The sequence below is a fragment of the Chryseobacterium sp. HMWF035 genome, assembly GCF_003094695.1.
In the GTDB taxonomy this organism is placed as follows: Bacteria; Bacteroidota; Bacteroidia; order Flavobacteriales; family Weeksellaceae; genus Chryseobacterium; species Chryseobacterium gambrini.
The window spans coordinates 57672-100613 of record NZ_QEHP01000005.1 but is presented as its reverse complement, the minus strand read 5'-3'; the positions used below and the strand labels follow the sequence as shown (position 1 = coordinate 100613).

At 34.6% G+C, this 42942-nt stretch carries 41 protein-coding genes (1 of these 41 cut by a window edge); 30 read left to right on the top strand and 11 right to left on the bottom strand.

The genetic code is table 11. The annotated features are described in order from the left end of the window. Window positions 1-201 precede the first annotated feature (201 nt). Window positions 202-990 (bottom strand): GLPGLI family protein, encoded by a 789-nt coding sequence (locus DD829_RS00970; RefSeq protein WP_116547448.1) that lies wholly within the window; start codon window positions 988-990, stop codon window positions 202-204. Window positions 991-1035: 45 nt separating this feature from the next. Then, entirely contained in the window at window positions 1036-1242 is a 207-nt protein-coding gene (locus DD829_RS00965) for a hypothetical protein (protein ID WP_116547447.1), read from the bottom strand. A 150-nt stretch (window positions 1243-1392) separates the two neighbouring features. On the opposite strand from DD829_RS00965, the gene DD829_RS00960 reads away from it, so the two are divergent. Further along, window positions 1393-1761, top strand: a complete 369-nt coding sequence (locus DD829_RS00960; protein ID WP_116547446.1) for a helix-turn-helix transcriptional regulator — start codon at window positions 1393-1395, stop codon at window positions 1759-1761. A 31-nt stretch (window positions 1762-1792) separates the two neighbouring features. On the opposite strand, the gene DD829_RS00955 is transcribed toward DD829_RS00960, so the two are convergent. Then, a complete protein-coding gene (locus DD829_RS00955; RefSeq protein WP_108411487.1) occupies window positions 1793-2956 on the bottom strand; it encodes a class I SAM-dependent RNA methyltransferase in 1164 nt (387 codons plus the stop codon). Between the two features lie 122 nt (window positions 2957-3078). Here DD829_RS00955 and DD829_RS00950 point away from each other — a divergent pair, with 122 nt between their 5' ends. From DD829_RS00950 to DD829_RS00940, 3 genes are all read left to right on the top strand, one after another. Further along, the gene (locus DD829_RS00950) at window positions 3079-3804 is read left to right on the top strand and encodes an SAM-dependent methyltransferase (protein ID WP_108411486.1); all 726 of its coding nucleotides are present in this window, start codon (window positions 3079-3081) and stop codon (window positions 3802-3804) included. A 2-nt stretch (window positions 3805-3806) separates the two neighbouring features. Then, window positions 3807-4535 (top strand): ZIP family metal transporter, encoded by a 729-nt coding sequence (locus DD829_RS00945; RefSeq protein ID WP_108411488.1) that lies wholly within the window; start codon window positions 3807-3809, stop codon window positions 4533-4535. Window positions 4536-4684: 149 nt separating this feature from the next. Beyond that, window positions 4685-6133 (top strand): IS1182 family transposase, encoded by a 1449-nt coding sequence (locus tag DD829_RS00940; RefSeq protein WP_116547445.1) that lies wholly within the window; start codon window positions 4685-4687, stop codon window positions 6131-6133. A 233-nt stretch (window positions 6134-6366) separates the two neighbouring features. On the opposite strand, the gene DD829_RS00935 is transcribed toward DD829_RS00940, so the two are convergent. The 5 genes from DD829_RS00935 to rimP all read right to left on the bottom strand — a co-directional run bounded on the left by DD829_RS00935 (window position 6367) and on the right by rimP (window position 15743). Next, entirely contained in the window at window positions 6367-7770 is a 1404-nt protein-coding gene (locus DD829_RS00935) for a RagB/SusD family nutrient uptake outer membrane protein (RefSeq protein ID WP_108411282.1), read from the bottom strand. Window positions 7771-7782: 12 nt separating this feature from the next. Beyond that, complete coding sequence (locus tag DD829_RS00930) at window positions 7783-10620, bottom strand: SusC/RagA family TonB-linked outer membrane protein (protein ID WP_116547444.1); 2838 nt, start codon at window positions 10618-10620, stop codon at window positions 7783-7785. 297 nt (window positions 10621-10917) lie between these two features. Beyond that, window positions 10918-13944, bottom strand: a complete 3027-nt coding sequence (gene infB / locus DD829_RS00925) for a translation initiation factor IF-2 (protein WP_108409621.1) — start codon at window positions 13942-13944, stop codon at window positions 10918-10920. A gap of 80 nt (window positions 13945-14024) precedes the next feature. After that, window positions 14025-15260, bottom strand: coding sequence for a transcription termination factor NusA (gene nusA / locus DD829_RS00920; RefSeq protein ID WP_076391760.1), 1236 nt, complete (start codon window positions 15258-15260; stop codon window positions 14025-14027). Between the two features lie 15 nt (window positions 15261-15275). Continuing rightward, window positions 15276-15743, bottom strand: a complete 468-nt coding sequence (rimP, locus tag DD829_RS00915) for a ribosome assembly cofactor RimP (protein WP_108409622.1) — start codon at window positions 15741-15743, stop codon at window positions 15276-15278. 218 nt (window positions 15744-15961) lie between these two features. Here rimP and DD829_RS00910 point away from each other — a divergent pair, with 218 nt between their 5' ends. From DD829_RS00910 to DD829_RS00810, 21 genes are all read left to right on the top strand, one after another. Continuing rightward, entirely contained in the window at window positions 15962-17275 is a 1314-nt protein-coding gene (locus tag DD829_RS00910; protein WP_108409626.1) for a UDP-glucose dehydrogenase family protein, read from the top strand. 4 nt (window positions 17276-17279) lie between these two features. Beyond that, window positions 17280-18359, top strand: a complete 1080-nt coding sequence (gene rfbB / locus DD829_RS00905; RefSeq protein WP_076391754.1) for a dTDP-glucose 4,6-dehydratase — start codon at window positions 17280-17282, stop codon at window positions 18357-18359. A gap of 21 nt (window positions 18360-18380) precedes the next feature. After that, window positions 18381-19244: a glucose-1-phosphate thymidylyltransferase RfbA gene (rfbA, locus tag DD829_RS00900; protein WP_108409623.1), complete on the top strand. Its 864-nt coding sequence runs from the start codon at window positions 18381-18383 to the stop codon at window positions 19242-19244. A 177-nt stretch (window positions 19245-19421) separates the two neighbouring features. After that, window positions 19422-20270: an ABC transporter permease gene (locus DD829_RS00895; protein WP_108409624.1), complete on the top strand. Its 849-nt coding sequence runs from the start codon at window positions 19422-19424 to the stop codon at window positions 20268-20270. A 33-nt stretch (window positions 20271-20303) separates the two neighbouring features. Then, a complete protein-coding gene (locus tag DD829_RS00890; protein ID WP_108409625.1) occupies window positions 20304-21554 on the top strand; it encodes an ABC transporter ATP-binding protein in 1251 nt (416 codons plus the stop codon). A 24-nt stretch (window positions 21555-21578) separates the two neighbouring features. Next, complete coding sequence (locus DD829_RS00885; RefSeq protein ID WP_123906772.1) at window positions 21579-22553, top strand: hypothetical protein; 975 nt, start codon at window positions 21579-21581, stop codon at window positions 22551-22553. Between the two features lie 15 nt (window positions 22554-22568). Next, window positions 22569-22967 carry a sugar 3,4-ketoisomerase gene (locus DD829_RS00880; protein WP_108410271.1) on the top strand — a complete coding sequence of 133 codons (399 nt, stop codon included), beginning with the start codon at window positions 22569-22571 and terminating at the stop codon, window positions 22965-22967. After that, window positions 22964-23425 carry an acyltransferase gene (locus DD829_RS00875; protein WP_108410270.1) on the top strand — a complete coding sequence of 154 codons (462 nt, stop codon included), beginning with the start codon at window positions 22964-22966 and terminating at the stop codon, window positions 23423-23425. Before DD829_RS00880 ends, DD829_RS00875 begins: the two co-directional genes overlap by 4 nt. Beyond that, window positions 23418-24518 (top strand): DegT/DnrJ/EryC1/StrS family aminotransferase, encoded by a 1101-nt coding sequence (locus DD829_RS00870; RefSeq protein ID WP_108410269.1) that lies wholly within the window; start codon window positions 23418-23420, stop codon window positions 24516-24518. The genes DD829_RS00875 and DD829_RS00870 overlap by 8 nt, the downstream gene beginning before the upstream one ends. Beyond that, the gene (locus tag DD829_RS00865) at window positions 24518-25414 is read left to right on the top strand and encodes a glycosyltransferase family 2 protein (protein WP_108410268.1); all 897 of its coding nucleotides are present in this window, start codon (window positions 24518-24520) and stop codon (window positions 25412-25414) included. The genes DD829_RS00870 and DD829_RS00865 overlap by 1 nt, the downstream gene beginning before the upstream one ends. Before the next feature lie 2 nt (window positions 25415-25416). Continuing rightward, window positions 25417-26238 carry a glycosyltransferase family 2 protein gene (locus DD829_RS00860; protein ID WP_116547442.1) on the top strand — a complete coding sequence of 274 codons (822 nt, stop codon included), beginning with the start codon at window positions 25417-25419 and terminating at the stop codon, window positions 26236-26238. A 1-nt stretch (window position 26239) separates the two neighbouring features. Continuing rightward, a complete protein-coding gene (locus DD829_RS00855; RefSeq protein WP_108411454.1) occupies window positions 26240-27106 on the top strand; it encodes a glycosyltransferase in 867 nt (288 codons plus the stop codon). A 23-nt stretch (window positions 27107-27129) separates the two neighbouring features. Next, the gene (locus DD829_RS00850) at window positions 27130-27798 is read left to right on the top strand and encodes an NAD(P)-dependent oxidoreductase (RefSeq protein WP_108411453.1); all 669 of its coding nucleotides are present in this window, start codon (window positions 27130-27132) and stop codon (window positions 27796-27798) included. A 12-nt stretch (window positions 27799-27810) separates the two neighbouring features. Beyond that, window positions 27811-28728, top strand: a complete 918-nt coding sequence (locus DD829_RS00845) for a glycosyltransferase family 2 protein (protein WP_108411452.1) — start codon at window positions 27811-27813, stop codon at window positions 28726-28728. A 30-nt stretch (window positions 28729-28758) separates the two neighbouring features. Next, window positions 28759-29505: a class I SAM-dependent methyltransferase gene (locus DD829_RS00840; protein WP_116547441.1), complete on the top strand. Its 747-nt coding sequence runs from the start codon at window positions 28759-28761 to the stop codon at window positions 29503-29505. 25 nt (window positions 29506-29530) lie between these two features. Then, a complete protein-coding gene (gene asnB / locus DD829_RS00835; RefSeq protein WP_108410604.1) occupies window positions 29531-31327 on the top strand; it encodes an asparagine synthase (glutamine-hydrolyzing) in 1797 nt (598 codons plus the stop codon). 2 nt (window positions 31328-31329) lie between these two features. Then, on the top strand, window positions 31330-32235 hold the full coding sequence (locus DD829_RS00830) for a GT-D fold domain-containing glycosyltransferase (RefSeq protein ID WP_116547440.1): 906 nt from the start codon (window positions 31330-31332) through the stop codon (window positions 32233-32235). Next, window positions 32232-33182, top strand: a complete 951-nt coding sequence (locus tag DD829_RS00825; protein ID WP_108409517.1) for a glycosyltransferase family 2 protein — start codon at window positions 32232-32234, stop codon at window positions 33180-33182. Before DD829_RS00830 ends, DD829_RS00825 begins: the two co-directional genes overlap by 4 nt. Then, window positions 33175-34248 (top strand): hypothetical protein, encoded by a 1074-nt coding sequence (locus tag DD829_RS00820; protein ID WP_108409516.1) that lies wholly within the window; start codon window positions 33175-33177, stop codon window positions 34246-34248. The genes DD829_RS00825 and DD829_RS00820 overlap by 8 nt, the downstream gene beginning before the upstream one ends. A gap of 10 nt (window positions 34249-34258) precedes the next feature. After that, window positions 34259-35089 (top strand): FkbM family methyltransferase, encoded by an 831-nt coding sequence (locus tag DD829_RS00815; protein ID WP_108409515.1) that lies wholly within the window; start codon window positions 34259-34261, stop codon window positions 35087-35089. Then, window positions 35086-36027 (top strand): glycosyltransferase family 2 protein, encoded by a 942-nt coding sequence (locus DD829_RS00810; protein WP_108409514.1) that lies wholly within the window; start codon window positions 35086-35088, stop codon window positions 36025-36027. Before DD829_RS00815 ends, DD829_RS00810 begins: the two co-directional genes overlap by 4 nt. Before the next feature lie 205 nt (window positions 36028-36232). Here the strand turns inward: DD829_RS00810 and DD829_RS00805 are convergent, their stop codons facing one another. Continuing rightward, window positions 36233-37261, bottom strand: coding sequence for an acyltransferase family protein (locus tag DD829_RS00805; RefSeq protein ID WP_108408845.1), 1029 nt, complete (start codon window positions 37259-37261; stop codon window positions 36233-36235). 25 nt (window positions 37262-37286) lie between these two features. Continuing rightward, window positions 37287-38057, bottom strand: coding sequence for a class I SAM-dependent methyltransferase (locus DD829_RS00800; RefSeq protein ID WP_108408844.1), 771 nt, complete (start codon window positions 38055-38057; stop codon window positions 37287-37289). A gap of 87 nt (window positions 38058-38144) precedes the next feature. Here DD829_RS00800 and DD829_RS00795 point away from each other — a divergent pair, with 87 nt between their 5' ends. The 4 genes from DD829_RS00795 to DD829_RS00780 are packed head-to-tail and all read left to right on the top strand — an operon-like array spanning window position 38145 to window position 42255. After that, on the top strand, window positions 38145-38984 hold the full coding sequence (locus tag DD829_RS00795) for a glycosyltransferase family 2 protein (RefSeq protein ID WP_108408843.1): 840 nt from the start codon (window positions 38145-38147) through the stop codon (window positions 38982-38984). Next, window positions 38984-40141 (top strand): glycosyltransferase, encoded by a 1158-nt coding sequence (locus DD829_RS00790; protein ID WP_108408842.1) that lies wholly within the window; start codon window positions 38984-38986, stop codon window positions 40139-40141. Before DD829_RS00795 ends, DD829_RS00790 begins: the two co-directional genes overlap by 1 nt. Before the next feature lie 51 nt (window positions 40142-40192). Then, window positions 40193-41635, top strand: a complete 1443-nt coding sequence (locus DD829_RS00785) for an AMP-binding protein (RefSeq protein ID WP_108408841.1) — start codon at window positions 40193-40195, stop codon at window positions 41633-41635. Beyond that, window positions 41632-42255 (top strand): GNAT family N-acetyltransferase, encoded by a 624-nt coding sequence (locus DD829_RS00780; protein ID WP_108408840.1) that lies wholly within the window; start codon window positions 41632-41634, stop codon window positions 42253-42255. Before DD829_RS00785 ends, DD829_RS00780 begins: the two co-directional genes overlap by 4 nt. Here the strand turns inward: DD829_RS00780 and DD829_RS00775 are convergent. Then, window positions 42252-42482 carry an acyl carrier protein gene (locus DD829_RS00775; protein ID WP_108408839.1) on the bottom strand — a complete coding sequence of 77 codons (231 nt, stop codon included), beginning with the start codon at window positions 42480-42482 and terminating at the stop codon, window positions 42252-42254. The genes DD829_RS00780 and DD829_RS00775 overlap by 4 nt on opposite strands. A 69-nt stretch (window positions 42483-42551) precedes the next feature. On the opposite strand from DD829_RS00775, the gene DD829_RS00770 reads away from it, so the two are divergent. Next, a protein-coding gene (locus DD829_RS00770; protein ID WP_108408838.1) for an acyltransferase crosses the window boundary here: on the top strand, window positions 42552-42942 show its 5' portion. Its footprint extends 167 nt past the window's final position; 391 of the gene's 558 nt are visible here — the first part of the coding sequence; the start codon lies at window positions 42552-42554; the stop codon falls past the right edge of the window.

The following is a 42942-nucleotide window of genomic DNA, read 5'->3' as shown; positions in this document are numbered from 1 at the left end:
GCCTTTATTCATCTTTTTTTCTACCTGATCCTACAGAAAATATCCACTGTAAAAGATCTAAAATAAGTTCTATAAAATCAAAGGCATTCCAAGACATAATATTTAATTTTAACAAAAATAAAAAACCTTCCGAATAATGAAAGGTTTTATTATCATACTTCTACCTGATTTTATGAAATATCTAATTATAAAATTTACATATCAAAAAATACTGAGTTCAATAGGATTATATCTCTTCGCTTTTTCTGAACTTTTCTTTATTAATAATTGTCTTGTTTCCTCATCGCCTATATGTTCTAAATATTTATTAGGATTACCCATTTCTTTTCTTTTGTAATCAAAAATTTTTTGTTTCTGTATGGCTTCTGCTTTTGAATTCATGTTTGCGGACTTGCAGAGATATTTTCTTTTTCCAAATTTATACAACGTAAAAACATAATCTTTTTTGTCATCGAAAACCTCTAAAATCAATCCCGGTAATTTACTGAATTTGTAAGGACCATAAGGAAAAGGTATTTCATTCGTGAAATACGCAGTCCACGTTCTGCCATATTTTTTAGCCGTAGCTTTTTGACATTTATATTTTCCGATTTTTTTATATTCATTTTCCAACTTCCAATTCATATCATTACTTTCTTCATATTTATAGTTCTTCCCTGAAATGGGTACGGTAACATATATTTTAGCTGAGGTAATGCCTATATTTTCATCAAATGGAGTAAAATATCTTAAATAGTCATTATAGCTACTTTTATCATTTAATTTTCTCTCATATTTTAAAGAATCACTGACGTATTTGTTTAGATTTTTAAAATACGATTCTTCCCTGTTCATTAATAAAGCAAATGCCGCGTCCTGAGTAGGTGCATTTGGTATATTTTGGTCTTTATAAGCTAATTTATAATCTGCTTCATATTCAACATTAAAAGACGTTTGAGATTTGCCTATAAACGAAATAAAAATAAGGCAGAAAAAAAGTACTTGTTTCATTGGTTTATTTTAAAAGGCAATCCGTTACTTAGATTGCCTCATTGGTTAATGTGAATAAATTATAATATGAGATGGCCAAACATCACATAAATCATAATTGATTTGCGCTAGATAGTTTGCTAGTTGTTGATTAGTCATTCCTCCGGTTCCGATAACTTCTACTGTTGTTTTTCCACAAGACGGACGAAATGGAAATGCAAATACAGTTGATATTCCTAAAAATACCATACTAAACATAAGTGCTTTTTTCATAATTGTTTTTTTAATTGTTGATAAAAATTTTCTTTAAAGTTCTTCCGGAAAACTTCCATACAAATCTATATCCCTAACTAATAAAAACCAAATTTAAATTATTCGAATTTATTCGCATAATTTTGTTTTATATTTGTGAAAAATATTTCTATGATAAAAGAAAAATTAATCAAGGCAAGAAAAGAAAGAAATTTCTCTCAACAGGATATTGCCGAACATCTTAAAATCAGCCAAACTCATTATCTTCGTAAAGAAAAAGGTGAAGTTGAGATTAAAGACGAAGAATGGGAACGTATCGCAAAATTACTGGACGTAGAAGTAGATGATATTAAACAATCTGAAAAAGAGAATTCAATTCATCAAAACTTTGAAAATAATTCCGGCAACTATATTGGAAGCAATAATATATATTGTAACGTTCCGGAATACCTGCTTGAAAACCAACAGGAATACATTTACTTACTGAAAAAAGAAATTCAGGAGTTAAAAGATAGAATTGCAAAGCTGGAACAGAAATAAAAAAACCTTCCGAAATTGGAAGGTTTTCACTTTATTTTTCTTCTAATTTATGAACTTTCTTCGTTCCCTCATACATTTCATACTGCAAAAATCTGGTTTCCAGTTTTCCGTTGAAAAGCTTGATTTTTCTTGACGGACGAAGACCGATTTTCTTCACCGCTTCCAGATCAGAAGAAATCAGCCATGCCAATGTATTCGGATAATGAGTTTTGAAAGTGTCGCCTATTTTCTTGTAAAAATCATCATCATTAATAGAAATTCTTTCGTCGTAAGGCGGATTGAAGACCATTAACAAAGGGAAAAGTTCTTTTTTGGAATCAAAGAAATTCTGTTTCTTCACTTCAATTACATCTTCCATTTCTGCTGCTTCGATGTTCATTCTTGCCGCATTCAGCATTCTTGCATCAATATCGTAGCCAACGATCTTTCCGGTAAACTCTTTCACCCTGTTGATTCTGAATTCTTTAATCTTGGTAAAAAGATCCGCATCATAATTTTTCCAGTTCTGGAAAGCAAATCTCCTTCTGAAAATCTGCGCCGGAAGATCCAAAGCAATCATTGCCGCTTCTATTAAAAGTGTTCCCGAACCGCACATCGGATCAAGGAAATTACCTTTCCCGTCCCAACCTGCAAGTTGAAGCATTCCGCTTGCCAGAACTTCATTAATCGGAGCTTCTCCCTGCTCTCTTCTGTATCCTCTCTTAAACAAAGGATCTCCCGAAGAATCCAGAGAAATGGTAATTAACTCTCTGTCGATATGAAGGTGGAATTTAATATCCGGATTTTTGGTTTCTACATTCGGGCGCTTTTTGAATTTTTCCTGAAAATAATCCACAATAGCATCTTTCATTTTCAGCGTTACGAACTGAGAATGCTTAAATGTTTCAGAATTTACCGTAGAATCAATTGCAAAAGACTGATCCACATCCATAAATTCTTCCCAGTTGAATTTAAAAAGCCTGTCGTAAAACTGGTGCTGATTGAAAGCTTTAAATTCGTGAATCGGAACCAAAATTTTCAAAGCCGTTCTCGCAGAGTAATTGATCTTGTATAAAAAGCCTAAATCTCCTTCACAGTTTACCGCACGGTTTTTAACCTCAACTTTTCTTCCTCCCAGCTTTTTGATCTCTTCCGCCAAAATCTGTTCCAGCCCAAAGAATGTTTTTATCTGAATCTGTATATTCTCTATATCCATACTGCAAAAATAGCAATTTTAGTCGTTGGTTGTCAGATTATAGTTTACAGAAATCGCTGCAACTACAAAAACCATGGGTTCACAAAAGCAGACAATCGCTCAAAAAACACTATTTTTGCAGTATGGAATGGTTTGAATCTTGGTTTGACACCCCTTATTATCATGTACTGTACAGCAACAGAGACTATACAGAAGCGGAAAATTTTATTACAAAACTTACTGCAGAACTACAGCTTCCGCCGAACTCAAAAATCATCGATCTGGCTTGTGGTAAGGGAAGACATTCGGTTTTTCTTAATAAGCTTGGGTATGATGTTTTGGGACTTGATCTTTCCAGACAGAGTATAGAATTCGATAAGCAGTTTGAGAATCAGACCTTGCTTTTTGATGTTCACGACATGAGAAACCCGATTGATGCAGATCCGATGGACGCTGTTTTCAATCTTTTTACAAGCTTCGGATATTTTGATAATGAAAATGACGACAAAAAAGTTTTTCAGTCCGTTTATAATGTATTAAAACCGGGCGGATATTTTGTTCTGGATTATCTGAATGAAGAATACGTAAGAAAAAGCATTGTTCCGGAATCTACCATCATTCGCGGAGATATTGAGTTTAAAATAAAAAAGAAAATCGAGGGCAGACATATTGTAAAAGACATTCAATTTGAAGCAGACGGAAAGCCGTATCATTTCTTCGAAAAAGTAAAACTTCATACGTTGGATGCCATCAATTCCTATGCAACTGAATGTGGTTTTGAGAGAGTAAAAATCTGGGGAGATTACCAACTGAACGATTTTAATAAGGATACTTCTCCGCGTTGCATTAATTTATTCAAGAAAAAATAATGATTACCGTACTTTTACTGGTGTTAAGCGTTATTACAGGAGTATTTCTGGGAAAACATTTTGGTAAAAAAGAAAAACTGGCAAAAAATCTGTTGATTTTAAGTGCCGGATTTCTGATTACCATTTGTCTGAATGAAGTATTTCCGCAGGTTTATACCTCAGAAACAGGAAGCAGTCTGGGCATTTTCGTGATCGCCGGAGTTTTACTGCAAATGATTCTTGAAGCTCTAACCAAAGGTTTTGAACACGGACATTTTCATCATCACAGCGAACATAATATTTTGCCTGTTGCTTTAATGGTGGGACTTTTTATCCATGCTTTTATTGAGGGAATTCCTTTAGCGAACGAAGAACAGGAATTATCGCCTTATCTTTTGGGAATTGTTTTTCACAATCTTCCGATATCTTTCATTTTGGGCGCGTTTTTGTTTAACCGAAAAGATGAATCGAAATCTAACCCCTCTTATCCTTCCTTATTAATTGTTGCACTTTTTGCACTTGCTTCACCTTTGGGAATGCTGCTCGGAAATTACTTCAATCCCGATCTTCAGCCTTATTTTCTGGCTATTGTAGGAGGAATTTTCCTTCATATTTCTTCGGTAATTATCTTTGAAAGCAATAAGAACCATAACATCGACTGGCTAAAAATAGGGCTTGTGATTTTAGGGGTTTCTTTAGCTTTGGTCATGCATCTTTTTCACAGTCATGATCACGTAGGACATCACCATTAATTAATTTAATTTTCTAAAATAAAAAAGCTCCGAACGTAAATGAGGTCACTGAAAAACTAAATTTTCATTAACCCATAAAAAAGGAGTGTAAAACGTATAGTTTTACGCTCCTTCTTTGTATATTAACACTATATTCAAGAGTAAAGCAGATGTTAATACAGCAGCAAAAAATTCAGTTGAGTTCCTATTCGGGGTTGTATGATTTGATTGTTCCGAAAGACAATCTTCTTCGGAAAATTAATGAACTGATTGATTTTTCATTTATCTATGAAGAACTTTTAAATAAATACTGTTCAAATAACGGGCGCCATGCAGAAAGCCCTGTGCGAATGTTTAAATATCTTTTGCTGAAAAGCATTTACACGGTTTCTGATGTGGATGTGGTGGAGCGTTCGCGCTACGATATGTCGTTTAAGTATTTTTTGGAAATGACACCTGAAGAGGAAGTTATTAATCCAAGCTCGCTTACAAAATTCAGAAAACTGCGTCTTAAAGACACTGATCTGCTGAATCTTTTGATCGGTAAAACCGTAACGATTGCGATTGAAAAAGGGATTATCAAATCCAAATCTATTATTGTAGATGCCACACACACTTTGTCTAGAAGCAACCCTTTTTCTACGATTGAAGTATTGAGAGAACGTTCTAAACTGCTTCGGAAAGCCGTTTATCAGTTTGATGAAGCCTTTAAAAGCAAGATGCCTTCAAAAAACACGGATAATGATTTGACTAAAGAACTTAAGTACTGCAAAGAGCTGGAAAAAGCAATTGAAAACGAACCCTCTATAAGTGAAATCCCTTCGGTAAAGGAGAAACTAAACCTTTTGAAGGAATTGGTGGAAGACACGGGTGAGGAAATGATTTTTTCCAAAGATACGGATGCCAAAACAGGTCATAAATCTGCTGACAGTTCATTTTTCGGCTACAAAACACATCTGGCAATGAGCGAAGAGCGGATCATTACGGCAGCGGTGGTCACCTCGGGAGAAAAAGGTGAGGGTCCTGAATTGCCGAAACTACTGCAGATGAGCCGGGATAATGGGATGGAAATAGACACTATTATTGGCGATTCCGCTTACAGCGGAAAGGAGAATCTGAAAATTGCAAAAAATCAGAATATCAAAGTCGTCGCCAGACTGAATCCCTCCATTACCCCAGGTTTTAGAAAAGACGAAGACAGATTTGATTACAACAAAGATGCCGACCGGTTTGTTTGTCCTGCAGGACATTTGGCGATAAGAAAAGCACGGGGCGGAACCAGAAACGCGGGTAAAAATCAAGTAGATACCTATTATTTTGATGTTGAAAAGTGCAGGGTTTGTCCACTGAAAGAAGGCTGCTATAAGGATGGTGCAAAAAGTAAAACCTATTCTGTTTCCATCAAATCGGAATTACATCAGGATCAAATGGCTTTTCAGCAAAGCGATTATTACAAAGAAAAATCGAAACACCGCTATAAAATCGAAGCCAAAAACAGCGAACTGAAAAATGTACACGGCTATCAAAGAGCCACTTCTTACGGCATAGAAAATATGCAGATGCAGGGCGCAATGGCTATTTTCGCAGTCAATCTGAAGAGAATCCTGAAATTATTGTAGAGAAAATAAATCTCTGTACCGAATTTTCAAAATCAATTGCAATAAGATTAAAATCACCACTCAAAAAAATCAAAAAAACAACTTCCCAAAAAAAATAAAAAGCTTATTACGGATTTTTAAATCTTGTAATAAGCTCTTATTTTTCATCCTAAATGAATAGGCTGCCGTAAGATGCAAGGTTTTTCAGTGACCTCTTGAATTGCGGGGTTTGATATATTTATTTTTATTAAATATTAATTAGAATATCCAGGATTTTGCACTACGGGTGTACCTGGCACATTTATTTCTGCGCGAGGGATGGGGAAAGCTAACAAATTATTCCCAACATTTCTCACTGTACCTGCAACACCAGAAGTATTTCTCTGTGTGATTGATTGTCCTCTTCTTAACAGATCAAACATACCAAAGCCTTCTCCTACAAATTCTTTTTTCTTTTCCTGATAAATATCGTTAAGAGTTACAGAGGTAACAGGAACATAATTTAAAATTCGGTTTTGTAAAATAAGATTGTAATATGTTACAGCTTTACTTGGTGTACCTCCTGCATTTAATTCCGCTTCAGCTCCATTTAAAAGAGCTTCTTCATATCTAACCAATTTGATATTATCAAATGTATTTATATATTTTCCATTTAAAACAAGCCCTGTCGTAATACCTGCTAATCTAATATCATTTGCATTATAAGATGCTCTTAAAGCAGATAAAACTTTCATATTTCCATATCCATTTGGTGCAACTAATAGTTTGTATGATGTAGAAGTTGTCCCTAAATCACCAAGTGTACCTATCGCTAATTCAAACATAGAATTTTGAGCTGAGCTACTTCTAAAACTATTTGCATAATCTCCTCTTCCTATAACTGAATATTTGTTTGCTGCAACAATTTCGTTAACAAGAGTTCTAACTCTAGCATAATCTCCTTTGTAAAGATAATATCTTGACATTAAAGTCTTTACTGATATTGTATTTAATACTGTTTTATCTGTAGCGTCTAAGGTTGGGCTCATTAAAATAAGAGCTTGATCGAAATCACTCTCAATTTGAGTACGCGTTTGCGCTACAGATGATCTAGCTTGCAATGATGTAGGATCATATTTTGTAGGAACAACAACTCCAAGAGTTCCTCCGGCATACTCCTGACCATAAAGCCTTAATGCATCAAATAAAGCTAAAGCTCTTGCTGCATAAGATTGTCCTTTCAAATAATTAGCTTTAGCAGTAATGGTTGCAGGATCAGAACTTACTTTCCACGTAAGAGGCGAAGCAGGCTGATTATTAATAACAGTATTTGCTAAGGCAATTACTCTGTACATTTGCGTATAAGGACCTGACGCATAAGCATCATTTGATAACATTGAATAGTTGCTTACTGTATTATAATAACCGCTCGCATTATTAGAAAACATATTATCACTTCTGATTTCAGCAATCATAGGAAAATCACAACCATAATAAGAAGCACTTCTCATCGCGTTGTATTGTCCTCTTACTGTTGACTCCATTTCTTCAATTGAAACTAAAGGTCTTTGCTCTATAGATTGAAAAAATTCGGTTTCTATAAAGTCATTGCTACAAGAAGTCAATAAAGTTCCTGCAGACAAGCATATAAATGCATATTTTAATATATTATTTTTCATTTTTTAAGTTATTTAAAATTGCAGATTAAAGCCTAATGAATAAGTCTTTTGAATTGGTAAATTAAGATTATTTGTTGTATTCAAATTGTTTTCAGGATCAAATCTTAAGGTATCATCATATAAGTGAGTCCAAATGTTATTTCCTTGTACGTATACTTCAAAACCATTCATCCCAGTTCCTTTGAGCATTTCTGCGCTAAATTTATATCCAATTTTGATATTACTTAATCTTAAGTAGTCTGTTTTTGATAAATATCTTGTTGAAATTCTATTTGACAAAGTTGAATTACCATAAATAGGTTTTGGATTTGCAGCATTAGGATTTTCAGGTGTCCAGAAATCAAGCTGATCCGTACTACCGGCATAATTGTAACTATATTGTCCGTCTGACTGTGTATAATTCGCCCAATCATTAATCACTTTACCACCAAAACCAAAAGTAGCTAATGCCTCTAATGAAAAGCCCTTATACACGACTCTTGTATTTACTCCTCCATAATATTTTGCAAAATTACTACCCTGAACAGCTAATTGTGCATCATTATAATTTGATGTTGTTTCTCCATCCACTCCATTTTTATACCAAAGTGCATTTCCGTTTGAAGGGTCAACACCAGCCCATTTTCTCATATAATAAGTACCAACAGCTTCACCTTCCCTTAAAATTGTAGAACCTGAAATAATATCTTGTCCTCCATATAGTGATGTAATTTCATTTTTAAGTGTACTGAAATTACCTCCTAAAGACCAATATAAATTATCGTTATTTATAATTTCTCCATTAACTGCTAATTCTAATCCTTTATTGACTAAAGATCCTATATTTCTATCCATCGAAGCTAATCCCTGCGCCAATGAAAGAGGCTGTGCAAAAACCAAATCCTTAGTTTCCTTGTTATAATATTCAACTGTGAAGGTCAATCTATTCTTAAATAAACCAGCATCTATCCCAACACTCAATGGGTTAATTGTTTCCCATCTTAAATCAGGATTATATACCCCTCCGTAGGTTGCAGCAGCTAAATCATTATAATTTGTTGTAAACGAATAAAGCGAGTACGGACTACTTGAAATTTGGTTTCCAACCTTACCATATGAAGCTCTTAATTTAAATAATGAAATTTTATCTAAACTTTTTACAAAGTTTATTCTTGCTAAATCAACTGCCAAACCAAATGAATAAAAATCTCCCCATTTTTGATCAGGTGTAAAATTAGAAAGCGCATCTCTTCTGTAAGCTGCATCTAGAGTTACTAACCTATCGTAGTTGTAATTGATCGTAGCCGCATATCCAGTTCTTGAACTCTTACCCCTTTCTCCTAAAAATGAAGCAGGTTTAACGAAGTTGCTTAATGATTCCAAAGTAGGCGAACCAACTGAAGTTGCACTTGCACCAACTGCATGATTCTGTCTCTGATATGCTTCCTGAATTAAACGTAAATCAAAGTTATTTTTCTCACCTACTTTGAAATTATAGCTTAATACGTTCTGTAGATTCCAGTTAAAAAACCTTTCAATAGATTCTGTTTTTCTACCATTTACCTGATATCCGTCACCATGGATTGGATTTAAATAAGTATTATTTTCTACATTTAAAAATTCTCCACCTAGAACGAATCTATAGTTTAAATTCTTTAGAATCTTATAGTCTGCATTTACATTTGCAAATATTCTTGCAGTTTCAGCTCTATAATAATTGTGATCAGCCAAATAAGCATTATTAAACAAATTATTACTCAACCTACCTGCAACACCTAAGTTATAGCTTCCATCTGCGTTATATGCAGCATCAGTTGGTCTGGCAAACAATTCTGTCAATATAGGATTTGAAAAAGCCCCTCCGTTGTTCAAAGTATTTATTTTACTGTACGCCATCTGAACATCAGAACCTATTTTCAGTCTTTCAGAGGCATCATAATTTACTTTACTTGTGAAAGCCATTCTTTTAAAATCAGACCCCTTTATTTCACTTTCCTGTAAGAAATAACTCGCTGAGTTATAGTATGTAACTTTATCATTACCACCACTAATTGAAGCATTGACTGACTGTTGATAAGCAGATCTGCTTAAAGCTTTTCTCCAGTCCGTATTATTTGCTGTGGTATAAATATTCTGAAGATCCGTACCATACTTTCCGCTAATTGCATTGGTAATAAATTGTTGAGGAGTAAAACCAGCTGCTTCGCCTAAAGCAGCAGGATTATTAGCAAACGTATATGATAATAAGTATCTGTATTGTTCAGTATTTAAACCTCTTTGTCCTTCTATTGCTCTAGAATTAGTACCATGTTCAAAATTGATATTAATTTTTGGCTTTCCTTTTTTACCAGACTTAGTCGTTATAATAACAACACCCGCTCCTGCGTCTGCTCCATAAACAGCTGTTGATGCAGCATCTTTCAGAACAGTCATACTTTCAATATCATCAGTATTTAGATTGGCTAAAGCATTTGCGGTAATTGCACTTCTGGTTAAATCTCCGGCAACAACTCTTACTCCATCAACGATATAAATAGGATTAACTCCACCATTAACCGAAGAAATACCTCTCACCCTAACGGTTGCAAAACCTCCGGGTTGTCCTGAGGCATTACCAGTTTGTACCCCAGAAACTCTACCCTGTAACATTTTATCAATTGATGCAACAGGCACATTTTCAATTGCGTCAGCCTTAATAGTACCTACAGCCCCAGTTAGTTCTGTAACGGTTTTCTTTTGCCCAAAACCAACCATTACTACTTCTTCGATCTGTTGTTCCTTTACAGTATCTTTCTTTGTTTTTTGCGCTATAGCTGTTCCTCCAATAAAAAAAAGGACTCCCGCGCTTAATACACGTAATTTCACATTCATATTAACAAGTTTAATATTTAACAAAAGCAAATATGTTAATAAATTTTAACATTAACAAATTTTTAACTTTTTATAATTTATTTAATCTAAAAAATCATTAAAAAAAATAAAAGCTTAGTATAAGTATTTTATTTTTTTGATTTAAAATTGATTTATTATTATGATTATTTGTTTAACAAATAAAACTTTAACATTTTAAAGCAAATTATCACTCAAATAATTTAGACTAATTATAAATAAAAAAATAATCCGACTCATTTAAGTCGGATTATCATCTCATATAGATAAAATATTATATTATTTTAACTTTTTCTTCACAGCAACCTCTTCATAAACTTCAAGAATGTCGCCCTGTTCGATATCGTTGTATCCTTTCAGGTTCAATCCGCATTCGTAACCTTTTGTTACTTCTTTTACGTCGTCTTTGAAACGTTTTAAACTTTCAAGTTCACCATCGAATTTCACGATGCCATCTCTAAGTAGGCGCACTTTAGACTGTCTTGTAACTTTTCCGGTAAGAACCATACAACCTGCAATAGTTCCCACTTTAGAAATTTTGAACACTTCACGAATCTCAACATTACCGATAACCTGCTCCTGAATTTCAGGAGAAAGCATTCCTTCCATCGCTTCTTTTACCTCATCAATCGCTTTATAGATGACAGAATAGGTTCTGATTTCAATTTCTTCACGGTCTGCAAGATCTTTAGCATTTGCTCCGGCTCTTACATTAAATCCAATAATAATAGCATCAGATGCTGCCGCTAAGTTGATATCAGATTCAGTGATCTGTCCGACACCAGAGTGAAGGATTTTCACGCTGATCTCTTCTGTTGATAATCTTTGTAACTGATCAGACAATGCTTCTACCGAACCATCTACGTCACCTTTAAGGATAATATTCAACTCTTTGAATTCTCCTAAAGCAATACGTCTACCCAATTCTTCAAGTGTCGTATGCTTTTTAGTTCTGATGGAAAGTTCTCTCTGAAGCTGTTCTCTCTTGTTGGCAATTGCTTTACCTTCACTTTCATCGGCGTAAACACGGAATTTATCTCCCGCTGTAGGCGCTCCGTCAAGACCTAAAATGGTAGCCGGAATTGAAGGACCTGCTTCTGTAAGGTTTTTCCCTCTTTCATCAAGCAAAGCTTTTACTTTACCATGGTTTTTACCAGCCACTACATAATCACCAACTTTTAAAGTTCCGGTCTGTACAAGCATTGTTGCAACATACCCTCTACCTTTATCCAAAGATGCTTCGATAACAACTCCGTTAGCGGAACGTTCCGGGTTTGCTTTTAACTCAAGCATTTCCGCCTGAAGCAATACCTTTTCAAGTAACGCATCTACATTATTACCAAATTTCGCTGAAATTTCCTGAGCCTGTACATTTCCTCCCCATTCTTCTACCAAAACTGATGGATTAAGACCGGAAAGCTGCTGACGGATGTTATCAGGATTCGCATTTGGTTTATCTACTTTATTGATGGCAATAATCATTGGAACTCCCGCTGCCTGTGCGTGAGAAATTGCTTCCTTCGTCTGCGGCATCACATCATCATCGGCAGCAATTACGATAATGGCAATATCGGTAACCTGCGCACCTCTTGCTCTCATCGCCGTAAAGGCTTCGTGACCCGGGGTATCTAAGAATGTAATTCTTTGTCCGTTTTCCAATTTTACATTATATGCTCCAATATGCTGCGTAATTCCTCCGGATTCACCGGCGATTACGTTTGTTTTTCTGACGTAGTCAAGCAATGATGTCTTACCGTGGTCTACGTGTCCCATTACTGTTACAATCGGAGCTCTTGGCAATAAATCTTCTTCAGAATCGATTTCCTCTTCTGCTTCAGATTCTCCAAGATCTGCATCAGAGAATTCTATTTTATATCCAAATTCATCTGCTACCAATAATAAGGTATCCGCTTCCAGCCTTTGGTTCATGGTAACCATTACTCCCAATGAGAAACAAGCAGAAATTACTTCTGTAGGAGACACGTTCATTAAACTCGCCAATTCACCAACCGTGATGAATTCGGTTACTTTTAATGTCCTGTCTGCTGCATCAATTTCCTGCTGACGCTCGTCCTGTTCTCTACGGAAGTTTCTCTTATCTTTTCTGTGCTTAGCAGATTTAGATTTACCTCCTTTATTTGTTAATTTTTCAAGGGTTTCCTTGATCTGGTTTTTAACTTGTTCATCCGTTAATTCAACAGGCATTGTTCTTTGACCCGGTCTGTTACCTCCTTGTCCGCCTCTGTTGAATCCACCTCTGTTTCCACCTTGTCCACCCTGACCTTGAGGACGGTTTCCTTGTCCGCCCTGGTTATTTCCAAAACGGTTTCCACCTTGACCTCCTTGTCCTTGTGGACGGTTTCCTTGTCCACCCTGACCTTGAGGACGATTTCCTTGTGCGCCCTGGTTATTTCCAAAACGGTTTCCACCTTGACCTCCCTGTCCTTGTGGACGGTTTCCTTGTCCCTGATTATTTCCTCCCTGTTGGTTATTGTTTCCACCCTGCTGATTTCCTCCGCCCGGTTTCTCAATTCTTTTTCTTTTCTTTTTAGCTCCCGCTCCCTGTTTAGGCGCAAACTGAGTTAAATCGATTTTTTCTCCAACAATTTTAGGACCATCAAGTTTTTGATAAACCGTTTCAATTTTTTGTGGTTCCTGAGATTCCTCTTCCGCTTTTGCAGGTTCAGCCGTTTTTTCTTCAACAGGTTTTGCAACAGGTTTTTCAGCAACAACAGGTTGCGGAGTTTCTTTTACAGGTTCTGCAGGTTTAGCCACAGGTTTTTCTTCTTCTTTTTTCTCTTCCGCTTTTGGTTTATCTTTTTTCACAGGTCTGTTTCTGGATTCGATCTGGGAAAGATCTATTTTATCCAAAACTTTAAATTCCTGTTTTTCAGGAGTTGCTTTTACTTCAGGAGCAGGCGCAACTTCTTCTTTTTTCTCTTCCACCACAGGCTGCGGTTTCGGAGCCGGAACTTCTTCAGCTTCAGGCTTTTTAGGTTCTAGATCTATTTTACCTAAAATTTTAGTTTCCGGTTTGTTAGCTTTAGCTCTTATTACTTCAGGGGTTTTCTTTTCTTCAATTTCCAGTTTTTCTTCCGGAACTTTCGTGATCACCACCTCATGGGAAGCTTTACGTTGCTCGCCGTCCTTGGCAAACTCAGCCTCCAATGCAGAATATGCCGCTTCTTCTAATTGAGCGTTAGGATTGCTTTCAACCTCAATGCCCTTTGATTGTAAAAATTCTACTAATCTGGACATCGAAATATTGAATTCCTTAACCGCTTTATTTAATCTAATTTTTGGCATCTATATTATTTACTATTTTTTTTAATTCTTAAAATTAAAGTATTTCTTTTTTACTGTTTATTAAAATTTATTTACAAATCTTAATCTTCGAATTCTTCTCTCAGAATACGTTTTACTTCTTCAATCGTTTCCTCTTCAAGGTCAACCATATTCAGTAAGCTTACAGTTTCCTTGTCTAAAACTGATTTTGCAGTAGTAAGACCTACTTTCTTAAATTCATCCAAAATCCACTGCTCGATATCGTCATTGAACTCTGTAAGCTCAACATCATCATCTTCGCTGGATTCTCTATGCACATCAATCTCATAACCTGTCAACCAAGAAGCAAGTCTGATATTCTGACCCTGTTTTCCGATTACCTTAGAAATCTCTTCAACCGGAGTGTATACTAAAGCATATTCCTGCTCCTCGTTGATGTCAATTTTATTGATGGTAACATTTCCTAAAGCTCTCTTCACCAAAATCTCAGGGTTTTTGGACCACTGAATAACATCGATGTTCTCATTTCTCAACTCTCTTACCACTCCATGAATTCTGGATCCTTTTACCCCTACACAAGCTCCTACCGGATCTATTCTGTCGTCGTAAGCATCTACTGCAATCTTCGCCTTTTCTCCAGGAATTCTTACTACTTTCTTAAGCATAATAGTTCCGTCCTGAATTTCAGGGATTTCCAGCTCTAATAGTTTTTCTAAGAATTTAGGTGCAGTTCTGGAAATAATAATCTGCGGTTTTGAACCTTTGAAATCTACTGTTTCAACAATAGCTCTGATATTCTCACCCTTTTTAAAGAAATCGGATGGAATCTGATTTTCTTTAGGCAAAATGAATTCGTTCCCCTCATCATCCAGCAAAATCACGTGCTTATGACGGATATGGTGGATCTCTCCTACTACAATCTCCCCGATTCTGTCTTTAAACTGCTCGTACAACATGGCATTGTTGTGCTCCTGCAATTTTGTAGCCAAGATCTGCTTTAAGGTAAGAATATTTCTTCTTCCCAACTGTGCAACAGGAATTTCCATCGTAAAATCTTCTCCCACTTCAAAAGTAGGGTCAATTTTCTTAGCTTCAGAGATCTCGATTTCCAAATCATCATCTTCGGACATTTCGTCCTCCACGATCGTTTTATTTAAAAATATCTGAAAATCTCCTTTATCAGGGTTTACAATCACATCAAAATGATCATCCGAATCATATCTTTTTCTCAAAAGTGTCTTCAGAGAATCTTCAATAATTGCCATAAGATCAATCTTACTGATCCCTTTTTCGTCTTTAAAATCACCGAAGGATTCAATCAACGCTATATTGTCCATTTATTCTTTTTTCTTTTAAAATTTAATTGTTACTAATGCTTTCTTAATCTCAGAGTACGGAATTTCTTTTTCCTCCTCCACATCCACTTTTCCTTTACCGATGTCTTTCGGCTTGCGGTAACGCAGGATGAGTGTGATCTTTTCTTCATCTACTTTTACCAGTTCGCCTTCCGTTTTGGTAGAGTCATTCAGTAAAACCTCAATTTCTCTTCCGATATTTTTTGCAAACTGTCTCGGAGTTGCCAAAGGCTCGCTTAATCCCGCAGACATTACCTGTAGGCTGAAATCATGCTCTTCCCTATCCATATTAAATTCAATCGCGCGGCTTGCATCAAGGCAGTCCTGTAAAGAAACACCGTTGTCACCATCCAAAATCACGGTGATGTCATCCCCCGCAGAAATCTTTAAATCGATTAGGAATAAATCTTTTCTGGTCTCGAGGAATTCATGTAATAATTCTTCAATTCTTTTTCTAAACTCCATAAAATATATAAAATCCTGATGTACGGTACGAAAAAAGGCTTTCTTGCGAAGGCCTTCCCATTTTTTCCGTAAATCCACTGCAAATATACGAATTTTTATTAAAAAAGCAAAACATCTTATTATCAACAGGATATGTATTGCTCATTTACCGGAAATTAAAGACGGGCGTGATAGTATTTTTAGTATTTTTGTGGTTGAATTTTTTAAAAACATACATTTTGAATATTACTATTGTAGGAACAGGTTATGTAGGACTGGTTACAGGAACCACTCTGGCAGAGCTTGGCAATTCAGTATACTGTGTAGATATTGATGAAAAAAAAGTAGAAGGTATGAAAAACGGCGTAGTTCCCATCTATGAGCCGAATCTTGAAGAGATGTTCCTGAGAAATATACAGGCTGAAAGATTATTTTTCACAACCAATTTAAAAGAAGCTCTGGATAAGAGTGAAGTTATTTATTTAGCCTTACCGACTCCTCCCGGAGAAGACGGTTCCGCCGATCTTTCCTATGTACTGAAAGTGGCGAACGATATTGGCGAAATGATGACGGAATACAAAGTTGTTGTCAATAAAAGCACCGTTCCCGTAGGAACAGCCGATAAAGTACGTGAAGTTATCGCTTCAAAAACGAAAATTCCTTTTGACGTGGTTTCGAATCCTGAATTTTTAAGGGAAGGGTTTGCCGTAGAGGATTCTATGAACCCGGCAAGGGTTGTTGTAGGAGCAAGCTCCGAAAAAGCACAGGAAATTATGGCTAAAATTTATCAGCCATTCACCAACACCGGAGTTCCTATTATTTTTATGGACGAAAAATCTTCTGAACTTACAAAATACGCAGCCAATTCATTCTTGGCAGTAAAAATTACTTTCATGAATGAAATTGCCAATTATTGTGAAAAAGTAGGCGCTGATGTAGACAAAGTAAGGCTTGGAATGGGAAGTGACGACAGAATCGGGCATCGGTTTTTATTCCCGGGCATCGGATATGGAGGAAGCTGTTTTCCGAAGGACGTGAAAGCATTGATAAAATCCGGAAAGCAGGAAGATTTTAATTTTCAGATTTTAGAAGCGACAGAAAATGTAAATATTGCCCAAAAAGTAATCCTTGTTTCGGAGATTGAAAAGTATTTCGGAGGAAATATCGAAGGAAAAACGGTCGCAATGTGGGGATTAGCCTTCAAAGCGAATACCGACGATATTCGTGAGGCTTCTTCTTTAGACAACATTGCGTTACTTCTGGAAAAAGGAGCAAAGATTGTTGCTTATGATTCGGTTGCAGAAAACAACGTAAAAAAAATATTAGGCGACAAAATTCAGTACGCAAAAAATATGTACGAAGCTCTGGACAATGCAGATGCTTTGTTTATCGCCACAGAATGGCCGGAATTCAAAAATCCGAATTTCGAAATGATGGCAAAAAGAATGAACAATAGGGTAATTTTCGATGGACGAAATATGTATCCGCTGGAAATTCCTGAGCAGAATGGTTTTTATTATAAAAGTATAGGACGTAAAACAGTTTTAAATTAATCAGATGAAAAATATAATCATCACAGGCGGAGCCGGCTTTATCGGTTCGCACGTGGTAAGAGAATTTGTAAAAAATAATCCTGAAACAAAGATCATCAACCTTGATGCACTTACATATGCAGGAAATCTGGAAAATCTTAAGGATATCGAAAACGAACCTAATTACGTTTTCGAAAAAGCCGACATTACAAAACCTGAAGAACTTAGAAAAGTCTTTGAAAAGTACAATCCAGATGCTGTTGTGCATTTAGCGGCTGAAAGTCATGTAGACCGAAGCATTACGGATCCTATGGCATTTATTAATACCAACGTGAACGGAACCGCCAATCTCCTGAATCTTTGCAAGGAATTCTGGACGTTAAATCCGGATCACACCCACGGAAGATTCCCTGATGAGAAGAGAACAAATCTTTTCTACCATGTTTCTACAGACGAAGTATATGGAAGTTTAGGAGAAACAGGATTTTTCTTAGAAACCACAGCTTATGATCCGCAATCTCCGTATTCGGCTTCAAAAGCGGCTTCAGATCATTTGGTAAGAGCTTACGGAAATACGTACGGAATGCCGTTTATCATTTCAAACTGCTCAAATAATTACGGTCCGAATCATTTTCCGGAAAAGCTGATTCCTCTTTGTATTTCGAATATTATTAACGAAAGACCTTTACCTATATACGGTGACGGAAAATACACAAGAGACTGGTTATTCGTTATTGATCATGCCAAAGGAATTCATCAGATCTTCAACGAAGCCAAAACCGGAGAAACGTATAATATCGGAGGTTTCAACGAATGGCAGAATATCGACTTGGTAAAAGAATTAATCAAGCAAATGGATGCTAAATTAGGCAGAGAAGAAGGCTACTCTGAAAAATTAATCACTTTTGTAAAAGACAGACCGGGACATGATAAAAGATATGCTATTGACGCTACAAAACTTAATTCTGATCTTGGATGGAAACCTTCTGTAACCTTTGAAGAAGGTTTGGCGAAAACCATCGACTGGTATCTTGAGAATAAAGAATGGCTTGAAAATGTAACAAGCGGAGATTATCAGAAATACTACGAAAAACAGTATCATTAAAAATTAAACACAGATTAACCGATGAAAGGTATCATTTTAGCCGGAGGTTCCGGAACCAGACTTTACCCTCTTACCATCGCGGTAAGCAAGCAGTTAATGCCTGTTTATGATAAACCGATGATTTATTATCCGCTTTCAACATTGTTATTAGCAGGAATTAAAGATATCTTAATTATTACAACGCCCCACGATCAGGAAGGATTTGTAAAATTATTAGGAGACGGATCACAGATTGGCTGTAATATAGAATATGTCGTTCAGCCAAGTCCGGATGGTCTTGCACAGGCTTTTATTTTAGGAGATCAGTTTATTGGAAATGATGCTGCAGCATTGGTTTTAGGCGATAATATTTTTTACGGCTCAGAAATGGGAACTTTGCTTAAAAATAAGACTAATCCTGATGGAGGTGTTGTTTTTGCCTACCACGTTTCAGATCCTGAAAGATATGGCGTTGTAGAGTTTGATGATGATCTTAAAGCCGTTTCTATCGAAGAAAAGCCTTTACAGCCGAAATCAAATTACGCTGTTCCCGGATTATATTTTTACGATAACGAAGTGGTTGAAATTGCTAAAAACATTCAGCCTTCCGCGAGAGGAGAACTGGAAATAACTGATGTAAATAACGTATACCTTCAAAAAGGAAAACTGGAAGTTGGCGTTCTCGACAGAGGTACAGCATGGCTGGATACTGGAACTTTTGATTCTTTAAACGATGCTTCTGAATTTGTAAGAGTAATCGAAAAGAGACAGGGCTTCAAAATCGGCTGTATTGAAGAAATTGCTTTCAGAAATAAATTCATCAACGAAGAAAAATTACTGGAAACGGCAACCAAATACGGAAAAAGCGGTTATGGGGAATACCTAAAAAAATTAGTTAATAAATAACCGGCTAAATTAATATATTTTAAAACTATTGGCTTTACGGCTGATAGTTTTTTGTTCATAACAGTAAATATTAATATATTAGTTGATATTTTTCTTACTTTAAATGAATAATTATTCACAATAAAGAAAACGATAAATAAATTAAATAATCTAAATTTGCATTAAAATTTTACACAGATGAATGACCCACAACAAAAGTGGACAGAAACAATTGAAACCCAACATTCTTTGTTTGATCTGAAGCTTAAAGAAGTATGGCGCTACAAAGATCTTGTCTATATGTTTGTAAAAAGAGACTTTGTTTCCAGTTTCAAGCAAACCATTTTAGGACCAATCTGGTTTTTCATAAATCCAATTTTAACAACAATTGTTTATCTGGTGGTTTTTGGAAAGATTGCCAATCTCCCGACTGATGGAGCACCTCCACTATTATTTTATCTGGCAGGAGTAACGCTTTGGAACTATTTTTCATCCTGCCTTTTAGGTACATCCTCAACTTTTGTGGGCAATGCCAGTATTTTCGGAAAAGTATATTTTCCAAGATTGGTTACTCCATTATCTATTGTGATCTCAAATCTTATGCGTTTCGGCGTACAGTTTTTGCTTTTTATCATTGCCTGGTGTTATTATTTATCGAAAGATGAAATACATCCAAACATTTGGGTATTGGCAACTCCTCTGTTAATTATTTTAATGGCATTATTTGCTTTGGGAGTGGGAATGATCTTTTCAGCACTTACTACGAAATATAAAGATCTTACAATGCTTCTGGGATTCGGAGTAAGCTTATATATGTATGCTACACCGGTTATATATCCCTCCTCAGCTTTACCTGGGGGCTTTAAAAAACTTTCCTTTTATAATCCTTTAACCGGAATCTTTGAGTGTTTTAAATATGCCTGGCTTGGCGTTGGAGATTTTTCGCCATTAATGCTGGGAATCAGCTCAGCAATCATCGTTATACTCTTGGCTGTTGGTATTGTAATTTTCAATAAGATTGAAAAGACCTTTATGGATACCGTTTAAAAATCTTTTTAACATTTTTAATCATAAGAAAATATGCTCGCTCTAAAAGCAGAAAATATATCAAAACAATACCGTCTCGGACAAGTCGGAACAGGAACTCTATCTCATGACCTTAACCGTTTCTGGCATAAAGTAAGAGGAAAGGAAGATCCTTATTTAAAAATTGGTGAAGCGAATGACAGAACTGCAAAAGGAAAATCTGATTATGTATGGTCTCTACGTGATATCAATTTTGAAATTGAACAGGGTGATGCTGTAGGAATTATCGGAAGAAATGGAGCCGGAAAGTCCACTCTTCTTAAACTTTTAAGCAAAGTCACAAAACCCACAACCGGAAAAATTTATACCAATGGCAGAATTGCCTCTCTTCTTGAGGTAGGCACAGGTTTTCATCCAGAAATGACGGGTCGCGAAAACGTCTATCTCAACGGAGCGATTCTTGGGATGACAAGAAAAGAAATTACAAGAAAGTTTGATGAGATAGTTGATTTTTCAGGAGTTGAAAGATATATAGACACTCCTGTCAAAAGATATTCTTCAGGAATGTATGTGCGATTGGCATTTGCCGTTGCTGCACATCTTGAATCTGAAGTTTTAATTGTAGATGAAGTTCTTGCAGTAGGCGATGTTGAATTTCAGAAAAAATGCCTTGGAAAAATGGGCGATGTTACGAAAGGTGAAGGCAGAACCGTTCTTTTTGTAAGTCACAACATGGCAGCTATTAATGAATTATGCAACAGCGCAATTTTATTAGATAAAGGTACTGTTTTGATGCAGGGAGATAAAGACAAATGTATTATTGAATACCAAAAAAGAAGCGGACATCTTTCTTATTATAATGCATCAGAACATGATTTTAAAATAGAGAATGACAAAATTAAAGTATTGTCTTACACCGTTGAACCGATACATGGCAATGTATTAAATATTAATTCTGGGGCTAAATTTGAAATTATTTTTTCGAGTAAAGTTCAGAACTCGACATTGGATCTTTCTTTTTATTTAAGAAATTCACACGAAGTAACAATTCTGAGTAATGGATTTATTATAAGTGAAAACGGTGAAACTGGGGAATATTCGCTTGTATTTGAAATTCAGCCCAATATTCTTAATGAAGATTCTTATTATTTTGAAATGTTCTGGGGAGTCAATCGTTCTGAGATTGCACTAAAAACTGAATCTTTCGGGTTTGAAATTAATGGAATTCGAAATCAATTCGGCGATATAAGAAAATCGCCAGGTGTTATTTTCCCTAATATAATTTCAAATGTAAAAAAAATTTAGTTTAACGGACTTAATGAAATATTTATGCTTTTAAATATCATCTTTTCATATAATCGTGCAATGCAGGTAGACTATCTTCTATCTACTATTTTAAACAGACTGAAGATACCTGATTACAGTACTGTTATACTATACCATACAACAGGTGATCATCATTTAGGTTATAAAAAATTAATAGAAAAATATAAGACATATCCTAATATTAGCTTTGTTGAAAGAAAGGAAGTTTGGTTTGATATTTCTTTTTTAAAAACTTTTAATAGTAAAAAGAATTTTAATTTTTTTCTGGAAAAAAATCTAAAAAACAAAAAGGGAGATAACTTTAAAGGTCTTCTACAAAATTTATTAAGAAAAACCAAACATGATTTTGTAATGTTTAATACTGATGACGGAGTATTCTATGATGATGTTATTTTAGATAATGATGTTATTTCCGTATTTAAAGAAAATCCTAATACAACTTCTTACAGAATGTATGTTGGTGATAATATAGATGGGTTTCCAAATTATATTGAAAAAAAAAGTAGCTATTACCAATGGGATTATTATACAGATAAGAACATTACACATTGGTCTTATCCTTTTTCTGTAGATGGCACTATTTACAATACCAAATATTTATTAACCGTTTTAGAAAAAGTACCATACCATAATCCTATAACGCTTGAAGAAAATATGTTTAGATACGCGCTGGAACATAAACTTTTCAGAAACGGTATCAGTCCTTTAAAAACAAAATTAGTTGGAACAACATTAAATAGAGTTTCAACAGATAATTCTAATCCAACTATAAATATTGATGTTGATTATTTAAATCAGAAATTTACTGAAGGATATACTCTTCGCCTCAACCTTCCTGAGCAGATAACTGTAGTAAATATTGTACCTTTTGAGGTTATTATAGAAAAAGAAGATGAAACAATAGTCATCTACTCTATTGACGATGAAGGAAAAAAAGTTCAAAGTTCCTATGGAATTGAAGGAACAAAGAAAGATTAACAAACAATAAAAATTATGCCTCCACATATCATAGAATTTTCTAAAATAGGTTCTCAGGATCTGGGTTATATTACTGTAGCTGAAGAACAAAAAAACGTTCCTTTTGAAATAAAGAGAGTTTACTGGACGTACTACACGCCGCAGGACGTTATTCGTGGTGGGCATGCACACAAAGAGCTTCAGCAGATTATTTTTGCAGTTTCCGGGACTATAGAGTTTAATACATTAGATATGGAAGGGAATAATGAAACTTTTATTCTGGATACTCCATCCAAAGGACTTTATATTCCAAAACTAATTTGGAGAGATATAAAATTCAGCCATAGTGCAGTTTTATTGTGCTTGGCTTCAGAATTATATGACGAGAAAGATTATTTCAGAGATTTTGATGAGTTTAAAAATTATAAAACATGATACATCCATTAGCCGACGTTCAATCTAAAAACATAGGTGAAGGCACCATGATATGGCAGTTTTGTGTGATTTTGAAAAATGCGACTATTGGTAAAAACTGTAATATAAACTGTCAGGTACTGATAGAAAACGATGCCATAATTGGTGATCACGTTACCATAAAGCCAGGAGTACAAATATGGGACGGAATTACTCTTGAAGATAATGTATTCATTGGTCCGAACGCTACCTTTACAAACGATTTATTTCCGAAATCAAAAAATAAAGAATTTAAACTTATAAAAACTCTGGTGAAAAAAGGCGCTTCCATTGGTGCAAACGCAACAATATTAGCAGGAGTAACAATCGGGGAAAATGCACTTGTAGGAGCCGGAAGTGTAGTAACAAAAAATATTCCCGATAATGAAATATGGGTGGGAAATCCCGCAAAATTTTTAAAGAAAAATAACAATGATTAAATTTCTGGACTTACAAAAAATAAATCTTTCTCATCAACAGGAGATTGAGGAAGCTTTATTAGAAACTTTCCGTTCCGGATGGTATTTGCTGGGAGAGAAAGTAAAAACCTTTGAAGAACAGCTTTCAGCCTATTGCAAAGTTCCTCATGCTATAGGAGTTGCCAATGGTCTGGACGCTTTAAGGCTGATTTTCCGTGCATATATAGAATTGGGAGTAATGAAGGAAGGAGATGAAGTTTTGGTTCCTGCGAATACATACATTGCATCACTTCTTGCGATCACAGATAATAAACTGGTTCCTGTTTTGGTAGAACCGGATATTGAAACGTATAATATTGATATTAATAAAATAGAAGAAAAAATATCTTCCAAAACCAAAGCCATTCTTTTGGTTCATTTATATGGAAGTATCGTTTTCTCGGAAGAAATTAAAGCCCTTGCCGAAAAATACAGCCTGAAAATTATAGAAGATAATGCACAGGCTATCGGAGCTGTCTGGAAAGGTAAAAAATCCGGAAGTTTGGGTGATGCAGTAGGATTCAGCTTTTATCCCGGAAAAAATTTAGGTGCTTTAGGTGATGGAGGTGCAGTTTCTTGTCAGGATGAAACCCTTGCAAAATGTATCAGAGCTTTAGCCAACTATGGTTCTCAGAAAAAATATGTTAATCAGTATCAAGGCTATAATTCAAGATTAGACGAAATTCAGGCAGCTGTGCTTTCTGTAAAACTTAAATATCTGGATGAGGAAAACAACAGAAGAAAAGAGATTGCCAATCGTTATCTTGCTGAAATAGTCAATCCTTCAATTATACTTCCAAATCATAAAACCGAAGAGAACAGCCATGTTTACCATCTTTTTGTGATCAGAACAGAAAAAAGAGATCAACTTCAGAACTATCTTGAGGAAAACGGAATACAGACTTTAATTCATTATCCAATCCCACCTCATCATCAGGAAGCTTATTCTCATCTTAAAGCACTGGAGTTACCGATTACAGAGAAAATTCATCGTGAAGTATTAAGCTTACCGATTTCTCCCGTGATGACAGAGGAGGAAGTATTCAGAATTATAGATATAATAAATACGTTCTAATGGAAAACCCTTTAGTAACAGTTATAGTAGTTTCCTATAATCATTCAAAATATATTGAGGAAAATCTTGATAGCATAAAAAATCAGACCTATAAAAATATACAGCTTATAGTAGCTGATGATGCTTCTAAAGATAATTCTACTGAAACTTTTGAACAGTGGCTGAGCAAAAATAATTATCCTGCTGAAAAAAATTTCCATCAAAAAAATACAGGTCTGGCAACAATGCTTAATGAATGTATAGAATCAGTAAAAGGGGAGTTTGTAAAAGTAATCGCTGCAGACGATTATCTTCATCCTGAAGCCATTGAAAAATCTGTTAAAGAGCTTGAACGACTGGGAGATGAGTACGGAATGGCATTCACAGACACTTATTTTGTAAATGAAAAATCTGAAATTACTGAAGATCTTGCCGATTACAATACATTAGGAAATATTGATAAAGATTTATTCCGAAAAGAATTAATTAAAAATAACCGAATTGCTGCTCTTACTGTTTTAATGCGAAAAGATGTCTTAGTTGAAACAGGCAAATATAAATCGGATTTATTAATTGAAGATTATTTCAGATGGCTAAAAATTAACGCTTTATATTATATTGCATATATTCCAGAAAAATTAGCTTATTATAGAACCCATACAACCAACATTTCATCATTAGCAAAAGAAAGAATTGAAAAGGAAACCCTTTTGCTTCAAATGCTTTTTGATGAAGATGGAGCCGTAAAACAAAAGATTAACAGCAAAACACAAAAACTGTATCTTAATGGAGAAAAATTTTCTCAAGAATATCTTCAGGCATATAACAATTATCCCTATCACCTTAAAAGGCTCAATTTTGCTTTAAAAAATAAAATTCCGCGACCTGTTTATAAGCTTTTGAATAAAATTATCTAAAAATGAATCCTACAATTTCCATCATTGTTCCATGTTACAATCAGGCAGAATATCTTGATGAATGCCTGCAATCGGTTCAGGATCAAACCTTTAAGGATTGGGAATGTATTATCGTTAACGATGGTTCACCGGATCATACAGAAGCAGTATCTAAAAAATGGATAGAAAAGGACAATCGTTTTACTTATCTACATAAGGAAAACGGAGGTCTTTCTTCAGCGAGAAATGCAGGAATTGAAATAGCAAAAGGAAAATGGATTCTTCCGTTAGATTCCGATGATAAAATTGGAAATCAGTATTTGGAACTGGCTTCACAAAAATTTAATGACGGATATACCGTAATCTATTGTAAAGCTGAGTTTTTTGATAAAGTAAACCATCCATGGAAATTACCCAGCTACCGATATCAACATTTACTTGTAGAAAACTTAATATTCTGCTCCGCATTTTTTAAAAAAGAAGATTGGAAAATCGCAAATGGATATGACGTTCATTTGATTTACGGAAAGGAAGATTGGGACTTTTGGTTATCCATTTTGGATGGGAACAATAAAGTGCTGTGCATGGATTACGTAGGCTTTTTTTATAGGAGAAAGGAAGAATCTATGGATGTTGCAATTAATCAGGATAAAAATAAAATAGACTTCTCTCTAAACTACATTTATAAAAAGCATCTTAAAAAATACCTGCCAAAAAATAAAAATGCTATTGAAAACTTTGAGCAGCAGGAAAATTTAAAAAATAACTTAGATTTTTATAACGAAAAAGTAAATAAAAATTTCATCAACAGAATATTATTTAAACTAATTATAAAGTTCTCCTAGAATGCTCTCCATCATCATTTCATCCTATCAAAAACACTACTTCGATCAGCTTACCGAAAATATCAGGGAGACGATCGGAGAAGATTTTCGGTATGAAATTATCCAGATATGGAATCCGAATGTGATGAGCATTACGGAAGCATACAATTCGGGAGCAGAAAAATCCACATTCGAAAATCTTCTTTTTCTACACGAAGACATTATTTTTTATACCAGAAACTGGGGAAACAAATTGCTGCATCATTTACAAAAAGAAAGTACAGGAATTGTGGGCGTTGCGGGCTCATCCTATGTGCCATTTGCTCCATCAAGCTGGACGGTTGCTGAAAAGTACAATTCTGTATATATTTTACAGGGCAATAAAGAGAATACAGGGTTCTTTCACATTAATTCCACAGAAGAAAACAGTACTAAAGTTTTCGCTGTAGATGGTGTATTCATGGCAATCAGGAAAGAAAATTATAATGAATTTAGATTTGATGAAAATTTAAAAGGATTTCATGGTTATGATCTGGATCTCAGTTTAAGAGTTTCCCGAAAATTCCAAAATTATATAATAGATGATATCTTAATAAAACATTTTTCCAGCGGAAATCTTGATAAAAAGTGGCTAGACGCCAATATAAAAGTTAAAGAAAAATTAGGATCAGATTTTAAACACAAAATAGATCCTGACGTAGAAAAAGAAGTATTTCAAGGTTTTTTGTATAATTATTTCAGATATTATCCGGTTAATCGAAAAAATATTTTATTTACATTACAATTTTATCCTAAAAAACTTAATTTTAGAGATCATTTGGAAATCTTAAAAAAATATTATCAATACATAAGATATTCCGGAAATATCAACAAACGCACAGAGAATTAAAATTTATTAAAAGGCTTATTTGCATGATTATAGGAAACGGACTCATTGCCAACTCACTAAAAAATATCGATTCCAAAGACCATCTTTACTTTGCTTCCGGAGTTTCAAATTCCCTCGAAATAAGAAGCTCGGAATTTGAAAGAGAATTTTCTCTTCTAAAAAACAGCATAATACCACATGAGGAAAAAAAGCTTTTTTATTTTTCTACTTTAAGTGTGAATGATCTTTCAAAACAGCAAAGCCCATATGTTCTGCACAAACTGGAAATTGAAAATTTCATAAAAGAAAACTGCAAAAACTATATCATTCTAAGGGTCGGTAATATTGTAGGCAAAGGCGGAAACCCGAATACCCTGTTTAATTTCCTTAAAACACAGATTATACAGGGCAGTAATTTTATGTTGCATCAGAAAGCCAGAAGATTATTGCTGGATATTGATGATATTACGGAATTTTTAGAATCAAACTGTGCAAATGTTAATAACCAAACCATTAACTTTGCCTATCCGTATTATTATGATTTAAAGGAAATTGTAGAAGCCATACGGAATAAGCTGCAAAAAGAAGCGAATTATCAGGAATCGGATGAAGGAGATTTTTATAAAGTTGATTTTGATGAATCGGTAAACGATTTCTTTAGAGGAATAGATGCTGAAAATTATTTAAAAAATTTAGCTGAAAAATATATTTAGAATAGAACACAAATGCCTAAAATTTATTTTATTATTGTTACCTACAATGCCATGAAATGGGCAGAAAAATGCTTTAAAAGTTTAAGGCAGTCTTCTGTTCCTGTTTACTGTATTGTGGTAGACAATGGTTCCACAGACGGCACACAAAAATACATTACGGCAAATTTTCCCGAAGTTGAATTAATTCAGTCTGAAAAGAATCTGGGATTCGGAAAAGCCAATAATATCGGGATCGAAAAAGCCTATCAAAAAGGAGCCGATTTTTTTTATCTGATGAATCAGGATGCATGGATTTTTAGTGACAGCCTGGAAAAGCTCCTTCATGTTTACAATCTTCATCCCGACAAAAAAGAAATAGGCATACTGAGCCCGATGCATATCGACGGAACCGGAAAGAAACTGGATATTTTTCTTGATAAATACATTGCCCATAATTTTGAAACAAGACTGATCTCTGATCTCTATTTCCAGACTTTACAGCCCTTTTACGAAATAAGCTTCATCAATGCTGCTCATTGGTTTCTACCCAAAGAAACCATTGACGTGGTAGGAGGATTCAACCCTTATTTTTTTCATTACGGCGAAGATTTAGAATATGTAAACCGCATTTTATTCCACAAGAAGAAAACGTTACTTGTTCCGGAGAGCAAAGTGGTACATGACGGAAAACAGTCTCTGTCTAAGGTCGATTATACAAAATACGAAGACCTCAGAATAGAAACCAACATCATGAATCCCTCTATTCCGGATTCTCTGAAGGCAGAGAAAAAAGCACTCAAACAAAGTATGCTAAAAAATATGTTTACCGGAAAGAAAAATAACTATCAGAAGTTAGCATCAAAATATAAGAAAATCGTTTCCGAGGAAAAAAAATTAACTGAACTCAGAAATATCGTAGAAAAGAAATCGCCCTCATTTCTGAACCTGTAAATCCATATTCAATATTTAAAAATACTTAAAATGATAAATAAAATTGCAAACAAAATAAAACTACTTTCCCATTCAGGTTCCACCTATCACTGTCCCTATTGCGGTTACGATTCTAAAGATCTGGAAGTTGTAGGGCATGATCTTAAAGTACTAAGAGACAAACAGGTAATTGGCGGCGGAAGACGCGCTGCAGGATGCTATAAATGCCATTCAAGAGACAGAGAGAGACTTTTATATGCATTTTTAATTGAAGAACTGAAAGTTACAGACAACAAAAATTTCAGCATTCTGCATATTGCTCCGGAACCCAAGCTTTCAAATATATTTTTAAAATCAAATGTAAAAGAATACATCTGCGGAGATTTATTTACAAAAGGATATGATTATCCAAGTCATGTAAAAAATATGAATGTGATGGATATTCCTTATGAAGATGATCATTTTGATCTTGCCATCTGCAATCATGTTTTAGAACATATTCCTGAAGATACGAAAGCAATGAAGGAACTTCACAGAGTCTTAAAACCGGGAGGTCATGCTGTTTTGCAGGTTCCTATTTCCAAAAATAATCAGCAGACCCATGAAGATTTCACCATCACCGATCGAAATAAAAGAGAAGAATTATTTGGACAGTTCGATCATGTGAGAATTTACGGACAGGATTATGTATCAAGGCTGGAAAGTGTTGGTTTTAAAGTAAAAAGAATAAATATTTCGGAAAAATATAAGAAATTTGGTCTTAATCCTGATGAAGACATTTTCTATTGCGAAAAATAAGTAAGATCAATTAAAATTAAAAGGTATGTGCGGAATAGCGGGAATCATTACCAACAACGCCAGAAATTATCAGGAAGAACTGAAAAAAATGACCGATGCCATTGCGCATCGCGGTCCGGATTCTTCTCACTTTGAATTTTACGAAAATGCAGCTTTAGGACATCGCAGACTTTCTATTATTGATCTTTCCGAAAACGGAAAACAACCCATGTTTTCCTCTACAAAAGACGAATGCATCGTACTGAACGGAGAAATCTACGGTTATCAGGATATTAAGGCACATTATCCAGAATATCCTTATCGTGGAAGTTCAGATACGGAGGTAATTCTTGCCATGTATCAGAGGAAAAAAGAAAACCTCATCCATGATCTTCCGGGAATGTTTGCTTTTGCCATCTGGGATAACGAAAAACAGGAACTGTTCTGTGCAAGAGACCGTTTTGGAGAAAAACCTTTTTATTATGCAATTGGAAACAATAATGAATTTATTTTTGCCTCAGAAATCAAAGCAATCCTCGCTTCAGGGCTTATCCGTTCAAAAGTAAGCAATCTCGCGCTTTCTCATTACCTTCAGCATGGGTATGTAAGTACATATCAGAGTATTTACGAAAATATTCATGCCCTCCCTCCTGCTCATCAGTTGATCTGGAAAGAGGGCAATATCTCCGTTTCAAGATATTACAGTCTTCCCAAAAAAGACAGAACCATAAGTTTATCCGATGCCAAGGAAGAATTTACTTATCTGTTAAAGAATGCTGTGAAAAAACAGTTGGTAGCCGATGTTGAAGTAGGAAGTTTTCTGAGTGGAGGTTTAGATTCTTCTTCCATTGTAGGACTTGTTGCCGAATTTTTACCCAAACAGACAACCATAAGTTTTGGCTACGATCACGAAGACAGCGAACTAAAATATGCCAAAGAAATAGCCGATAAATACAATACCAATCATATTGAAGTTCACGAAAAAAAGGAAGATCTCGTAACGGCTCTTTTAAAAACTTCTCCTTTTTTCGATGAACCTTTTGCGGATTATTCTTCAATTCCACATTTTGAAATCTGCAGAAATGCACGTAAAAATCTTACCGTTGTGCTTTCGGGAGATGTAGGAGATGAATTATTCGGCGGCTATAACTTTTACACCATTGAAAATAAACTGAGAAATCATTTCAGTTACAAAAATATTATTGCCCAGTTTGGATTAAAACTGTATCAGAAAATAAAACCTATCTCTTTTATCAGTCAACAGAATATTGAAAACAAAAGCATTCTTGAGTTTCACCAAAACTATGTAAGAAGAGCTTTCTCAAAGCAAGAAAGACAGGCTTTAGGACTGCATTCGGATTATGATCAGCCTTACAGCTTTATCCCAGATCCGGATTCATTAAATGATATCATGCGACTGGATATTGAAGACTTTGTACCGTCCAATATGATGGTAAAATCCGACAGAATGGCAATGGCAAACTCTTTAGAAGTAAGAACGCCGTTTCTTGATCTGGATTTCGCAGAATTCTGCATTCAGCTTCCGGAAAATCTTAAACTTAGTAACGATAACGATAAAATTATCCTTCGCGAATCTATGGGCTCTTACTGGACGGAAACCATTAGAAAACGACATAAACAGGGATTCGGAATGAATGTTAAAAACTGGTTTACAGAAGATAACCTTCTCCGCTTTTCCGATGAACTGTTAAAAAATCCCAATCAGAAAATTTTTAATTACATCGATTTTAAGGCTACTCAGAATTTACTGACCAAAGATTACAAACACTGGTGTCTTTTGCAGTTGGCTCTTTGGGCTCATAACAACGAAAAATATTTGTAATCATGAGTCTGAAAAAAAGAATTACGTCCCGTTTCTATTATTATCAGTGGCTTTTTAATACCCGAAAGCTTCGTGCAGACTTTCCGTCTTTCCGTATTCTGAATATAAAAGATACTATTGATGATATTATTAAAAACAAACTTTCCGTAAGCAGGTTTGGAGATGGAGAATTCAGATTGATGCTTCCGCAGTACGAACTGGAATTTCAGGAAAACAGCGAAATAATCCGGAAAAAAATGCGCGAAGTGATTGCCTCAGATCTCAAAAACCACTTGGTATGTCTTCCTGAACCGCTTGCTACAGTACATTCTTTTGATATTATTACAAAATATTGGTGGAAAAAATTCATTAATAATTACGGTTCCAGAGTTTCTCCTTTTTTAGATAAAAACAAAACCTACGGAAATTCATTCATTACAAGATTTTATCTCGGTTATGAAGATAAATCTGAAAAAAGGAATTTAGACATCATTAAATCTCTCAAAAAGATATGGGATAAAAAAGATATCCTGATAATTGAGGGAAGATATTCCAGACTGGGTGTAGGAAATGATCTGTTTGAAAATGCAGCTTCTCTTAAAAGGATTATCTGTCCCGAAAAGAATGCATTCAGATGTTATGATAAAATTTTTGATGCAGCAGCGGAATTTGGAAAAGACAGACTTATTTTGGCGGCTTTAGGTCCCTCCGCAACGATTTTGGCTTACGATCTGGCTAAAGACAATTATTGGGCAATCGATATCGGACATATTGATATTGAATACATCTGGTTTTTGAGAAAAGCTACGGAAAAAATTGCGATCGAAGGACGTCATGTTAATGAAGCGGAAAGCCAGGAATCCTTCGATATTCCGGAGGAATTTGCTCGACCTTATCAAGAAAGTATCATTTTAGAAATAAAAGAATGAACCTGAATATTTCTGTTATCATCCCCGTTTATAACGCTTCCGGATTTTTAAGAAAATCGGTGGAATCTGCTCTGCAATTTGAAGAAGTAATAGAAATTATTTTGGCAGAGGATTGTTCTACAGACAATTCTCTGGAAATCTGCAAAGAACTTGCTTCAGAAAATTCCAGAATTAAATTATTTCAACACCCTGACAAAGGAAATCATGGCGCAGGAGCAACAAGAAATTTAGGAATTGAAAAATCAACCGCCGATTTCACAGCATTTCTGGATGCGGATGATTATTATCTTCCCAATCGCTTTGATGCGGAAAAAGAACTTTTCAAAGATCCAAAAATCGATGGTGTTTTTGGTGCAATTGGCGTGGAATATTTAACGGAAAAAGGCAAACAGGAATTTCAGCAGAAATTTAAAGAATCTAATCTTACCACCGTAAATTATCCTGCGGAAGGAAGAGAGGTTTTCAGAGGTTTACTAGGCTTAACTTCAAAAACATTTGGCTCTTTTTTTCATCTGAATACGTTAACAGTGAGAAAATCTGCTTTAGACAAAGTTCATCTTCGTTTTAATGTAAATCTCCGCGTACATCAGGATTCCGATTTCAATCTTAAACTGGCATATCTCTGTCATCTAAAGTCCGGAATTATCGATCAGGCGATTGCCATGAGAGGAATTCATGATGACAACAGAATTACCAAGATAAAGCCTTATTCTTCAAAATTTTATAAAAACAGTTTGCTATACAGTGAATCAGTTTATTTGTGGAGCAAAGCCAATTCTTTAGAAAAAGAATACGCAAAAAAAATAGCGTTAGATTATTTCAGCTTCAAAATAGCGAATCAGAAGGGATTAAAAAAATGGTTTTCATTTTTAGCTACAGCACTACAAAATCCGGAATTTCTGAAAACAAGATATCGGTTTCATGCTTTAAACAATCCTCATGATTAATACAAAAATTAACCAGATCAAAAGGCTTGTGAGCGATTCTTTGGCTTATGTGAAATTAAAATCTTACAGTCCGCCGAAGAAGGACAAAACTTTATTGATCAATTTTAAAAACCCGAATCTATACCATCGTTTTTTTTATTTGCTGGTTAAATTCTATCAACTTTCAGGATACAACATTATTTATCCTATGAATTTTGCAAGATTCAGAAATTTAAGAAATAAAGACCGCTATTTAGGACTTATTGTCCGGGAGAAAAACTTTTTAAGCATTCACAAAAAAAATCTTCCTGAAAATTTTATCGAAATAAACGATGAAATGTTTAGTCCTGATTACTTTTCCACTTATTTCGAGCATAAGAATATTGATGAAAATGCTTTTCATATTCCTATGAGTTTTCATCCATTCATGTATAATAAAGAAATATGGAACCATAAAGTGGATACTGACAGAAAAAGGTTCAATTCTATTTTCTGTTATGGAAATTTTGATGCTAAAGCTTATTTGGATATCAAAAGAACTGCTTTTACAGTGGAAACACGGGTTGCGCTTTTAGATTTTTTTCAGAAAAAAGAGAACTTTGTTTCTATTCATGGTAAAAATGATATCGTCTCTTCAAATGAGAATTTAGATGAAAAATATGTTTTCGCGATCAAGGAAAATTATCCTATAAAAATGGAGGATATCCGGGAACTACTCTCCTATTTCAACTTTTATTTATGTTGTCCCGGAGTCGTAATGCCGCTTTGTCATAACGTGATTGAAGCAATGTCAGTTGGCACCATTCCTCTCATACAAAAAGAATATGCTGAGGTAATGTATCCTAATCTTCAGCATAAAATGAATGCAATTGTATTTGAAGATCTTAATCATTTAGAACAAATTCTTAAAGACGAAATTTTCACTTTTCAGGAGCAGGAAATTGCTGCAATGAGAAAAAATGTTTTAGATTATTATAGCGACTATCTCACTCCGCAAGCTCTGGTAAAACGCCTTAATAAAAGCATCGAAGAGAAAAAACTTATATATTTACAGGCGGAACACAGAAGCATAAAATTTATCCGATAAAATTATAAACATGAATACAGTAAAAAAATTTAGTAATGTCCTATTTAAAGAAGGAGTTTTCAATTTTGTTAAAAGAAAACTCAATATCTCTTACCTCGACAGCGTTACCACGTATACCATAAAATACAGAGAAAAAGAAACCAAGATTATTCTAAACAGAAAATTCGGATATGTAGATATGATGATCTTTAAGAATGGTATTTACGAAAAAGATATTATCGATGATATGTATAACGAGCTGAATAAAGGCAAAACAATGTTGGATATTGGCTCAAATATCGGTCAGCACAGTTTGATATTAAGTTCATATTGTAAGGAAATATATGCTTTTGAACCTATCCCCAAAGTATATGAACAATTTAATAAAAGCATTGCTAAAAATAATATTCAGAATATAAAAACTTTTAATCTCGGAATCAGCAATAAAAAAGAAACTAAGGAATTCAATTTTATTGAGGATCATGCGGGAGCAAGTTCTTTTATAGACAGAGCCAATGAGCATACCAATAAAATCATCGTAAAAACAGATACCCTGGAAAACATTATTGGGGAAACTCGTTTTGATCTCATGAAAATAGACGTTGAAGGATATGAAGCAGTAGTAATTCTTGGAAATAAGGAAATTATCCTGAAAAACAGACCTGTAATTTTTCTGGAATACGACAGACAGTGGATTTCTGAGGAAGGTTCCTATACTCCTGAAGATCTGTACAATTTTTTCAATGATAATAAATTTGAAATATACAGCAGAGTACATAATAAAATTATTCAGAAAAGTGATTTTGCAAATGTATTCCAGGACAACTGGATTATAAAACCAATTAACATAGATCTAAATTGAAAATCTCCGTCATAACTCCCGTTTACAATGCCGAAAAATATGTAACTCAGGCTGTGGAATCCGCTCTTCAGTTTGAGGAAGTATATGAGGTTATTTTAATTGAAGACCAATCTCCTGATAATGCTTTAGAAGTATGTGAAAAATTAGCAGAAAAATATGATCGGGTAAAGCTTTTTCAGCATCCCGACAAAGGAAATCACGGAGCGGGAAAAACAAGAAATTTAGGACTGGAAAAAGCTACCGGAGACTTTATTGCTTTTTTGGATGCAGATGATTATTATCTGCCCAACCGTTTTGATGCCGAAAAAGAACTATTTAAAGATCCAAAAGTAGAAGGTGTTTACGGTGCTTTAGGAGTTCATTACTATTCTGAAAAAGCAAAAGAACAGTATTACAGTCTTTTTAAGGATAATTTAACTACCGTTTATAAGAAGCACGATCCCAGAGACGTTTTTCCGGGTCAGCTCAATATGAGAGGAAGCTTTGGGCTTTTCAGTATCGATTGTTTAACGATCAGGAGAGAGTCTATGGTCAGAAAGCTCAATCCTTTTTTCAAAACGCATTTAAGGCTTCATCAGGATACAGAATTCTTGTTCAGATCATCTTATTATCTTGAGCTTTATCCGGGAATTCTCGATAAAGCGGTTGCCATGAGAGGCGTTCACGAGAGTAACAGAATTACAGCAGTAGATTCTAAAAAAGTAAATCCTGCCATAACCCGGGTTCTGCTGTGGAAAGAAGTAAACGAATGGGCACAGAAGGAAAACACCATTCCGGAAGATATAAAATTACACATCAAAAGAATGCACAGAAGCTACGAAATAGCTCTTGCTCCAACGTTTAAAAAATGGGGAATGATTACCAAGTATCTTTTTACAGACTACAGAAGCATTCGCTCCGGACTTTATAATATCAATTTCAGAGAATATTTATTTTAAATGTTTCGAATTTATAAGTATAGAATCCGCGATCTGTGAGGTAAAAACTTTTCCGGATTCTTTGTACATATGGTTTGCATCTGTATAAATATAATCTTCAGCTTTTGAAGAAAAATCAAAGTAAATAATTACTTTTTTAAGATAATTTTAATTCTTCTTTTTAAATATAAGCAATATGTATGGCTCATTTATCGCAAAAGTAATATTATCCGAATTTTATCTTCTTTAAATAATCTCTGCAGGGTTTTTCTATCAATTGATAAAAAATGCCTGAAATAATTATTAAAACAGGAATATAGATCCAAAAGATGATACTTCTATCATAGATTCTGAAATAATCCCACAAAAACGACCTTAAAATAAACAGAACAGGAATGTGAACAATGTAGATGGCATAGCTGATTTCTCCCATATATTCCAAAGGCTTTATAGACATTATTCTGGTTAAAAAACCATTGTTCAGAGAGATTAAAACAATCAGCGGAACAAAAAATACAGCCATTAATCCATCATGATAATATAGAGGTACAAACAGCAGGGAAAATAATATTAAACTGAAAACCAGAAATATCGCCCAGTCATAGTTTTTCTGTTTAAAATTTTTAACAAAAAATATTCCTGCAAGGTTTCCGATTAAAAATTCGTTAATATGCAATAACGGAAAGTAAGAAATAAAATCGTGACTTTTGGAAAATCTTCCTTCATACAATCCTGAAAACATGAAGTAGTTGCAAAAAACCTGAGTGGCAATCCAGATGAGAACAGCAGTAATCCAGATGAATTTATAATTTTTTGAGTAAATATAATTATACAAAAAAGGAAAAATCAGGTAAAAGAAAAACTCTACAGAAATCGACCATCCCGGAAAATTCAAAATTAAAGCTTTACCGGGAAGCCAGCTCTGAACACCAGACAAATATGCAATAATCGGGAAAAAAGCAGTTTCCTGAGATCGTGTAAATAAATATAGAATAAGTCCGATTACATACAGCGGATAAATTCTTGCGACCCTGTTGCGGTAAAAATCAATGTAATTTATTTTTTCTTTGGAATGATACGCAACAATCATTATAAATCCCGAAAGAATAAAAAAATAACTTACTCCAATATTCGCCTTAGCAAAAATCTCCGAAATATATTTTATTTTATAAACAAAAGCACCTTCACCATAATGGAAAATCACAATTGCTAGGGCTGCAAGAAATCTTGTAAATGTAATCTGACTAATTTTCACGAATCAAAAATACACTTAAAAGTTTTTATTTAACAAAAACACCAATGTATTTTCCTTCGTACTCTACTACTGTAGTTTCGATGTTGTTTTTTTCGCAGAAATCCTGATAGGCAGAATTGTCTCCGATATCATCACTAATGAAAACTCCACCTTTTCTCAAATGCAGGTAAAGCTCGTTGTAAGCCCAGAATCTCCCATTATAACTCTTATCAGAATCATAATGCACTACATCAAAAGATGCGTTATCAGCAAAAATTTTAGGAAGAGATTCTCTATCCGCAAAACGGTATAATTTCCAGCTGGAGGTAAGACTTTCAGGTACAATACATCCTACATACTGATCGCCATCCTGCGCCAGATAAGGCATATCCGAACTGTATAATGTTCCGTTTCTTTTAGTTAAGGAAAGTAATGCTGCCAAAGAAGACCATCCATACGCAACGCCGGTTTCCACTGCATTTTTAGCATGGGTAAACTCGCAGGAATAATAAATCAGTTCTAAAGCTCCCGCTCCTCCCATTTTAATCGGACATTCATTCTGTCTTCTTTCAGAATCTTTTAAAATTTCAGCGAAATCTTTCTGAAAAGGATCAATATCGATCCCGAAAAGCTGGGAAACCGCCTGCTTTTGAGAAACCGCTCTGGAGGCAGCCCAGGAATTTGTTTTTTCTTTTCCTTTAAAGGCATTTCCCCGGTTTACGGTATTTTTTACAATTTTACGCCCTAATTCAGGGTAAAGATCCGGTCTTTTAAGATAGGCTATAAACGTTTTGAGAACTCTGGATATTTCGCTCACTGTGTTAAATTTAAGCCACAAAAATAAAGATTTTTCTGTTATCTTTAGGATATAATTATCTTTGTAAAAATTTATTAACACAATAAGATGAAGTTTTCTGTTCTGATTGCCAATTACAACAATGGAAAATTCTTTAAAGAATGCTATGATTCTATTATAGCACAAGATTATAAAAACTGGGAAGCGATTATTCTGGATGATGCTTCTACAGATGATTCCGTGGAGGTAATTAAAGAATTAACCGGCAGTGATGAACGTTTTAAAATTTACAGAAATGAAGAAAACAGCGGTGTAGGAATCACAAAAAGCAAACTGATTGAACTGGCGGAAGGTGATATTTGCGGCTTTGTAGATCCTGATGACGCTATTACACCGAATGCGCTCTCTTCAAGCATAAAAATTTTTCAAAAGCAACGAAATGTTGTTCTTACTTACAGCAAATTTGCAAAATGTGATAAAAATCTGAAAATTCTGGAGGTTCCTAAAATCGCTCAGCAGGTTATTAATAACAGTCCGTTTTTTTTCAACTGCCCTGTAAATATTGTGCATTTCGTGTGTTTCAGAAAGAGCATTTATAATCAGACGGAAAAAATGAACACGGAAATGAAGATTGCTGAAGATCAGGATTTATATTTAAAAATGTATGAAAAAGGTAAGGTAAAATTTATTAACGAGGTAAATTATCTTTACAGGCTTCATTCCGGAGGTATTTCTCAAAATGACAACCGCCCCAAATCGAGGGAATATTTTGCCAAAGTCATTTTCAATACCATGAAACGCAGAAAGTTATCTTCCATAAACGGAAAAGCAATCCCGAAAGAGTACAACAGTTCTCAGGAAATTTACAGACTTTTAGAATATCAGAATTCCCTTTCATTCAGAATAAAAAAGAAACTGATCATACTTGCTCAACAAATCTTTAGTTAATGACGAAAAATAATAAAATAAAAGTGCTTTTCAGGCATCGTTCTATGGAAATGGGCGGTGTGGAAAAAGTAGTTTTAAGTATGTTCCACAATCTTAGCCAAGATAAGTTTGATTTTACCATTTGTTTAAATATCAATCAGGGAGAACTCAGAAATGAGTTTCCGAAACATGTAAGAAAAGTATACCTTACAGACGGAAAAGAAGACTTCTCAAAAAATTCGTTTCTTCAGAAAATTCAGTTGGCAAAAAGAAAACTGAAACTGAATAAGGCAGAAAAAGATCCCAAAATTGCAGATAGGCTTTTGGGGGAACAATATGATGTAGAAATTGCAACCACCTATTCGATCTATAAAGCGGTATTAAATTCTACCAATAAAAATTCAAAGAAAATCGCCTGGCTTCATTCCGACTTAACTTTGGATGGATTTGATCCTTATCGTAAAGAGATCTTTGATAATATGAAGCAGTTTGATTATATTATTTATGGCTCTCAACAATGTAAAGATGCACTGGATGAAAAATTTCCGGATGAAAAATTTCCTCCTGGTAAAGTTGTGCTTAACGCCATCCCGATTGAAGAACTAAAAATTAAAGCTAAATCTTTTCCTGTTGATTTTGGTAACGTTCCTACTTTTGTTTCTGTGGGAAGGCTTCATTTCAGAAAAGGATACAGAAAACTGCTGGAAACCCATAAAAAACTTTTGAATGACGGCTTTATTCACAACATCCATATCATTGGTGATGGCGAAGATTATGAAGTTCTGGCTAAAAGGATAGAAGAACTGGGTGTTCAAAATTCATTTAAGCTTCTTGGTACGCAAATGAATCCGTATCCTTTTGTAAAAAATGCTGATTTTTACATTATGCCTTCTGAAAGTGAAGGATGGCCATTAATTATTGCAGAAACATTAATCCTTCAAAAGCCGATTTTAGCGACCAATGTTGGCGGAATTCCAGAAATGATAGACCATAATATTACAGGCTATCTTACCGAATATTCCGAAGAAGGCCTGTATAATGGAATAAAAGAATTTCTCACCAATAAAAATACGGTTGCCAATATTCAGGCGAATTTAAAAAATATTGAAGACCGCTTCGACAATAAAAAAATCTTTGACACGGTAGAAGAAATTATTGAATCTCTACTTAAAAAATAAGATCAGAATAGTACCTTCAAGAAAAATATAACAGCACACCCATATCCTTCGATGAATTATTTTATAGAAAATTTATACCAATCATTTTTAAAGCATAAAACCCGAGAGTGTTTTCAGATTGAAGATAAGACTTTTTCCTATGAGGAAGTTTTAAACATAACAGATCAGATCCGGCATCAGCTTCACCATGTAAATTCTCAAAATATCGGAATTTATCTTACAGATGACGTTTACATGTATGCTGCCATTCTGGCCATTTGGTTTGAGGGAAAAACATACGTTCCCATACATCCTGATTTTCCTTTAACTAAAAATTTAAATGTTATACAGCAAGCAGATATTGATACCATCTTAAGCTCTGCAGAAACTGGGGAAAATTTTAAAACCAATATAATTGATACAAAAAAAACATTTGAAACCAAACCTGTCCCTCCGAAAGAATCTGCATTAACAAATAATGCTTATATCCTCTTTACATCAGGAAGTACAGGAAACCCAAAAGGTGTTCCCATACAATTTTCAAATCTCTATTATTTCTCAGAATCTTTCCATCATACTTTTGGAAGGTTAACCTGTGAAGATAACGTTTTGCAGATGTTTGAGCTTACTTTCGATCTTTCTGTGATGAGCTATCTAATTCCTTTTTTAAATGGAGCTAAAGTAGTGGGACTTCACAAAAACGAAACAAAATTTCTACAGATTCTTGATCTTTTGGAAGCTAATGAAATTTCTGTGGCCTTAATGGTTCCCAGTATTTTAAATTTAATTATTCCCTATCTGGATCCTGCCGTAAAAAATGAAAGTTTACGCTTAAATCTATTTTGCGGAGAAGCATTACTCGTGAAGCAAATTGAAGGCTGGAAAGATTTCATTCCTAATGCAGCCGTTTACAATGTTTATGGACCTACGGAAAATACAATTTTCTGCAGCAGTTATAAAGTGGAGCATCCTGTAAAAGCAAAAAAGGGAATTATAAGCATTGGAAAATCAATGGAGAGTACCCATATGAATTTTTCTGATGCCAATGCCACTGAAGGAGAACTTTTATTATCGGGAAAATTTTTAACACAGGCTTACTGGAAAAACGAAGAAAAAACGAAAGAAACCTTTATACAAAAAGACGGACAGGTATTCTATAAAACCGGAGATTGGTGTTTAAAAGATGAAGACGGAGATTATTTTTATATCAACAGAATAGATTTTCAGGCAAAGATCAACGGTTTCCGTTTAGAATTGGCAGAGATTGAATACTTTGCCAACCAAAAACTGCAAAATGCAATCAGTGTAGCTGTGATACATAAAGATAAAGCCGATAATGACCATCTTGTCCTATTCATCAACGATGTTAACTCCAGTGAAGAATCGGTTATTACACATCTGAAAGAGAATTTGCCTGATTACTGCATTCCTTCCAAAATCATTACAGTAGAGAAATTTCCTACTAATACTTCTGGAAAAATAGACAGAAACGAACTAAAAAAATTACTTTCATGATCATAAGAAAAGCAAAAAAGGAAGATATTCCATTCATCATTAAAGGAATTTTTGCCATTGAAAGCACAGGAAAAGGCAATACTTTCAGCAATCTTTTTGAGACAGATAAAGAGACTGCTTACCATTATCTGGAACAGTTTTTTTTGGACGAAGAAAATTTTGATACGGAGCTTTCATTAAATACGTATACAATTGCAGAGCTTGATGGTCAACCTGCCGGAATGTGCGCACTTATTCACACAGATGCAAATTATTACCAAAACAAAGGAGAATTATTCCCAATCCATTTAAAAGAAAATCATTTAGACACATTTATAAAAAATGCAAAGACTTTACCGGATATAAAAACCTATTCAGAAAATAAATACTTTATTGAATATATTTTCACGGATGATCATTTCAGAAATAAAGGTATTGCAAACAGGTTAATACAATACCAGATTGAAAACAATAATGCAGATAAGATATATATTAATGTTTTGGAAAATAATACAGATGCATTAAAATATTATCTGAAATTGGGGTTTACCAAAAAAGAAACTCTGATAATCGACCGTCCCGAAAATCAAATATTCCCTGATGTAAAAAAGATTTTGCTGAGTAAAAATATTAAGAATTAACTGAATTTTTCGGCGCCAATAGTTTCTACAAGATCATGTACTGTATTCACACTTCTGAAACCTCTTGGGTTGAGCTTAACGTTAAAATGGGTTTCTATCAATTGCATAACCAAAACAGCAGATAAAGAGCCGTAACTCTCTAATTCTTTGAAATTAGTTTCCGGAGTAATATCGGTTGTTTCGTTTAACTCTTGTTTCAGCAGGTCACAAAATTGCTCGATCTTCATTGTGTTTGTAATTATGTTAATTATTTAGAACAGGCAAATTTATAAAATAATTTCTATTTTTGTTTTACTATGATGATTTATAAAATTTTAAATAAAATCTTTACCACTATTCAGGATATTCAGCATTCTATTTATCTCAAGGTTTCGGTTAATAATGGTTTGAAGCTGGGCAAAAATGCGGTGGTAAGAAATAATGTTTCCTTTGGTTCCGAACCTTTTCTTGTAGAAATTGGTGATGAAACCAGAATCGCTTCGGGAGTGACTTTTGTAACGCATTCCGGAGCAACTATTAACATCAGAAAGCTTACCGGCTACGAAAGTGTAAGAAATTTCGGAAGAATAAAAGTGGGAAAAAACTGTGCAATCGGAAGCAATTCAGTCATTCTGCAGGATGTTGAAATCGGAGACAACTGTGTTTTGGGAGCTAATTCTGTTTTATCTGAATCCATGCCCGAAAACA

Excerpts from the sequence above, each read along its gene's own strand:
- DD829_RS00955 (WP_108411487.1), bottom strand. The coding sequence starts at position 2,956 with ATGGATATAGAGAATATACAGATTCAGATAAAAACATTCTTTGGGCTG.
- infB (WP_108409621.1), bottom strand. The coding sequence starts at position 13,944 with ATGCCAAAAATTAGATTAAATAAAGCGGTTAAGGAATTCAATATTTCG.
- DD829_RS00815 (WP_108409515.1), top strand. The coding sequence starts at position 34,259 with ATGAATACAGTAAAAAAATTTAGTAATGTCCTATTTAAAGAAGGAGTT.
- rfbB (WP_076391754.1), top strand. The coding sequence starts at position 17,280 with ATGAAAAATATAATCATCACAGGCGGAGCCGGCTTTATCGGTTCGCAC.
- DD829_RS00845 (WP_108411452.1), top strand. The coding sequence starts at position 27,811 with ATGCCTAAAATTTATTTTATTATTGTTACCTACAATGCCATGAAATGG.
- DD829_RS00930 (WP_116547444.1), bottom strand. The coding sequence starts at position 10,620 with ATGAATGTGAAATTACGTGTATTAAGCGCGGGAGTCCTTTTTTTTATT.
- DD829_RS00780 (WP_108408840.1), top strand. The coding sequence starts at position 41,632 with ATGATCATAAGAAAAGCAAAAAAGGAAGATATTCCATTCATCATTAAA.
- DD829_RS00935 (WP_108411282.1), bottom strand. The coding sequence starts at position 7,770 with ATGAAAAATAATATATTAAAATATGCATTTATATGCTTGTCTGCAGGA.
- DD829_RS00970 (WP_116547448.1), bottom strand. The coding sequence starts at position 990 with ATGAAACAAGTACTTTTTTTCTGCCTTATTTTTATTTCGTTTATAGGC.
- DD829_RS00775 (WP_108408839.1), bottom strand. The coding sequence starts at position 42,482 with ATGAAGATCGAGCAATTTTGTGACCTGCTGAAACAAGAGTTAAACGAA.
- DD829_RS00795 (WP_108408843.1), top strand. The coding sequence starts at position 38,145 with ATGAAGTTTTCTGTTCTGATTGCCAATTACAACAATGGAAAATTCTTT.
- DD829_RS00885 (WP_123906772.1), top strand. The coding sequence starts at position 21,579 with ATGCTTTTAAATATCATCTTTTCATATAATCGTGCAATGCAGGTAGAC.
- DD829_RS00850 (WP_108411453.1), top strand. The coding sequence starts at position 27,130 with ATGATTATAGGAAACGGACTCATTGCCAACTCACTAAAAAATATCGAT.
- DD829_RS00870 (WP_108410269.1), top strand. The coding sequence starts at position 23,418 with ATGATTAAATTTCTGGACTTACAAAAAATAAATCTTTCTCATCAACAG.
- DD829_RS00880 (WP_108410271.1), top strand. The coding sequence starts at position 22,569 with ATGCCTCCACATATCATAGAATTTTCTAAAATAGGTTCTCAGGATCTG.
- DD829_RS00965 (WP_116547447.1), bottom strand. The coding sequence starts at position 1,242 with ATGAAAAAAGCACTTATGTTTAGTATGGTATTTTTAGGAATATCAACT.
- DD829_RS00940 (WP_116547445.1), top strand. The coding sequence starts at position 4,685 with ATGTTAATACAGCAGCAAAAAATTCAGTTGAGTTCCTATTCGGGGTTG.
- DD829_RS00820 (WP_108409516.1), top strand. The coding sequence starts at position 33,175 with ATGATTAATACAAAAATTAACCAGATCAAAAGGCTTGTGAGCGATTCT.
- DD829_RS00860 (WP_116547442.1), top strand. The coding sequence starts at position 25,417 with ATGAATCCTACAATTTCCATCATTGTTCCATGTTACAATCAGGCAGAA.
- rimP (WP_108409622.1), bottom strand. The coding sequence starts at position 15,743 with ATGGAGTTTAGAAAAAGAATTGAAGAATTATTACATGAATTCCTCGAG.
- DD829_RS00830 (WP_116547440.1), top strand. The coding sequence starts at position 31,330 with ATGAGTCTGAAAAAAAGAATTACGTCCCGTTTCTATTATTATCAGTGG.
- DD829_RS00785 (WP_108408841.1), top strand. The coding sequence starts at position 40,193 with ATGAATTATTTTATAGAAAATTTATACCAATCATTTTTAAAGCATAAA.
- DD829_RS00855 (WP_108411454.1), top strand. The coding sequence starts at position 26,240 with ATGCTCTCCATCATCATTTCATCCTATCAAAAACACTACTTCGATCAG.
- DD829_RS00895 (WP_108409624.1), top strand. The coding sequence starts at position 19,422 with ATGAATGACCCACAACAAAAGTGGACAGAAACAATTGAAACCCAACAT.
- DD829_RS00960 (WP_116547446.1), top strand. The coding sequence starts at position 1,393 with ATGATAAAAGAAAAATTAATCAAGGCAAGAAAAGAAAGAAATTTCTCT.
- DD829_RS00840 (WP_116547441.1), top strand. The coding sequence starts at position 28,759 with ATGATAAATAAAATTGCAAACAAAATAAAACTACTTTCCCATTCAGGT.
- DD829_RS00890 (WP_108409625.1), top strand. The coding sequence starts at position 20,304 with ATGCTCGCTCTAAAAGCAGAAAATATATCAAAACAATACCGTCTCGGA.
- DD829_RS00950 (WP_108411486.1), top strand. The coding sequence starts at position 3,079 with ATGGAATGGTTTGAATCTTGGTTTGACACCCCTTATTATCATGTACTG.
- DD829_RS00875 (WP_108410270.1), top strand. The coding sequence starts at position 22,964 with ATGATACATCCATTAGCCGACGTTCAATCTAAAAACATAGGTGAAGGC.
- rfbA (WP_108409623.1), top strand. The coding sequence starts at position 18,381 with ATGAAAGGTATCATTTTAGCCGGAGGTTCCGGAACCAGACTTTACCCT.
- asnB (WP_108410604.1), top strand. The coding sequence starts at position 29,531 with ATGTGCGGAATAGCGGGAATCATTACCAACAACGCCAGAAATTATCAG.
- DD829_RS00865 (WP_108410268.1), top strand. The coding sequence starts at position 24,518 with ATGGAAAACCCTTTAGTAACAGTTATAGTAGTTTCCTATAATCATTCA.
- DD829_RS00825 (WP_108409517.1), top strand. The coding sequence starts at position 32,232 with ATGAACCTGAATATTTCTGTTATCATCCCCGTTTATAACGCTTCCGGA.
- nusA (WP_076391760.1), bottom strand. The coding sequence starts at position 15,260 with ATGGACAATATAGCGTTGATTGAATCCTTCGGTGATTTTAAAGACGAA.
- DD829_RS00790 (WP_108408842.1), top strand. The coding sequence starts at position 38,984 with ATGACGAAAAATAATAAAATAAAAGTGCTTTTCAGGCATCGTTCTATG.